This is a genomic window from Paracoccaceae bacterium, from assembly GCA_019454225.1.
GTDB lineage: Bacteria > Pseudomonadota > Alphaproteobacteria > Rhodobacterales > Rhodobacteraceae.
The window spans coordinates 450,550-507,638 of record CP075370.1 but is presented as its reverse complement, the minus strand read 5'-3'; the positions used below and the strand labels follow the sequence as shown (position 1 = coordinate 507,638).

Annotated in this window: 52 protein-coding genes and 1 tRNA gene (2 of these 53 only partly in view); 27 read left to right on the top strand and 26 right to left on the bottom strand. The window is 67.2% G+C overall.

Annotated features, from left to right (window positions below):
* On the bottom strand, positions 1–286 hold the 5' end (the start) of the coding sequence (locus tag KF887_02455; GenBank protein QYK42021.1) for a mandelate racemase/muconate lactonizing enzyme family protein. The gene continues 881 nt to the left of window position 1, outside the view; 286 of the gene's 1,167 nt are visible here — the first part of the coding sequence; its start codon is at positions 284–286; its stop codon lies beyond the left edge, outside the window.
* Positions 287–338: 52 nt separating this feature from the next.
* Positions 339–1,226: a sugar phosphate isomerase/epimerase gene (locus tag KF887_02450; GenBank protein ID QYK42020.1), complete on the bottom strand. Its 888-nt coding sequence runs from the start codon at positions 1,224–1,226 to the stop codon at positions 339–341.
* A 247-nt stretch (positions 1,227–1,473) separates the two neighbouring features.
* Here KF887_02450 and KF887_02445 point away from each other — a divergent pair, with 247 nt between their 5' ends.
* The 3 genes from KF887_02445 (at position 1,474) to KF887_02435 (ending at position 4,609) form a co-directional block, all read left to right on the top strand.
* Positions 1,474–2,331: a sugar phosphate isomerase/epimerase gene (locus KF887_02445; GenBank protein ID QYK42019.1), complete on the top strand. Its 858-nt coding sequence runs from the start codon at positions 1,474–1,476 to the stop codon at positions 2,329–2,331.
* 34 nt (positions 2,332–2,365) lie between these two features.
* A complete protein-coding gene (locus KF887_02440) occupies positions 2,366–3,421 on the top strand; it encodes a sugar phosphate isomerase/epimerase (protein ID QYK42018.1) in 1,056 nt (351 codons plus the stop codon).
* A gap of 63 nt (positions 3,422–3,484) precedes the next feature.
* A complete protein-coding gene (locus KF887_02435; protein QYK43401.1) occupies positions 3,485–4,609 on the top strand; it encodes a Gfo/Idh/MocA family oxidoreductase in 1,125 nt (374 codons plus the stop codon).
* Positions 4,610–4,631: 22 nt separating this feature from the next.
* Here the strand turns inward: KF887_02435 and KF887_02430 are convergent, their stop codons facing one another.
* Genes KF887_02430 through KF887_02420 form a run of 3 tightly spaced genes read right to left on the bottom strand, consistent with a single transcriptional unit; the run spans position 4,632 to position 8,198 of the window.
* Positions 4,632–5,483, bottom strand: a complete 852-nt coding sequence (locus KF887_02430) for an alpha/beta hydrolase (GenBank protein ID QYK42017.1) — start codon at positions 5,481–5,483, stop codon at positions 4,632–4,634.
* 28 nt (positions 5,484–5,511) lie between these two features.
* Positions 5,512–6,930: an NAD-dependent succinate-semialdehyde dehydrogenase gene (locus tag KF887_02425; protein ID QYK43400.1), complete on the bottom strand. Its 1,419-nt coding sequence runs from the start codon at positions 6,928–6,930 to the stop codon at positions 5,512–5,514.
* 59 nt (positions 6,931–6,989) lie between these two features.
* Entirely contained in the window at positions 6,990–8,198 is a 1,209-nt protein-coding gene (locus KF887_02420) for an iron-containing alcohol dehydrogenase (GenBank protein ID QYK42016.1), read from the bottom strand.
* A gap of 231 nt (positions 8,199–8,429) precedes the next feature.
* On the opposite strand from KF887_02420, the gene KF887_02415 reads away from it, so the two are divergent.
* The 7 genes from KF887_02415 to KF887_02385 all read left to right on the top strand — a co-directional run bounded on the left by KF887_02415 (position 8,430) and on the right by KF887_02385 (position 15,334).
* Positions 8,430–9,116: a GntR family transcriptional regulator gene (locus KF887_02415; protein ID QYK43399.1), complete on the top strand. Its 687-nt coding sequence runs from the start codon at positions 8,430–8,432 to the stop codon at positions 9,114–9,116.
* Between the two features lie 96 nt (positions 9,117–9,212).
* Positions 9,213–9,800 (top strand): DJ-1/PfpI family protein, encoded by a 588-nt coding sequence (locus tag KF887_02410; GenBank protein QYK42015.1) that lies wholly within the window; start codon positions 9,213–9,215, stop codon positions 9,798–9,800.
* 207 nt (positions 9,801–10,007) lie between these two features.
* Positions 10,008–10,973 carry an ABC transporter substrate-binding protein gene (locus KF887_02405; GenBank protein ID QYK43398.1) on the top strand — a complete coding sequence of 322 codons (966 nt, stop codon included), beginning with the start codon at positions 10,008–10,010 and terminating at the stop codon, positions 10,971–10,973.
* Between the two features lie 99 nt (positions 10,974–11,072).
* A complete protein-coding gene (locus KF887_02400) occupies positions 11,073–12,599 on the top strand; it encodes a sugar ABC transporter ATP-binding protein (protein ID QYK42014.1) in 1,527 nt (508 codons plus the stop codon).
* Positions 12,596–13,615, top strand: a complete 1,020-nt coding sequence (locus tag KF887_02395) for an ABC transporter permease (protein ID QYK42013.1) — start codon at positions 12,596–12,598, stop codon at positions 13,613–13,615. Before KF887_02400 ends, KF887_02395 begins: the two co-directional genes overlap by 4 nt.
* Positions 13,612–14,589 carry a sugar ABC transporter permease YjfF gene (gene yjfF, locus KF887_02390; protein ID QYK42012.1) on the top strand — a complete coding sequence of 326 codons (978 nt, stop codon included), beginning with the start codon at positions 13,612–13,614 and terminating at the stop codon, positions 14,587–14,589. Before KF887_02395 ends, yjfF begins: the two co-directional genes overlap by 4 nt.
* Before the next feature lies 1 nt (position 14,590).
* Positions 14,591–15,334: a FadR family transcriptional regulator gene (locus KF887_02385; protein QYK42011.1), complete on the top strand. Its 744-nt coding sequence runs from the start codon at positions 14,591–14,593 to the stop codon at positions 15,332–15,334.
* Positions 15,335–15,340: 6 nt separating this feature from the next.
* On the opposite strand, the gene KF887_02380 is transcribed toward KF887_02385, so the two are convergent.
* The gene (locus KF887_02380; protein QYK42010.1) at positions 15,341–16,210 is read right to left on the bottom strand and encodes an SDR family oxidoreductase; all 870 of its coding nucleotides are present in this window, start codon (positions 16,208–16,210) and stop codon (positions 15,341–15,343) included.
* Between the two features lie 118 nt (positions 16,211–16,328).
* Here KF887_02380 and KF887_02375 point away from each other — a divergent pair, with 118 nt between their 5' ends.
* Positions 16,329–16,883: a thioredoxin family protein gene (locus tag KF887_02375; protein QYK42009.1), complete on the top strand. Its 555-nt coding sequence runs from the start codon at positions 16,329–16,331 to the stop codon at positions 16,881–16,883.
* A gap of 4 nt (positions 16,884–16,887) precedes the next feature.
* On the opposite strand, the gene KF887_02370 is transcribed toward KF887_02375, so the two are convergent.
* From KF887_02370 to KF887_02335, 8 genes are all read right to left on the bottom strand, one after another.
* Positions 16,888–17,208 (bottom strand): AzlD domain-containing protein, encoded by a 321-nt coding sequence (locus KF887_02370; protein QYK42008.1) that lies wholly within the window; start codon positions 17,206–17,208, stop codon positions 16,888–16,890.
* Positions 17,208–17,939 (bottom strand): AzlC family ABC transporter permease, encoded by a 732-nt coding sequence (locus tag KF887_02365; protein QYK42007.1) that lies wholly within the window; start codon positions 17,937–17,939, stop codon positions 17,208–17,210. The genes KF887_02370 and KF887_02365 overlap by 1 nt, the downstream gene beginning before the upstream one ends.
* A 79-nt stretch (positions 17,940–18,018) precedes the next feature.
* Positions 18,019–18,519 (bottom strand): DUF2478 domain-containing protein, encoded by a 501-nt coding sequence (locus KF887_02360; GenBank protein ID QYK42006.1) that lies wholly within the window; start codon positions 18,517–18,519, stop codon positions 18,019–18,021.
* A gap of 121 nt (positions 18,520–18,640) precedes the next feature.
* Complete coding sequence (locus tag KF887_02355; protein QYK42005.1) at positions 18,641–20,806, bottom strand: TRAP transporter permease; 2,166 nt, start codon at positions 20,804–20,806, stop codon at positions 18,641–18,643.
* A gap of 78 nt (positions 20,807–20,884) precedes the next feature.
* Positions 20,885–21,853: a TAXI family TRAP transporter solute-binding subunit gene (locus KF887_02350; GenBank protein ID QYK42004.1), complete on the bottom strand. Its 969-nt coding sequence runs from the start codon at positions 21,851–21,853 to the stop codon at positions 20,885–20,887.
* A 186-nt stretch (positions 21,854–22,039) separates the two neighbouring features.
* Positions 22,040–23,383: a sigma-54-dependent Fis family transcriptional regulator gene (locus KF887_02345; GenBank protein ID QYK42003.1), complete on the bottom strand. Its 1,344-nt coding sequence runs from the start codon at positions 23,381–23,383 to the stop codon at positions 22,040–22,042.
* Positions 23,380–25,221 (bottom strand): sensor histidine kinase, encoded by a 1,842-nt coding sequence (locus KF887_02340; GenBank protein QYK42002.1) that lies wholly within the window; start codon positions 25,219–25,221, stop codon positions 23,380–23,382. Before KF887_02340 ends, KF887_02345 begins: the two co-directional genes overlap by 4 nt.
* A gap of 55 nt (positions 25,222–25,276) precedes the next feature.
* Entirely contained in the window at positions 25,277–25,816 is a 540-nt protein-coding gene (locus KF887_02335; GenBank protein ID QYK42001.1) for a MarR family transcriptional regulator, read from the bottom strand.
* Between KF887_02335 and KF887_02330 the strand changes: the two genes are divergently transcribed.
* The 13 genes from KF887_02330 to KF887_02270 all read left to right on the top strand — a co-directional run bounded on the left by KF887_02330 (position 25,815) and on the right by KF887_02270 (position 42,098).
* On the top strand, positions 25,815–26,657 hold the full coding sequence (locus KF887_02330) for a xanthine dehydrogenase family protein subunit M (GenBank protein ID QYK42000.1): 843 nt from the start codon (positions 25,815–25,817) through the stop codon (positions 26,655–26,657). The two genes, KF887_02335 and KF887_02330, sit on opposite strands and share 2 nt — an antisense overlap.
* A complete protein-coding gene (locus KF887_02325; GenBank protein QYK41999.1) occupies positions 26,654–29,443 on the top strand; it encodes a molybdopterin-dependent oxidoreductase in 2,790 nt (929 codons plus the stop codon). Before KF887_02330 ends, KF887_02325 begins: the two co-directional genes overlap by 4 nt.
* Complete coding sequence (locus KF887_02320) at positions 29,436–30,896, top strand: 6-hydroxynicotinate reductase (GenBank protein ID QYK41998.1); 1,461 nt, start codon at positions 29,436–29,438, stop codon at positions 30,894–30,896. Before KF887_02325 ends, KF887_02320 begins: the two co-directional genes overlap by 8 nt.
* Positions 30,893–31,750 carry a UPF0280 family protein gene (locus KF887_02315; GenBank protein QYK41997.1) on the top strand — a complete coding sequence of 286 codons (858 nt, stop codon included), beginning with the start codon at positions 30,893–30,895 and terminating at the stop codon, positions 31,748–31,750. The genes KF887_02320 and KF887_02315 overlap by 4 nt, the downstream gene beginning before the upstream one ends.
* A complete protein-coding gene (locus tag KF887_02310) occupies positions 31,743–32,333 on the top strand; it encodes an amino acid synthesis family protein (GenBank protein ID QYK41996.1) in 591 nt (196 codons plus the stop codon). Before KF887_02315 ends, KF887_02310 begins: the two co-directional genes overlap by 8 nt.
* Positions 32,330–33,676 carry a hypothetical protein gene (locus KF887_02305; protein QYK41995.1) on the top strand — a complete coding sequence of 449 codons (1,347 nt, stop codon included), beginning with the start codon at positions 32,330–32,332 and terminating at the stop codon, positions 33,674–33,676. Before KF887_02310 ends, KF887_02305 begins: the two co-directional genes overlap by 4 nt.
* Before the next feature lie 112 nt (positions 33,677–33,788).
* On the top strand, positions 33,789–35,060 hold the full coding sequence (locus KF887_02300; protein ID QYK41994.1) for an ABC transporter substrate-binding protein: 1,272 nt from the start codon (positions 33,789–33,791) through the stop codon (positions 35,058–35,060).
* 118 nt (positions 35,061–35,178) lie between these two features.
* Positions 35,179–36,057 (top strand): branched-chain amino acid ABC transporter permease, encoded by an 879-nt coding sequence (locus tag KF887_02295; protein ID QYK41993.1) that lies wholly within the window; start codon positions 35,179–35,181, stop codon positions 36,055–36,057.
* Positions 36,054–36,989, top strand: coding sequence for a branched-chain amino acid ABC transporter permease (locus KF887_02290; GenBank protein ID QYK41992.1), 936 nt, complete (start codon positions 36,054–36,056; stop codon positions 36,987–36,989). Before KF887_02295 ends, KF887_02290 begins: the two co-directional genes overlap by 4 nt.
* A complete protein-coding gene (locus tag KF887_02285) occupies positions 36,977–37,696 on the top strand; it encodes an ABC transporter ATP-binding protein (GenBank protein QYK41991.1) in 720 nt (239 codons plus the stop codon). The genes KF887_02290 and KF887_02285 overlap by 13 nt, the downstream gene beginning before the upstream one ends.
* Positions 37,683–38,378, top strand: a complete 696-nt coding sequence (locus KF887_02280) for an ABC transporter ATP-binding protein (GenBank protein ID QYK41990.1) — start codon at positions 37,683–37,685, stop codon at positions 38,376–38,378. Before KF887_02285 ends, KF887_02280 begins: the two co-directional genes overlap by 14 nt.
* Complete coding sequence (locus KF887_02275) at positions 38,365–40,416, top strand: hydantoinase/oxoprolinase family protein (protein QYK41989.1); 2,052 nt, start codon at positions 38,365–38,367, stop codon at positions 40,414–40,416. The genes KF887_02280 and KF887_02275 overlap by 14 nt, the downstream gene beginning before the upstream one ends.
* A complete protein-coding gene (locus tag KF887_02270) occupies positions 40,413–42,098 on the top strand; it encodes a hydantoinase B/oxoprolinase family protein (protein ID QYK41988.1) in 1,686 nt (561 codons plus the stop codon). Before KF887_02275 ends, KF887_02270 begins: the two co-directional genes overlap by 4 nt.
* 116 nt (positions 42,099–42,214) lie before the next feature.
* On the opposite strand, the gene KF887_02265 is transcribed toward KF887_02270, so the two are convergent.
* Both KF887_02265 and KF887_02260 read right to left on the bottom strand, forming a co-directional pair.
* Positions 42,215–43,663 carry an aspartate ammonia-lyase gene (locus KF887_02265; GenBank protein ID QYK41987.1) on the bottom strand — a complete coding sequence of 483 codons (1,449 nt, stop codon included), beginning with the start codon at positions 43,661–43,663 and terminating at the stop codon, positions 42,215–42,217.
* Between the two features lie 115 nt (positions 43,664–43,778).
* Positions 43,779–44,819: a LysR family transcriptional regulator gene (locus tag KF887_02260; GenBank protein ID QYK41986.1), complete on the bottom strand. Its 1,041-nt coding sequence runs from the start codon at positions 44,817–44,819 to the stop codon at positions 43,779–43,781.
* 176 nt (positions 44,820–44,995) lie between these two features.
* Between KF887_02260 and KF887_02255 the strand changes: the two genes are divergently transcribed.
* Positions 44,996–46,378: a M20/M25/M40 family metallo-hydrolase gene (locus KF887_02255; protein QYK41985.1), complete on the top strand. Its 1,383-nt coding sequence runs from the start codon at positions 44,996–44,998 to the stop codon at positions 46,376–46,378.
* Positions 46,379–46,395: 17 nt separating this feature from the next.
* Here the strand turns inward: KF887_02255 and KF887_02250 are convergent, their stop codons facing one another.
* Positions 46,396–47,268 carry a DMT family transporter gene (locus KF887_02250; GenBank protein ID QYK41984.1) on the bottom strand — a complete coding sequence of 291 codons (873 nt, stop codon included), beginning with the start codon at positions 47,266–47,268 and terminating at the stop codon, positions 46,396–46,398.
* Positions 47,269–47,296: 28 nt separating this feature from the next.
* A complete protein-coding gene (locus KF887_02245) occupies positions 47,297–48,475 on the bottom strand; it encodes a PLP-dependent transferase (protein ID QYK41983.1) in 1,179 nt (392 codons plus the stop codon).
* A 95-nt stretch (positions 48,476–48,570) separates the two neighbouring features.
* Between KF887_02245 and KF887_02240 the strand changes: the two genes are divergently transcribed.
* Entirely contained in the window at positions 48,571–49,449 is an 879-nt protein-coding gene (locus KF887_02240; protein ID QYK41982.1) for a LysR family transcriptional regulator, read from the top strand.
* 44 nt (positions 49,450–49,493) lie between these two features.
* Here KF887_02240 and KF887_02235 read toward each other — a convergent pair whose 3' ends face one another.
* The 4 genes from KF887_02235 to KF887_02220 form a co-directional block, all read right to left on the bottom strand.
* Entirely contained in the window at positions 49,494–50,261 is a 768-nt protein-coding gene (locus tag KF887_02235; GenBank protein ID QYK41981.1) for an amino acid ABC transporter ATP-binding protein, read from the bottom strand.
* Position 50,262: 1 nt separating this feature from the next.
* A complete protein-coding gene (locus tag KF887_02230) occupies positions 50,263–51,159 on the bottom strand; it encodes an amino acid ABC transporter permease (protein QYK41980.1) in 897 nt (298 codons plus the stop codon).
* Positions 51,160–51,165: 6 nt separating this feature from the next.
* Positions 51,166–52,056 carry an ABC transporter substrate-binding protein gene (locus KF887_02225; GenBank protein ID QYK41979.1) on the bottom strand — a complete coding sequence of 297 codons (891 nt, stop codon included), beginning with the start codon at positions 52,054–52,056 and terminating at the stop codon, positions 51,166–51,168.
* Between the two features lie 228 nt (positions 52,057–52,284).
* Entirely contained in the window at positions 52,285–53,088 is an 804-nt protein-coding gene (locus KF887_02220) for a phytanoyl-CoA dioxygenase family protein (protein QYK41978.1), read from the bottom strand.
* Positions 53,089–53,173: 85 nt separating this feature from the next.
* Here KF887_02220 and KF887_02215 point away from each other — a divergent pair, with 85 nt between their 5' ends.
* Positions 53,174–54,127: a LysR family transcriptional regulator gene (locus tag KF887_02215; protein QYK41977.1), complete on the top strand. Its 954-nt coding sequence runs from the start codon at positions 53,174–53,176 to the stop codon at positions 54,125–54,127.
* Here the strand turns inward: KF887_02215 and KF887_02210 are convergent.
* The 4 genes from KF887_02210 to KF887_02195 form a co-directional block, all read right to left on the bottom strand.
* A complete protein-coding gene (locus tag KF887_02210; GenBank protein ID QYK41976.1) occupies positions 54,124–54,948 on the bottom strand; it encodes a helix-turn-helix transcriptional regulator in 825 nt (274 codons plus the stop codon). The two genes, KF887_02215 and KF887_02210, sit on opposite strands and share 4 nt — an antisense overlap.
* A gap of 357 nt (positions 54,949–55,305) precedes the next feature.
* Positions 55,306–55,381, bottom strand: a tRNA-Thr gene (locus tag KF887_02205).
* A 111-nt stretch (positions 55,382–55,492) separates the two neighbouring features.
* Complete coding sequence (locus KF887_02200; GenBank protein ID QYK41975.1) at positions 55,493–56,932, bottom strand: heme biosynthesis protein HemY; 1,440 nt, start codon at positions 56,930–56,932, stop codon at positions 55,493–55,495.
* A 3-nt stretch (positions 56,933–56,935) separates the two neighbouring features.
* A protein-coding gene (locus KF887_02195; GenBank protein QYK41974.1) for a hypothetical protein crosses the window boundary here: on the bottom strand, positions 56,936–57,089 show its final stretch. The gene runs 1,172 nt beyond the window's last position; the window shows 154 of its 1,326 coding nt (coding positions 1,173–1,326); its start codon lies beyond the right edge, outside the window; it ends in the stop codon at positions 56,936–56,938.

Genomic DNA, 57,089 nt, shown 5'->3' with positions numbered 1-57,089 from the left:
CGCGTGTTCCGTTGTAGAGGTCTTCCCAGATCGGCGTGATCTGGCTTGCGTCCCGCCCGATCAGTCTTGGTCCGAATTCGTGATTCAGGAGATGCACGAGGGCCGCGTAGTTGCCCGCGCTGCCTGCGGCGTTCTTGCCCTCGCCCCAGCCAACGATGCCGCTTTCCGTCTCGATCCGCAGGATTGCCGCGTCGAATGTTCTCAGCCGACCGAAATCGCTGACATGCTGCCGTGCCTCCTCGATCGGGATCTGAACCCACCAGGCCTGGACCGATTTGATGCGCATGCACGGCGTCTCCCTGTTGGCGGGACGGCCCCCTGAGAGGCCGTCCGCACGCTCACCTGATCAGTGGCAGCAGCGTTTCGGCCGTGATCCGCATCTGATCGGCATAGAACTGCTCGGTCAGCAGGCTGGAGCCGTGATCCTGGATGAACTTGAGCTGCTCAGGAGAGATGTCGACGGGATTCGTCTCGACCATGTCGGGATAGATTGCAGCGGGGGTCCGGTCGACCGGCGCGACGAACTCGTTCGTCAGCGCGCCGTCATAGCCGATCTCCTTCAACGTCCCCACGATCTTTGCCCAGTCAAGCTGGCCAAGACCCGCGGCGAAGCGATTGTTGTCGGCGACGTGGAAGTCGAACAGGCGCTTGCCGGTCAGCCGGATCGCCTCGTACATGTCGGCTTCCTCGATGTTCAGATGGAACGCATCGAGGCAGACGCCGCATTCCGGACTAACTGCGTCCGCAAGCGCCAATGCCTGCGCGGCGCGGTTGAACAGATAGGTCTCGAACCGGTTCAGTGGCTCCACCGCAATCCGCACACCACGCTTCTGCGCATGCGCAAAGCACTCCCGCGTCGCGTCGACCACCCATTTCCACTCTTCTTCGGGCGTGCCATCGGGCACGACCTTGCCGACGGTGGCCGGCACCAGCGTGATGATCTCGCCTTCCAGCTCGGAGACCATCGTGATCACCGACTTGACATAATCGACCGATCGGGCGCGCTGGCCTTCGTCCCTGGCGGCAAGGTTGCGCTCGCCCAGGGTGAGCGTCACCGCACCCCAGCAGCGCATGCCGTTTTCCTTCAGAAGCTTCAGAGTGTCCCTTGTGTTGTACTGGGTCGGCTCGCCCGAAATCTCGATGGATTCGTAGCCATATTGCTTGATCCGCCGAACGGTCGTCTCAAGCGGTTCGGCCCGCATCCAGTTGTGCGTCGAAAGATGCATCTCTCCTCCCTTGAGGTCGTTGCCGGGTGTATGACCGCGCCGCCTCTGCGTTCCTTCTGGTTCGACCAGATTGCGCCGGAACACAAATCCGGTCAAGGGTGTCGCTGGGGTTGCGCTCACCAGGAGCGCGGCATCCGGCCCAATTCCAGAGTTGCGCGGAGAATCGGCGGGTTGGCGCCGCAAGATACTGGCGCGATGGTTTTGACTTTGGTAAGACCAGATTGCGGCACAGCGATGAGGTGCGATCATGAAACTCGGAATGTGCATGTTCCTGTGGACAACCCGCGTGGGTCCGGAACACGGCGCACTTCTGGCGGATATCCAGGCCACCGGATTCGACGGCGTGGAGATACCGGTATTTGAAGGCGCGCCCGCAGACTATGTCAAACTCGGCGCCGTCCTGGACGGGCTGGGCCTGGCACGGACGGCGGTTTCGGCCATCGGCGATCCCGCGATGGACCTGATCTCGCCGGACGCCGCAGTTCGCCGGGCCGGTGTGGACAGGATGCGCTGGATTCTGGATTGCAGCGCGGCGCTTGGCGCCGACCGCGTGTCGGGCCCGCTCCATTCGGTACTCGGCCAGTTCTCGGGCAGGGGTCCGACGGCAGACGAGACTGCCCGCGCCGTCGAAAGCCAGCAGCTTGTGGGCGAACACGCCGCATCGGTTGGCGTGACGGTCGGACTGGAGGCGCTGAACCGCTTCGAGTGCTATCTTCTCAACACGATGGACGATCTTGCCGATTTCGTCCGCCGCGTCGGTCATCCGAACATCCGCGCGATGTACGACACCTTTCACGCCAACATCGAAGAAGCGGACCCGATCGGGGCCCTGACCCGGAACCACGCCGAGGTTGTGCATATCCATATTTCCGAGAACGACCGGGGCGTGCCGGGACGCGGGAACATCCCCTGGGCCGAAACCTTCGCGGCAGTTCGCGACATCGGCTATGATGACTGGCTGACGATCGAGTCATTCGGACGCGGACTGCCGGATCTGGCCGCGGCGACAAAGGTCTGGCGCGATTTCGCGGAGAGCCCCGAGGCCGTCTATCGCGATGGCCATGCCCATATCGTTTCGCATTTGCAGAAGCTCGGCCTGCGGTGAGCGGGCCGGAAACACCGAACCGGAAGGAGTGACGATGAAGACGATTCAAGGTCCGGGGCTGTTCTTGGCGCAGTTTGCGGGTGATGCGGCCCCCTTCAACTCCTGGCGCTCCATTACGCGTTGGGCGGCAGACTGCGGCTATGCGGGTGTGCAGGTTCCAAGCTGGGACGGGCGACTGTTCGACCTTGAGAAGGCGGCGGCATCGAAGGACTACTGTGACGCGTTCAAGGGCGAGGCGGCCGAGAACGGTATCGCGGTGACCGAGCTTTCGACCCACCTGCAGGGTCAGCTGGTGGCGGTTCACCCTGCCTATGACGCTGCCTTCGACGGATTCGCGGCCCCGCAGGTTCGGGGGAATCCGAAGGCGCGGCAGGAATGGGCCGTGGATCAGGTGAAGAAGGCGCTGACAGCCAGCCGCAATCTCGGGATCGGCGCGCATGCGACGTTCTCCGGGGCGCTGGCATGGCCCTTTGTCTACCCCTGGCCACAGCGGCCTGCCGGACTGGTGGAAATGGCGTTCGACGAACTGGCGCGGCGCTGGCGGCCGATCCTAGACCACGCCGAGGAGATGGGCGTCGATGTCTGCTACGAGATCCACCCCGGCGAGGACCTGCATGACGGCGTGACCTACGAGATGTTCCTTGAGCGGACCGGTAACCACGCGCGTGCCTGCATGCTGTACGACCCGAGCCACTACGTCTTGCAATGCCTTGATTACCTGGACAATATCGACATCTATCGGGACCGCATCCGGATGTTCCACGTCAAGGATGCCGAGTTCAACCCTACGGGTCGGCAGGGCGTGTACGGCGGTTTCCAATCCTGGGTGAACCGCGCCGGCCGGTTCCGCAGTTTGGGCGACGGCCAGGTGGACTTTGGCGCCGTGTTCTCGAAAATGGCCGCGAATGATTTCGCCGGCTGGGCGGTGGTGGAATGGGAATGCTGCCTGAAGCACCCCGAGGACGGCGCCCGCGAGGGTGCAGCCTTCGTGAAGAACCACATCATCCGGGTCACCGAGAAGGCATTTGACGACTTTGCCGACGGCGGGACGGATGATGCGGCGAACCGCCGGATGCTGGGTCTGGGCTGAGGAGAGGGACAGATGGCCATAACGGGAGCACATGTGGCGCGGGCACCGCGTATCCGGTTGGGAATGGTCGGCGGCGGTCGCGGTGCGTTCATAGGCGCCGTCCACCGGATCGCGGCCCGCATCGACGACCAGTACGAACTGGTCGCGGGTTGCTTTTCCTCCGATCCCGAGAGATCGGCCGGTTCGGGAGCCGACCTCGGGATTGACCCGCGCCGCTGCTATGGCAGCTTCGACGAGATGGCCTCACGCGAGGGGCGGCGGAAGGACGGGATCGAGGCGGTGGCGATCGTCACGCCGAACCATCTGCATGCCCCCGCGGCCATCGCATTCCTGCGGCGCGGCATCCACGTGATCTGTGACAAGCCGCTGACGGCAACCCTGCCCGAGGCGAAACGGCTGGCAAAGGCGGCGGAATCGTCGGGGGCGATCTTTGCGCTGACCCACAACTATACGGGCTATCCGATGGTGCGGCAGGCCCGCGCCATGGTTGAGGCTGGCGATCTGGGCGAAATCCGGCTTGTGCAGGTGGAGTACGCGCAGGACTGGCTGTCCGAACCGCTGGAGACGACCGGCCAGAAGCAGGCGGCCTGGCGCACCGACCCCGCGCAGTCGGGCAAGGGCGGGGCAACCGGCGACATCGGCACGCACGCGTTCAACCTGGCGAACTTCGTGACCGGGCTTGAGCTTGATGCGCTTGCGGCTGACCTGCAGAGCTTTGTGCCGGGGCGTCGGGTGGATGACAACGGCCATGTCCTGCTGCGGTTCAAGGGTGGTGCCCGCGGCATGCTGTGGTGCAGCCAGGTCGCGCCGGGCAACGAGAACGCCCTGAAGCTTCGGGTCTACGGAACCAAGGCGGGGCTGGAGTGGGAGCAGGAGAACCCCAATTACCTGTGGGTCGGCCCGCTCGGCCAGCCGAAATACCGCCTGACGCGCAGTGGCCCCGGGGCGGGCGAGGCGGCAGCGCGGGTTTCGCGCATCCCTTCGGGGCATCCCGAGGGGTATCTGGAGGGCTTTGCGAACATCTATGCCGAGGCCGCTCGCGCGATCATCGCACGCCGCGATGGAGCCACCCTTGACCCGGCAGTGACCTTTCCGGGGGTGAAGGAGGGGCTTGACGGGGTGGCCTTTGTCGCAGCCTGCGTCCAATCCTCGGCCCGCAATGCGGCCTGGGTGAAGCTCGCGCTCTAGAATCCGGATGGCGGTGCCAGCTTCACGCCACCGCCCTTCGGCTTTCCTCGACCATCGTAGAAAGGCGCTGACCCAGCGGGCGACGGGGATCTGCAAGATCGAGCACGATGTCCATGTGGTTCAGGCCGGGCGTGACCACGAGATCGGACCTGATCCCATCCGATCGGAGCAACTGGCACAGCTGTCGTGCCTGGTCGTGGAACGGTGGCGTCTCCTGTTCGCCGACGGCAACGATACGCTCGGGACCCGGATGATGGCGTGACGAAAGCGGCGTCCATGCCTCGGCCTCCGCCGGTGTCATCCGGGCCTCGTGCCTCAGGAAACTGGAGGGAATGTCCACAAGGTCGTAGATGCCGCTGACAAGCATCAGACCTGCAATCGGGGTGAGCGGCCATCGCCCCTCCTCCGGCCCGGTCGCGGCCAGAAACGAGGCAAGATGCGCACCCGCGGAATGGCCGCTGACCGTCAGTCGCGCGGGATCGGCCCCGAGCCCGCCTGCCCTGGCGGCCAGCCATGCCGCTGCCCTGCGCACCTGATCGACGATGGCACCGAGCCTTGTGCCGGGCATCAGATCGTATTCGACGATTGCCGCGATACCCCCCACAGCAAGCACCGGAGCGGCGACGCATGTATAGGCGGCCTTCTCGCCCGACCGCCAATACCCGCCGTGAACGAACATGTGTATCGGCGCCCCGGCGCGCAGGCGCGTCGGCAGCAGAATGTCGATCCGTTCGCGCGCACCCGCCCCGTAGGCGCTGCCCGACCACATGCTGGCGGTGGCGGCCAGTTGCCGGCTGCGATCCGCGATCTCGGCCGCGATTCCATCGAACTCGGGTACGAAATCGCGGATTCGATAGGGATCCTTGGTGGTCATCCTTGCTGTCCCCTGCCTTGCGGGCGCCTCAGAAATCCAGTGCAAAGTACTTTGCCTCCATGAATTCCAGAATGCCGGTGACACCACCCTCGCGGCCCAGCCCGCTTTGCTTGACACCCCCGAAGGGTGCGGCAGGGTCGGACATGAGGCCACGATTGATGCCCACCATGCCGCTTTCGATCTGCTTGCCAACCCGCAGGGCACGTTTCAGGTCGGCCGTGAAAACATAGGCGGCAAGCCCATACTCGGTGTCATTGGCCATCCTGATCACTTCATCTTCCGTTCGGAAGCGATAGACCGCGGCAACCGGGCCGAAGATCTCCTCGTGCGCGATCATTGCATCGGCGGGGACGTTGTCGAGCACGGTGGGCGGGTAGAAATATCCGCCGTCCATGGGGGCGCCGCCGGTCACAACGCGCGCACCCTGCGCGACGGCATCGCTGACCAGCCGATCGATCTTCTGTACGGCCTGCCTGGTGATCATCGGGCCGCATTGGGTGGCCGGATCGGTGCCCGGCCCCACCTTCAGCGCACCCATGCGTCCCGCAAGCCCGGCGACAAAGGCATCGTGAATGCCATCCTGCACATAGAACCTGTTGGCGGCGGTACATGCCTCGCCTGCGTTGCGCATCTTCGCGACCATCGCACCATCCAGGGCGGCATTCAGTTCAGCGTCATCAAAGACGATGAAGGGTGCATTTCCGCCAAGCTCCATCGAACAGCTGACGACCGACTTTGACGCTTCGGCCAGAAGTGTTCGGCCGACGCCGGTCGATCCGGTAAACGACAGCTTGCGGACCCGCGGGTCGGCAAGCATCGCGGCGACCACGGGACCGGGCCGCGTGGTCGTCAGCACGTTGATGACACCCGGTGGAACCCCGGCCTCGGCGGCGATGCGCGCCATCGCATAGGCGGTCAGCGGTGTTTCCGTCGCGGGCTTGAGGATGACGGTGCAGCCCGCGGCGAGTGCGGGGCCGATCTTGCGGGTCGCCATCGCAGCCGGAAAGTTCCACGGCGTGATCAGCACCGAGATCCCGATCGGTTCATGATCCACCAGAATCCGGTGAGAGCCCGATGGCGTGTGCCGGAACTCACCGGGAATGCGGGTCGCCTCCTCGGCGTACCAGCGGAAGAATTCGGCGGCATAGGCCACTTCGCCCCGCGCATCGGACAGAGCCTTGCCATTCTCGAGCGAGATCAGCCTTGCAAGGGGTTCGGCCTCTTCGGTCATCCGCGTGAAAATCCGGCGCAGTATCTCTGACCGCTGGCGTGGCGGGGTCATGCGCCACCCTGCGGCGGACGCTTCTGCCGCATCAACGGCTGCAATGGCCGCCGGGATGTCTGCGTCGGCAACGGTCGCCAGAACCTGCCCGGTCGACGGATTGGTGACGGGAATCGCGGGCCCGGCGAGCCAGTTTCCGCCAATCCACAGACCTCGGGCGTGCACGGCGGGATCGGCATAGTCCAGTCCGGCGGGGGCGGCATCAAGGATCAATTCGGCTCTCCTCAGGCATGGGTGCGGATCAGATCGTGCTGACCCGAGAATGCGGCGCCGACCAGCAGGCGCATGTCATCGGCACCGATGGGGCGGGGATTGTTCTGGATCAGCCGGGCGACGCCCAGCGATTGCTCCGCGACCCAATCCAGGCGGTCCTCGGCAAGGCCCAGATCGCGCAAGGTCGGCGGGATTCCAATCCTGCCGAACAGCGCTGACAGGTTCGGGATCACATTGTCCGCATGGCCTAGGCCCATCGTCTGGGCAATGGCGGCAAGTTCCGGCGCGATGTCTGGCGCATTCCACGCCATCACATACGGCATCAGGCAAGCGACCCCCGATCCGTGGGCGGTATGGGTCAGCGCCCCTACCGGATACTGTATCGCGTGGGCCGCAGCCGTTCCCGCCACACCGAAGGCGAGCCCGGCCAGCGTCGCACCCATCATCACCTTGCCTCTGGCCACGGCGTCCGCGCCATTGGTGCATGCAGCCTCCAGACCCTCCGAAAGCAGGGCAAGGGCGCGCAGAGCAAAGTGGTCAGAGAGGGCATTCTTGCCGACAAAGACGCGTTCCTGAGACAGGCCGGGTGTCACGGGGCGGCGCCTTGCCGTGAATGCCTCGATCGCGTGGGTCATGGCGTCTGCACCGGCGATGGCGGTCAGGCCGGGGGGGCAGCTTGCCGTCAGATCAGGGTCACAGATTGCGACGGTCGGGATCAGGTGGGGGCTGGAGATGCCGACCTTCAGGCTGCGCTCGGCGTCGGAAAGCACCGCGACCGGGGTGACCTCGGACCCGGTTCCAGCGGTCGTCGGAATGGCAATCAGCGGCATGACCGGCCCGGGAACCTGAAGCTCGCCATAATAGTCCTGGGGCCGCCCGCAGTGGGTCAGCAGAAGTGCAAGACACTTGGCCATGTCGAGGCAGGAACCACCACCTACACCGATCACGAGATCGGCCGCGAAGCCACGTCGTGCCTCCGCGGCTGCGATTGCCGATTGGACGGGCACATCCGGCAGGGTGCCGGACTCCACTTCAACGACCAGTCCGGCGCCACGCATGTCGCGAAGCAGGTCCAGGAACGTGCTGTCCGCGGCAAGTCGTTCATCCGTCACAACCAGGGCACGCTGCCCCAGCCGCTTTGCGATGGCGGCAAGCGCATGACGCTGACCAGAACCAAACAGTATCTCGCGTGGGGCCCTGATCGTACCGAATAGCTGCATTCTTTCCTCGTCGTGCGTTCAGGCGGCCTGCATGGTCCGCATATCGAAATCAGCGACTGCGATGGTGGCCCGCAGCATCGGGCAGGGGCTGGGCCTGCCGACCCCTCGTCGGATCGTTGCGGATCCGGCGTTGCGGCGATACACATATCGGATCGTATACGATAAACGATTTGACATACGATAGCCTATCTGCGAGCGATTGTCGCGTGTCAAGCAAAGTTGGTAATGCGCATGGGAATGTCGGCCGAACGCGAAGGACGCACGGTGTCACTGCGCCCGGTCAGCGTCGTCGATGGAGTCTACGACAACATCTACGAACGGTTGATGTCGCTCGACATCGCGCCAGGGGCACGGATTGCCATAGATGCCTTGGCGCGCGAACTGGACGTGTCGCAGACCCCCGTGCGCGAGGCCCTGAGCCGTCTTGAGCGCGAGGGTCTGGTCCGCAAGGCACACCTGGTCGGCTACTCGGCCGCCCCTCAACTCACACGGAAGCAGTTCGACGACCTCTACCAGTTCCGCTTGCTGCTTGAACCGGAAGGCGCACGTCTTGCCGCGCTCAACATGACGCCAGAGGCGCTGGCGACCATAGAGGCGGCGGCTGCCGACATGCAGAACGGCGGCGCGCCGGTCGATCGCAACAGCCGCTACTCGCGATTCGCGCGGGCTGACGCGCATTTTCATGATGCGATCCTGAGGGTCGCGGGAAATACTGTGATGCGCCAATCGCTTTCCGGTCGGCATGTGCACCTGCACATATTCCGCCTGATGTTCCACGTCCGTGTCACGGCGGAAGCACTGGAAGAGCATGAGCGCATCGTTGCGGCGTTTCACGCCCGTGATGCTGCAGCCGCTGACCTGGCAATGCGAGACCACATAAGGCGGTCCTATGAACGTCTGCTTCCGGCATTCGAGTAAGGCCGGAATGGGCGGTCGGCCAATGGCCGGTCCCCGCAAGATTGCGTCCCGGCACGTTCCGGGCGTGTGTCCAGAAACCTGACGGGAGGAAGAGACATGGGCGGCAAGAAGATCCTGATGCTGACGGGCGAGTTCACCGAGGAATACGAGATATTCGTGTTCCAGCAGGGCATGGAGGCCGTGGGCCACACCGTCCATGTCATCTGCCCGGACAAGAAGGCCGGAGACAAGATCCAGACGTCGCTGCACGACTTTGAAGGACATCAGACCTACATCGAGCGGTTCGGACATCTGGCAGACATCAACAAGACGTTCGCCGAGGTGAAACCTGAAGACTATGACGCGGTCTATTGCGCGGGCGGTCGCGGGCCGGAGTACATTCGCACCGACAAGCGCGTGCAGGCCATGGTGCGACACTTTCACGATGCGAAGAAGCCGATCTTCACGATCTGTCACGGTGTTCAGATCCTTGTTGCGGTCGACGGCGTGATTCGCGGCAAGAAGGTCGCGGCCCTTGGCGCCTGCGAGCCAGAGGTCATTCTGGCCGGCGGCACCTATATCGACGTGAAGCCGACCGAGGCCTATGTCGATGGCACAATGGTTTCCGCAAAGGGCTGGACGGGACTCGCGGCCTTCATGCGCGAATGCCTGAACGTGCTGGGCACGAAGATCGTTCACAGCTGAAACGCGTTCTTTTTCGGCAGGTTGCAGCCCCGTCGCGCGCAGGTGCGGCGGGGCTTTCGCGTTTGGCGCAGACCTTGAAAACGGTATGGGCAGCAATGCTGTCCGCATCGCGCATTGCATTTTACATATAGTAATACTTTTGCTAGCGTTCGTGCAGGTCGACGGGAGGAGACGTCTGCCTCGAAATCCTAGGGAGGGATCATGTCCATCATCAAGAAACTCGCGCTGGCCGCGGGTATTGGCGCGCTGTTGTCCTCTGCTGCCTATGCGGACGGGCTTTCCGGCAAGGTCATCGGCTTCTCGCAGATCGGCTCGGAGTCTGGCTGGCGGGCGGCCGAGACCTCGGTGACGAAGGCCGAGGCCGAGAGGCTGGGGGTCGACCTGAAGTTCGCCGACGCCCAGCAGAAGCAGGAGAACCAGATCAAGGCGATCCGCGGCTTCATCGCTCAGGGGGTCGATGCCATTCTGGTCGCGCCGGTCGTCTCGACCGGCTGGGAAGAAGTGCTGACCGAAGCAAAGGAGGCGGGTATCCCCGTGGTCCTTCTGGACCGCGGCATCGACGCACCGCAGGATCTGTACCTCACCTCGGTCGCCTCTGATCAGGTCAAGGAAGGTCGCGTGGCCGGCGAGTGGCTGGTCGGCGCCGTCGGCGACAAGGAATGCAAGGTGGTCGAGCTTCAGGGTACCGTTGGCTCGTCCCCTGCCATCAACCGCAAGCAAGGCTTCGAGGAAGGCATCTCGGGTCACGCCAACCTGTCGATCATCCGCAGCCAGACCGGCGACTTCACCCGCTCGAAGGGCAAGGAGGTCATGGAGGGGTTCCTCAAGGCAGAGGGTGGCGGCAAGGGCATCTGTGCGGTCTATGCACACAACGACGACATGGCCGTCGGCGCCATCCAGGCGATCAAGGATGCGGGGCTGAAGCCCGGCAGCGACATCCTGGTCGTATCGATCGATGCCGTGCCCGACATCTTTGCCTCGATGGTGGCAGGCGAAGCGAATGCAACCGTGGAACTGACCCCGAACATGGCAGGTCCCGCCTTCGCGGCCCTGGATGCCTATCTGAACAATGGCACCGTGCCCGAGAAGTTCATCATCACGGAATCCAAGCTCTACACCCCCGCCGACGACCCGCAGGGCGAATATGACCGCCGGAAGGGTCTGGGATACTGAACTTCCCCGAGATGCGTCTGTCGGCGGTGCAAACCCGCCGACAGTATTGTCTTGTCCGGGCAAAAGCAGAAGTGTGGCAGGCAGGATCGGGGGGCAGACATGGCCGAAGGCGGAGTGCCGGTGCTCGAGGCGCGGGGTATCGTCAAGATTTTCGGCCAGCACCGGGCGCTTGACGGCGTGGACTTCGCTGTCAGGGCGGGCGAGGTACACGCGCTATTGGGCGAGAACGGCGCGGGCAAGTCCACGCTGATCAAGATACTCACAGGCGCCTATCAGCCTGATGGGGGCGAGGTTCTGCTGGACGGCGCCCCCGTCCGCTTCAGCGACCCGCTGCACGCACAGGGCCGTGGCATCGGGACGGTTTATCAGGAGGTCAATCTCCTGCCGAACAGGTCGGTCGCCGAGAACCTGTTTCTCGGTCGCCAACCCACCCGTTTCGGACTGGTGCAGCGCGGCGCGATCGTGGCGCAGGCCCGTGCCCTGCTTGCAACCTACGGTCTGGACATCGACGTGCGGGCCGAACTGGGGAGCTATTCCATCGCGGTGCAGCAGATCGTGGCCATTGCCCGGGCGGTCGAGCTGTCCGGCAAGGTGCTGGTTCTGGATGAACCCACCGCGAGCCTTGACCGTACCGAGGTCGCACGGCTTTTCGAGGTCGTTGCCGGGCTCAAGGCGCGCGGTCTGGCCATCGTGTTCATCACGCATTTCCTGGACCAGGTCTTCGCGGTGTCCGACAGGGTCACGATCCTGCGGAACGGGCAGCTGATCGGCACCCGCGACCTGTCGCAGCTTACCGCCACCGAGGTTGTGCGGATGATGCTGGGAAAGGATCTGGCCTATGAGCAGCGCGCCCTGCCCGTCTCCGAGGGGCCACAGGGACCCGTCCGGGTCACCTTTTCATCGCTGGGACGTGCGGGTCGCGTCGCCCCGTTCACCCTGTCACTGCACGAGGGCGAGGTCGTGGGGGTTGCAGGCCTGCTGGGCTCCGGCCGGACCGAGATGGCGCGGTTGATGTTCGGGGTGGACACCCCCGATGAGGGAGATGTCAACGTCGGCGGCAAGGCGGTCAGGGTCCGAAACCCCGTTCAGGCGGTGGCTGCGGGGTTCGGCTTCTGCCCCGAGGATCGCAAGCTGGATGGGATATTCGGCGAGCTTTCGGTGCGCGAGAACATCGTCATTGCCTTGCAGGCCAAACTCGGCTGGTTCCGCGCGCTGAATCGCGACGAGCAGGACGAGGTCGCGGGGCGCTTTGCCGAGGATCTGGACATCCGTGCGGCCAACCATGACATGCCGGTGAAGCTTCTGTCGGGGGGCAACCAGCAGAAGGTGATCCTGGCACGCTGGCTGGCCATCGACCCCTCGTTCCTGATCCTTGATGAACCGACCAGGGGAATTGATGTCGGTGCCCATGCCGAAATCGTGCGCACCATCAACCGCCTTCGCGAGGAGGGGTTGGCACTTCTGGTGATTTCCTCGGAACTGGACGAGGTGGTGGCCTACTCCAACCGGGTCGTGGTGATGCGCGACCGACAGATGGTCGCCGAACTGCGCGGCGAGGACATCACGCCATCGGTGATCGTCGCGGCGATCGCCGAACACAGCGTCGCCGCAGGGGAAACGGCATGAGAAGGCTGAACTGGAAGGGGGCCCTTCTGCGCCCGCAATTTGCGGCGCTGGCGGCGGTGCTGTTCATCAACTGGCTGCTTTTTCCGGGGTTCTTCACCGTGACGTGGCAGGATGGTCGCCTGTTCGGCAGCCTGATTGACGTGTTGAACCGGGGCGCGCCGGTCGCGATCCTTGCCATCGGCGTCACCGCCGTGATCGCGACAAAGGGCGTTGATCTGTCGGTCGGTGCCGTCATGGCGATCGCCGGTGCCGTGGCGGCGGTCATGGTGTCATCCGGAACCCCGGCACTGATGGCAATCGCCGTGGCCCTGTTGGCCGGCGCCGTCTGCGGATTGTGGAACGGCGTTCTGGTCACCTTTCTGGACATTCAACCGATCATAGCCACGCTGGTCCTGATGGTGGCCGGCCGGGGCCTCGCGCAACTGATCACCGAAGGCTCCATCGTGACCTTCTCGGACCCGGTGCTGAGCTTTGTCGGGACCGGTGCGTTCCTGGGGCTGCCCATGCCCGTGGTGATCGCGCTTGTGCTGATGGTGGTGACAACGCTCGCGGTGCGCCGCACGGCGCTTGGCCTGCTGATCGAGGCCGTGGGCGTCAACCGCTCGGCCGCACGTTTCGCCGGCATCTCCAGCCGTGTGCTGCTGCTGCTTGTCTACGGCTTTGCGGGGTTCTGCGCCGCCGTTTCGGGCCTGATCGTGGCTGGCGATATCCGGGGGGCCGATGCCAACAACGCCGGTCTCTGGCTGGAACTGGACGCCATTCTTGCGGTGGTCCTGGGCGGGACCTCGCTGATGGGCGGGCGCTTCTCCATTCCAATGTCAGTGGTGGGGGCGCTGATCATCCAGGCCATGAACACCGGCATCCTGATCTCGGGCTTCTCACCGCAGTTCAACCTGGTCGTCAAATCGGGCGTGATCATCCTGATCCTGATGCTGCAATCGCCCCTTGCGAGCCAGTGGATCGGGCGCCGGATCGGTCATCACGCACCCGCCGCCACGCAAAGGAAGACCGGATGAACCGCGCACTTCGCCCCTTGCTGGCCACCACCGTCATCTTCCTGCTCGCCTATGCTGCCGCGGCCATCCAGTTTCCGTCGATGCTGTCCACCCGCGTCATGGGCAATTTCCTGACCGACAACGCCTTCCTCGGGATCGCCGCCGTCGGGATGACCTTTGTAATCCTGTCCGGCGGGATCGATCTGTCGGTGGGTGCGGTGATCGGCTTCTCGACGGTGCTGATTGCAACACTGATCATGTGGGCAGGGCTGCATCCCGGGCTGGCGTTTGCCATCACCGTGACGGTCGCCGCCATCTTCGGTGCGGTGATGGGGGCCGCGATCCACTATCTGAAGGTTCCATCCTTCATCGTGACGCTGGCCGGCATGTTCCTCGCCCGGGGCGGCGCCTCGGTGCTGTCGCCTGACAGCATCGGGATCAAGCACGAGGTCTATTCCTCGATCTCGCGCAGCTACATCCTGCTGCCGGGCGGGGGGCGGCTGACGGTTATCGCGATGATCATGCTCGCCGTGTTCGCCATCGGCATCGTGCTGGCGCACCGGACGCGCTTCGGCTCGTATGTCTATGCACTGGGCGGGTCCGAGACCTCGGCCGCACTGATGGGTGTGCCTGTCGCGCGCACCACCATTCTGGTCTATACCCTGTCCTCCACCCTTGCAGGTATCGCGGGCATCGTGTTTTCGCTTTATACCTCAGCGGGCTATTCGCTGTCTGCCATGGGGGTGGAACTGGATGCGATCGCCGCCGTGGTCATCGGCGGCACGCTGCTGACAGGGGGTTATGGTTTTGTCGCGGGCACATTCATCGGCGTCATGTTGCAAGGGCTCGTGCAAACCTACATCGTGTTCGACGGAACCTTGTCCAGCTGGTGGACAAAGATCGTTATAGGCGGGCTGTTGTTCATGTTCATCCTGTTGCAACGGCTGGTCTTTTCGGCCTCGTCATCGCGCAGGAAGGCGCTTTGGAAATCCTGAAATGAGCGAACCGGGGAGCCTGGTGCGCGCGCTCTCCGGGCGGCAGACGGCGCGAAACTACCATTCCTACGTCATTGCCGAGGTCGGTCTGGGGATCGCGTCCGGGCGCTTTCCCGTGGGCTCGATCCTGCCCAACGATGCCGAGATGATGGATGCCTACGGCGTGTCGCGCACCGTCCTGCGTGAAGCCCTGAAGACGCTGGAGGCCAAGGGACTGGTCGAGGCGCGGGCGAAGGTCGGAACGCGGGTCCTCTTGCGAAGCCGCTGGAACCTGTTCGATCGCCAGGTCCTTGCCTGGATACAGGAGGCCGGACCCGATGCCGCGTTCCTGTCGAGCTTTGTCGAGATGCGCCAGTCCGTCGAGATGGACGCAGCCACCCTGGCCGCGACGCGGCGCAACGCGGAACAGGTCCGGATGCTGCACTACTGGCTAAATCAGCGCCGCGCGATGTCGACCATGGCGGAACCCTTTGCCCTTGCAGAGTTCGAGATCCACCGCACGCTTTGCGAAGCGTCGCAGAACCCGTTCCTGCGCGCGGCGTCAGGCTTGGTCGAGTTCGGCGTGGTGCAAGCCATTCTGCCGCGCCTCAGGGCAGGCATCGAGGACTTCGCCACCGAGAAGGCGTTGCACTACGAGGCCCTGGCAGATGGCATCGCGGAAGGCAGCGCCGCACAGGTCGGCGCCGCGATGACGGCCATACTGGACCAGGATCGCGCATGGATCCTGCACCAAAAGGGTGCCTGAGGGGCGCTATCGACCTTCCGTGGTCAGCAATGCCCCAAGTCCCTCGCGATAGGTCGGGTAGCGCAGGTTGACGCCCAGGATGCGCCGAATCCGATCATTCCGGACGCGCTTTGACTCCGCATAGAAACTGCGCGCCATCGGTGTCATTTCCGCCGTATCCCAGCTTTCCTCGGGCGGCAACGGCAGGCCGAGCAGAGCGGCCGCATGGCCGATGACGTCCTCGGGGGGGGCCGGGTCATCGTCACAGACGTTCCAGAAGCTGCCGGGCATTGGCTTGGCGATCGAGGCGGCAAGAACCTGTGCGATATCTTCAACATGGATACGGCTGAACACCTGTCCCGGCTTCACGATGCGTCGCGCCGTTCCGTCCAGCACCTTGGCGAACGGTCCGCGCCCCGGGCCATAGATGCCAGCCAGCCGGAACACATGCAGCGGCCATCCCAACGCCGCCCATTCCGTCTCGGCCCGCACGCGCCAGCGGCCACGTTCGGTTGCGGGGGTCAGGGGCGTATCCTCGTCCACCCAATCCCCGGCATGGTCGCCATAGACCGCAGTGGTCGAGAGATACCCGGCCCAGACCGGCCGCGCCGACAGCATCGCCGCGCGTTCGGCCCGGATGACCGGGTCACCCTCTGCATCGGGGGCGATGGACGACAGGACATGCGTGGTCTGCGCCAGCAGGGGTGCCAGCGGCGTGCCCGGCCAGACCACGCCGTCAACGCCCTGCGCCACAAGCTCTGCAAGACGCCCGGGCGACCGCGTCGTTCCGATCACCCGCCAACCCTGCGGCAGCAGGACACGCGCCAGTGCCGCCGCCGTATAGCCATGGCCCAGTGACAGCAACGTGCCCGGAGTTCCGTCATTCTGCGTGTTCATGCCTGCTTCCCGATACACCACTTGCCAAGATAATCGCGGCCGCCGCCGCCGGAAACCTGCCCAGCCGGTTGATCGTGCCGCCAAAGCGTCTAATTTTCCTGCAGTACAGGAGGATCACATGGCCACTTCACCCCCGGTCTGCGATTTCGGGTGGCGCCCGCCCGCGTTCCGGCTGCCCGCAACCGACGGGCGCAGCTATGCGCTGTCCGACGTGTCGGGGCCGAAGGGCACGCTGATCATGTTCATCTGCAATCACTGCCCCTATGTGCTTGCCGTGCTGCCCCGCATCCTGCGCGACGCGCGCGATCTTGCGGCAGCGGGTGTCGGGGTTGCCGCGATCTGTGCGAACGATGGCGATGCATACCCCGAGGACAGCCTGCCGAAGATGGTCGAGATGGCGCGCGAACAGCAGTTTCCGTTCCCTTATCTGCATGACGAAACGCAGCAGGTCGCGCAGGCATGGGGTGCGTCCTGCACGCCTGACTTCTTTGGTCTGAATGCTGCAGGCGAACTTCAGTATCGCGGTCGCCTGGACGCGTCGGGCCGCAATCCGGCGCCGCCCGATGCGCGGCGCGAACTCTACGAGGCGATGATGCAGATCGCAGCAACCGGACAGGGCCCGGTATCGCAGGTGCCGTCCATGGGCTGTTCCATCAAGTGGAAGGCCGCCTGATCGGTCAGCCCAGGGCGGTTTGCAGCGACCACAGGCTGCCCATTCCCACCACGATTGCCGCGCCGACACCAAACCGCGCAGCCGCCGCCAATGCCAGGATTGCGGCAACGGCGCGTGTCGGATCGAATGTGCCACCTGTGGCCGAGGGCCACAGGATCATCGGCGCGACCATGGCGGGAAACACCGCGACCCCCACAAATCGCAGATGCTCCAGCAGCCACTCGGGGAGTTGACGGCGGCCAAGGAAGCCGAGGAACGAGAACCTGATCAGGAAGGTTCCGGCCCCCAGCAAGATGGTCAGCACCCAGAATTCAGTCACCGACATCAGGATCGTCCCGGGGCTTCGGCCCGTCGGCGGTCCAGCACGCGCTGTGTCCTTGCGCCGGCCATCATGGCGCAGAGCGCGGCCATGATCAGGCCTAGGTTCCATGGCACGCCGGAGAATGCGATGGCGCCCGTCAGGCTTGTCCCCGCCGCCACGATGTTCGGCAGACCGCGCAGCATCGGCGCCAGAAGTGCCAGGAAGCAGACCGGCACCGCGAAATCCGGCGACAGCGAGGACGGAATTGCCCGCCCCACAAGCGCGCCGACGATGGTGCCCACATACCAGAGCGGGCAGATCGCCAGGATGTTGCCCGTGTAATATGCGACCTTCTCGGGCAGGGGCATTGCCGGTTCCCGTTCGTAGGCGCGCACCGAAACGGCATAGACCTGGTCAACCATCGCATAGGCCATCAGCAGCCGTTGCCACAGGGGCGCCTGGCCGAGGTGGGGAACAAGCGCGGCGGAATACATCGCCATCCGCAGGTTCACGGCAAGACCGGCGATCAGCGCCACGAAGACCGGCGCCCCATCGGTCATCAGGGACAGCGCGGTGAACTGCGCGGCACCAGCGATGACGACGGCGGACATCGCAAACACCTGCAACAGGTCAAGCCCCGCATCCCGGGCCACCACGCCGAACAGCACGGAAAAGGGCAGGACAACCACCACGAAGGGGCTACCGTCGCGCAGGCCGCGCCACAGCGCCCGGGTCGTACTGGATCGGTCGGTCATGTCTGGCCCGCAGCGGCACCACGATCGCGCGCGGCGCGGCACCATAGCCACGGGCCCGGGCGGCCACAAGCCGCTCGGATCAAAGGCAGAAGCGGCGCGCCCAGGCCACAACCGCATCCGCCTGCGGCACAAGCGGCAGCGCGAGATCGCCCGCAAACTCCTCAAAGGCAGCCCGATGTCCGGGCCGTACCGTCGTCAGAACGGCGACGCCTTCGGTCAGCGCGCGTCCGATGACGGGCCGGAACCCGCGCCCGTCGGCCTCCTGCTTGCCGAACTTGTTCACGATCAGCAGCCGCGGATGCCGGGACAGCGCCGCCTCGATCCAACCGACCGCCTCTTCCAGCGCCTGCGGGTCCAGCCGGCAACCGGTGGCGTGCGGCCCGCGATCCTCACTGATGCGGAAGCGGGCGGAACCATCCAGCAGCGTCAGATCCATGTGGCACATGCGCAGCGGATCGTGTTCGATGTTCTCCTGCAGGATGCCGGCGACGGGCAACCCTTCGGCAAGCAGACGGCGGGCGATCTCGGCCATCAGGCGATCGCCCGCGCCACGCCCTTCCGTATGCACCACGCCAAGCATTGCCGCCCCTTGTCAGCCTGGCCCCGGTGATACGGCCGATGCCACCGAAACGAAAGCCCGGGATGGGTGGTGGGGCATGCGCGGCAAGCCGATGAAGGGGGGCATTTGCCCCCCGTCCCGTTCAGTCGGCCCGGCCGCGTGCCATTGTCTTGGCGGTGACCAGCTTCTTCTGCAGCGCCCAGACCAGCACCCCGACCCCCAGCCCGATCGCGTCGGTGAACCAGCCCTGCATGATCATCGACAGGGCTGCTGCAATCAGTACCGCCCGCAGCGGCATCGACAGCGGCCCGAAGAACCACGCCTGCACCGCAGAGGCGAGCAGGAATATGCCAAGCGATGCCGATATGACGACGTGGACGATCTCGCCCCAGGTGCCCTGCATCAGCAGCGCGGGGGACGAGAAGAACATGAACGGAACAACGAACGCGGCCAGGCCGATCTTGAAGCTTTCGACGCTGGTCTTCATCGGATCTGACTGTGCGATTGCCGCCCCGGCATAGGACGCAAGGGCCACCGGCGGGGTGATCGCCGACATCACCGCGAAATAGAAGATGAAGAAGTGCGCGGTCAGCACCGGAATGCCCAACTGGATCAGCCCCGGCGCGATGACACTCGCAGCAACCGCATAGGCAGCCGTTGTTGGCATCCCCATGCCGAGGACGATCGATACCACCATGGCAAAGAACAGTGCGACCATCTGGTTCTGCTCGGCCAGACCCAGCAGCAGCGACGAGAACCGGGTGCCGATGCCGGTCAGCGCGATCACACCCACGATGATACCCGCAGCGGCGCAGACCGCGATCAGTTGCAGGCTCATCTTGGTCGAGATTTCCAGCGCGAACAGGATCTGCCGCACACCCATCCTGTACGGGGTGAGCCACGACACCACGGTTGCCGCGGCCATTGCCAGAGTGCCCGCCCGGATCACCGAATAGCCCATGAACAGGGCGCCGATCAGGATGAAGATCGGGACGAACAAGAAGGCCTGCCGGGCGAGTTTCGCGAATTGCGGCAGTTCCTCGCGGGGCAGACCCTTCATGCCGTATTTCTGGGCGGCGAGATCGACCATGAAGTAGATCGACAGGAAATAGAGAAGTGCGGGGATTATTGCCGCGACCACGATGTCGGCATAGGCGATGCCGGTGATTTCCGACATGATGAAGGCGCCCGCGCCCATGATCGGTGGCAGAATCTGCCCGCCCGACGAGGCCGCCGCCTCGACGCTGGCAGCAGTCTGTGGGGCGTATCCGACGCGCTTCATCAGCGGAATCGTCAGCGAACCGGTCGCCACCACATTGCCCGCCGAGGTGCCGTTGATCGTGCCCATGAGGCCGGAGGCGAACACCGCGACCTTGGCCGGACCGCCACGCTTGTCACCCGCTGCGGCGAAGGCGAAGTTCACGAAATACTCGCCCACGCGCGACGCCTGCAGGAAGGCCGCGAAGGCGACGAACAGGATGATGTACGTCGATGAGATCGCCGTTGTGGGCCCCAGGATGCCCTGGTCGGTGAAGATGTAGGTAAAGAAGCGCGACATCGTGTAGCCGCGGTGCTGCAGGATGCCCGGCAGCCACGGGCCGACGAAGCTGTAGATCACGAAGATGCCGGCGATGATGACCAGCGCAAGACCGGCAAGCCGCCGGGTCATCTCGAGAATGAGGATGACGCCCGCAAGTGCCGCGAACATGTCGGCATCCTTGGCAAGTCCGGTGCCCGCCCGCAGCCGCAGCAGCGGGGCGTGATAGATGATGTAGAGCGTCACGGCCACGGCCGCGAGCGCAAGGAACAGGTCGGCGATGTCCACCCGCCCGCGGTTCCGGTCGGGCATCAGCCAGCCGACGGCAACCAGCCAGACGATGCCCGCCACCAGTGGCCATCCGAATGTCCAGACCATGGCGCCCTTGGCAGCGGCCTGATCGACGCCCGCGCCAGTCGCCCAGACAAGGATGATCTGTCCAAGCGCCAGCAGGATCGCCGCGGCGCCCGGCGCGAGGATTGCAAGGCGTGCGGGATCGGGGCGACCGCCTGCAGGGACCTCGGCACCGAACAGCGTCGAAGAATACAGCAGGAACCCGATCCCCAGGCCGCCGCCCACATGGATCAGCCGGTAGGTCCAGGTTTCCAGGGGATACAGGTTCATGATTCCGATGTGAAAGGCCGTGAACAGGACGCACAGCGTCACGACCACCCATTTCGCGGTACCCAGAGGCACCCGCTGGTTTGACGAGATGATCTCGTCGTCGACGCCCTTGGCCAGAAGCGCCTCTTCGCTGGCTTGCGTGCCCATGTCCGGTTCCCTCCCTGTACCCCTTCACAGAACGCCCGCCCCGAACGGGACGGGCGCCGTTTCGTTGTCAGGCCGCCGTCACTTGAGGTTGTCAGGGATGGCGATCCCCTTTTCCTCGAAGTAGCGGACCGCGCCGGGGTGGTAGGGCATGAAGGTGTTCTTGTCCCAGTTCGCGATCAGCGTTTCACCTGCGGCCGCATGGATCTGCTTCATGCGATCCGGGTTCTCCATCGCCAGTTTCGTGATCTCGTAGGCAAGCGACTCGGGCATGTCGGCATGCGCGATGGCGAAGTTCCACAGCGCGACCGTCGGCTGGTCATAGTCATGTCCGGCATAGGTTCCCGACGCGATGGTCAGCGGTGCCATCGCGGGGAAAGCCTCGAGGATCTTCGGCAGTTCGTCATCGTTGAAGCCGAACATCACCACGTCCTGGCTGGCCGCAAGTTCCGCGAAGGCCGAAATCGGCACCCCGGCGGCGAAGGCGAAGGCATCGATCAGCCCGTCGGTCAGCTGCCCGGCAGCATCCGCCGCACCAGCGTTCGAGATGTTCGCGCTGACCCCGAGCGCCGAGATGAACTGCGGCCAGTAGGTGCCGGGCGTGCCCCCCGCCGGTCCGACCGAAACCCGCTTGCCGTTCAGGCCGGACACCGAGGTGATGCCCGAGCTTTTCAGCGTCACGACCTGGAACGGTGTCTGGTACATCGGGAACAGCGCGCGGATCGACTTGTGCTCCAGACCCGGGGCCAGTTCCGACTTGCCGATCCATGCATCATAGGCCGGGCCCATGGTGACCAGGCCCATCAGGTGATCGCCGGTTTCCACCAGGGTCACGTTCTGCACCGGGCCGCCGGTCACCTCGCCTGTCGCGTTCAGCCCAAGCGCCTCGGTGATGTAGCTGGCAAAGCCATTGCCATAGACGAAATAGGTGCCGCCCTGGCTGGCGGTGCCGATCGTGATCTCGTTCGGCCAGCCGGTCTTGTCCTGCGCGGTCGCGGCGCCGGCAAAAAGCGCAAGGGCCGCCGCAGCGGCGGCGATTGTGTGTTTCATTATGTGATCCTCCCGGTCAAACGCAGGCAGGGGTCTCCCCGCCCCTGGCCCATCTGACCGCCCGCAACGGTTTCAAGCAACCACCAAGGCGCGGTCGGTGTCGGAAATTCGCCCCTGCGGCCCCGGGATGGGTGGAAACCGTAACATCGGCCGCACAAGATGGGGGGATAGCGTGGCAAGCCGAGCTCAGCCGCCGTCGTCCTCGCCGAACTGGCTGCGGTCCAGCCCGTGTTTCTGCATCTTCTCCCACAGCGTCTTGCGGCTGAGACCGAGCGATTCATAGACCGGACGCAACCGCCCGCCGTGGGCAACCAGTGCGGCCTCGATCTCGCGACGCTCGAACTCGGCGACCCGATCGGCCAGCCGCGCGGGCGCGGTTCCGGTCTCGCCGGGATCGGCGAGACCCAGGGCGAAGCGGTCGGCCGCATTCCGCAACTCACGCACGTTGCCGGGCCAGTCGCGGCTCGTCATTTGCGCCAGGACGGCGGGGGCGACCTTGGGGGTCTCCTGCCGATGCCGCGTCGCAGCCTCGGACAGCAAACGCATGAACAGCAGCGCAATATCCTCGCGCCGCGCTGCCAGCGGCGGAATGCGCAAGGTCACGACATTCAGCCGGTACAGGAGGTCCGCGCGGAACCGACCCGCCGCCACCTGGTCCTCGAGCGGGACGCGGGATGTCGCCATGAACCGCAGGTCCAGCGAGACCGCCTCGTTCGACCCCAGCCGGGTGACCGCGCGATCCTCGATCGCGCGCAGCAGCTTGCCCTGCAGGTCCATCGGCATCGAAGCGACATCGTCCAGCAGCACCGTGCCGCCCCGAGCGTGTTCGAACTTTCCGGCGCGGGCGCGCATCGCCCCCGGGAATGCGCCCTGCTCGTGCCCGAACAGTTCGGATTCGATCAGGTGCCCGGGCAGGGCCGCGCAATCTATTGCGACGAAGGGACGGCGGGCACGGGTCGACAGGTCATGCAGCGCACGCGCCGCAACCTCCTTGCCCGATCCCGTCTCACCCACGATCAGCACGTCTGCCTCGGTCGGTCCCAGCGTGCGGATGCGGCGGCGCAGGTCGATCATCGCGTTCGACCTCCCGACCAGCCGCTGTTCCAGATCGTCGGCCTGTCCGGCCGCGGCGCGCAGCACGCGATTTTCCAGAACCAGTCGCCGAAAATCCACCGCGCGGGCAGCGATCTCGGCCAACTGTCCCGCAGCAAAGGGTTTCTCGATGAAGTCATAGGCGCCTTCGCGCATCGCCCGCACCGCAAGCTGCACGTCGCCGTGCCCGGTGATCAGGATGACCGGAATATCCCTGTCAATCTCATGGATTCGGTTCATCAGCGTCAGCCCGTCGATCCCGGGCATCCGGATGTCGGTCAGCACGATCCCGGGGAAACCGAAGCTCACGTAGTCCGGCACCCGGTCACCGGTGGCGAATTCGGCGACCTCGAACCCCGCCAGATCAAGCGCCTGCGCCGTCGAGGCGCGCAGATCGGGTTCGTCATCCACCACGAGGATGCGGAAACCGGTCGTCATGCAGCGACGTCCAGTCCGGTATCGGCGGCCCGCAGGTCGATGCGGAACTCCGCCCCGCCGCTCTCGGCGTTGGCCAGCGTCAGGTCGCCGCCGAAATCCTTGACGATGTTGTAGGAGATGGACAGCCCCAGCCCCAGGCCCTTGCCGACCCCCTTGGTCGAGAAGAACGGGTCGAAGATACGGGGCGCCACCGCCGGGGAAACGCCAGGCCCGTGGTCCTGGATGGCGATGCGCACTCCCTGCGGCCCCGGTCCGGCGGTCAGCAGGATACGGCGATCCTCTGCCCCCTCCACGGCATCCGCCGCGTTTGTGAGAATGTTCACCAGCACCTGCTGAAGCCGGACCGGACCGGCCACGACGGCGGGCAGGTCCGGCGCCAGTTCCACGGTCAGCTCTGCCCCCGCCGCACGCAGGCGGAGGTCGGCGATCTCACGCGCGGCCTCGATGACCTCGGGCAGCGATACGGCGGTCAGCTTCTGCCCGGGCTTGCGCGCGAAGCTGCGCAGGTGGCGGCTGATCGCGGTCATGCGGTCAATCAGATCAAGAATGCGCGCGATATTGCCCCGCGCGTCCGCAACCCGTCCACGATCCAGCAATACTCCGGCATTGTCGGCATAGGTGCGCGCGGCGGCCAGCGGCTGATTGAATTCATGGCTCAGCGCAGCCGACATCTGGCCAAGCGCGGCAAGCTTGCCTGCCTGCACCAGATCGGCCTGTGCCTGCCGCAAGTTCTGTTCCGCGGCCGTGCGCTCGGCGACCTCGGCTTCAAGCCGGGTGTTCACGGCGGCAAGCTCGCGCGTTCGCTCCTCGACCCTGCGCTCCAGACCCTCGCGCGCGGATTGCTGCAGCATCAGCCGCTCACGCAACTGGGCGCGACGCTGCAGTACCACGGCCGCTGCCAGGACCAGCGAGCCAAGGGCCAACGCCACCACACCGCCGACAGCCAGGGCCTGCCGCCGCGCGGGCGCGGTATCGATCAGCACGCGCAGCACCCAGTCTGCTTCGGGCATCGGCGCCTCGCGCGTCAGGTAGCGCCGCACGGTGCCGCCGCCGCCGACCGACACAACGGCATGGCCGCGCTCGTTCGACCGCGCCGCCACGGGAAAGGCACGGAGCAGCGTGTCCGCATAGCGTCGCGTCTCGGTCAGCGTCGTGCGGGCCGCGTCGGTCAACGGCAGAAACGTGGTGAAGCGCCATTCGGGACGTCCGGACAGAAAGACCACGCCTTCCGGATCGGTGACGATGATGGCCTCCTCGCTGCCGGCCCAGGCCCCTTCGATCGCGTCAAGGTCGATCTTGAAGACCAGAACCCCGGCAATGTCTCCGGCCGGCCCCTGCACCGGCGCGCCGAAATAGTAGCCGCGCTTTCGGCTGGTGGTGCCCAGAGCATAGAACCGCCCCTCGCCACCCGCCGCCGCGCCCAGGAAATATGGCCGGAAGGCAAAGTTGCCACCGACAAACGATGTTTCCAGATCGTGATTGGAGGCCGCCCGGGTCAGCCCGTTGCGATCCATCAGATAGACATCCGAAGCCCCCAGCCGGGTCTGGATGTCCTTCAGCCAATGGTTTGTCGCGACCGCCAGCGCCAGGTTGTCGGGATCCGCGGCAAGCGCCCGCACCTGCGGTTGATCGGCGATCAGCGCGGGCAGTCTTTCGAACCGTTCGAGCTGCCCGCGCAGCGACGCGACCGCCAGGTCCAGCGTGCCGTCACCGCGCCGCGCGGTGGCGTCAAGCGCCCGGCGCAGGGCCTCGTGATGCGCGGCCCATCCGGCGCCGAGCACGACGAACAGCAACACTGCCAGCCAGGCCAGCCCCCGAACGCTTGTCCCTGCGCGCATTCTTCCTCCTCCACGGCATCAGCTTAGCGCAGCCGCGCCAGACCGCTCAACCGGCTCAGCCCAGCCGGGCCAGCATCGACAGGAATACCCGACGCTCATCCTCGGTCAGGGGTTCCAGGGTGCGCGCACTGACCGCCAGCGCATCCGCCATGCGCGAGGCAAACAGCGCCTGACCCTCGGCGGTGGCGGCCACCGTCAGGCGGCGGCGGTCGCCGGGGTCGGCCTGCCGCGCGGCAAGCGCCTGCCTCCGCAACCGGTCCACCACACCCTTCACCGTCGCCGCATCCAGCGCCACGGCACGGCCAAGCTGGTTCTGTGACATCGGACCCTCGGTGCACAGCCGCGCTAGCACGGCGAACTGAGTTGTCGTCACCTCCGGGATCGCCTGGGCAAAGATTGCCAGATGGCGCTGCGTCACACGACGCAACACATAGCCGACCTGATCGTCGAGCACATAGGCGGGGGAAGGATCGGATGCTGCATCGGTCACCAGACCCCGATAGCGTTGCGCGCCACAGCACGCAACGCCGTTGACAGGCCGGGGCAGGGCACCCCACTCTGAAACGGGTGTTTGCGCGCAAACGAGTCGCCCCATGTCAAACCTGATCCGCCCCCGCGACCTGTCCCACGCCCTTGCGCTTATGGCGGAAGGCGACGCGCGCGCGCTGGCGGGCGGGACAGATCTGTATCCCGCGACCGACCGGCCCGAACTTTCCGGACCTTTGGTCGATCTTACGGTTCTAGATTGCCTGAAGGGCATCGCGCCCGAGGGGGACAGTCTGCGCATCGGCGCCTGCACGACCTGGGCCGAGATCGCGCGCGCGCCCCTGCCCCCCGCGCTGAGCGCCCTGCGCGAAGCCGCAGCGGAAATCGGCGGGCGACAAATCCAGAATGCGGGCACGATCGGCGGCAATCTGTGCAATGCGTCGCCCGCCGCCGATGGCGTGCCACCGCTTCTGGCCTGCGATGCCGAGGTCGAGGTCGGCGGTCGCTCCGGGGTTCGCCGCGTTCCGCTGGCCGATTTCCTGACCGGCCCGCGCCGCACCGCGCTGTTGCCGGGCGAGATTCTCAAGGCGGTGATCCTTCCCGCATCGGGACTGACCGGAGTGTCACGCTTCCTGAAACTTGGTGCGCGTGCGTATCTGGTGATCTCGATCGCGATGGTGGCGGTGCGCTTCCGCGTTGCCGACGGCCGGATCGCCGCGGCGGCGCTGTCGGTGGGGTCCTGTGGCCCAACGGCACGTCGGCTGCCCGAGGTCGAGGCAGAATTGACCGGCGCCAAGATCACCGGTGCACCCGACCGGGTCGACGCCGCCGCCGTCGCCGCTGCGCTTTCGCCGATCAGCGATCCGCGCGCGTCCGCCGGATATCGCGTTTCGGCGGCAACGGAACTGATCCGCCGTGCGGTGGCTGGCCTGACGGAGATGCCGGCATGACCGGCGATCTTCCGTATCCTGCTTCGGCTGGTGCGTCGGAGAGCCCGGCATCGCTGGCGGTGGAAGGCCGGCCGGGCACGATTGGCCTCACCCTGAACGGCGAGGCGCGATGTCTGTCCGGCCCGCCCGCCCGTCGTCTGTCCGAGGTGCTGCGCGAGAATGTCGGGCTGACCGGCACGAAGGTCGGCTGCGATGCGGGCGATTGCGGCGCCTGCACCGTCCTGCTGGACGGCGCGGCCGTCTGTGCCTGCCTTACCCCGGTTGCCCGCGTCGAGGGCCGGACGGTCGAGACGGTCGAGATGACCGACCCGGTGCTGGACCGCCTGCGCGCCGCCTTCCTGTCGCATGGCGCCGCGCAATGCGGCATCTGCACACCCGGCATGCTGATGGCGGCGCTTGCCCTGCTGCGCGAGGTGAAGGCCCCGGATGCCCGTCAGGTGCAGGATGCGCTTGGCGGTGTTCTGTGCCGCTGCACCGGATACCGAAAGATCATCGCGGCGGTGGTGGCGGCAGGCGCAGGCGGTGTCGAGCCCATCGAGGAACCGGCGGCCGAGCGTGGCGGTCCGGTCGGCCGCCGGATTCAGCGGCTTGATGGGGCGGCCAAGGTTGCGGGCGACCTGTTCGGGGCCGATGTCTGGCAGCCCGGCGGGCTGGTGGTGAAGGCCGTTCGCTCACCTCACCCGCATGCCGCGTTCACGTTCGGCGATCTTGCCGCCTGGGTCACAGCGACGGACGGTGCGGTGGCGGTCTGGACGGCCGCCGACATCCCGGGCGTCAACCGCTTCGGCGTGATCCCGCCCTTCGCCGATCAGCCTGCCCTGGCCGCCAGCCCGGCGCGGTTTCGGGGCGAGGCGGTGGCGCTGATCGCCTTCGAGGATGACGGCACCGTGGCAGACCTGTCGCGTTTTCCCGTGCTCTGGGAACCATTGCCCGCTCTGACCGATCCTGCGGATGCCGAGACCGACGGCGCGCCCCTGCTGCACCCGGGACGCCCCGGAAACCGGCTGGTCGAGGGGCGTGTGCGGCGGGGCGACCCGACGTCGGCCCTGGCAGGCGCGGCGCATCTGGTCGATCACACGATGGAAACCGGGTTTGTCGAACATGCCTATATCGAACCCGAGGCAGGCGCCGCCTGGATGGAGGGTGACACACTTGTCATCCGCGCCTGCACGCAGGCCCCGGTCATGGACCGCGACGATACCGCCGCAATCCTCGCCTTGCCGACGGACCGTGTGCGGATCATCCCGTCAGCCGTGGGCGGAGGCTTCGGCTCAAAGCTGGATGTCAGCCTGCAGCCCCTTGTTGGCCTTGCCGCGCTCAAGACCGGGCGACCGGTACGGATGACCTACAGCCGCGCCGAAAGCATGTCCTCGACCACCAAGCGCCACCCTGCGCGGATGGCCGGCCGGATCGGCTGCGATGCCCTGGGTCGGCTGGTCGGCATGGAGTTCGACGGGCTTTTCGATACCGGCGCCTACGCAAGCTGGGGCCCGACCGTGGCCAACCGGGTCCCCGTGCATGCCTCGGGGCCCTATCTGACCCCCAGCTACCTCGCCACCGCGCGGGCCGTGCATACGAACAATCCCGTGGCCGGGGCGTTCCGCGGTTTCGGTGTGCCGCAGGCCGCGATATGGCAGGAGACGGCATTCGACCTGCTGGCCGACCGTGCCGGGATCGACCGGCTGGAGTTCCGCATCCTGAACGCGCTGCGCGACGGCGACGCGACGGTGACCGGCCAGGTTCTCGCCTCGACCGGCATCGCCCAGTGTCTGACGGCGCTGCGCCCGCATTGGCAACGGGCATTGTCCGAGGCCAGGCCCGGGCGCGGGGTGGGCGTCGCGTCGTGCTGGTATGGCTGCGGCAATACCGCACTGCCGAATCCCTCGACCATCCGCATCGGCCTGTCGCCTGCCGGGCGTGTGGTGCTGCATCAGGGCGCGACCGACATCGGCCAGGGGTCCAACACGGTGATCCCGCAGATCGCGGCACAGGCGCTTGGCCTGTCTCTGCGGGATTTCGATCTGGTCGGTCCGGACACCGGTCTGACCCCCGATGCCGGCAAGACATCGGCCAGCCGACAGACCTTTGTGACCGGCCGCGCCGCACAGGCGGCCGCCGCGCAACTGCGGGCCGAGATCCTGCGGCGGCTCAATCTGGGCGAGGGCGCGCGTCTGTCCTTGTCGGATGGCGCGATCACGGGCACCGAGGGCAGCGTTGCCATCCGGCTCGATCTGGCTTCGGTGACGCCGGACGCGCATGGCCTGTCCCTGACGGCCGAGGCGACCTATGACCCCCCGACCAGCCCGCTTGATGCCGATGGGCAGGGATCGCCCTATGCCCTGTACGGTTTTGGGGCGCAGATGGTGGAACTGGTCGTGGACCCCGCGCTCGGCACCGTACGACTGCTCAAGATCACGGCGGCGCATGACGTCGGGCGGGCCATCAACCCGACCTTGGCAGAAGGCCAGATCGAAGGCGGCATCGCGCAGGGCATCGGGCTGGCGCTGATGGAGGAATATCTGCCAGGCCGAACCGAGAATCTGCACGACTACCTGATCCCGACCTTTGGCGACGTGCCTCCCATCGAGTCGATTCTCGTCGAAGTGCCAGACCCCGAGGGACCGTTCGGCGCGCGCGGCCTTGGCGAGCATGTCCTGATCCCCACAGCCCCCGCCATCCTGAACGCGATCCGGCACGCCACCGGCGCCCTGCCCCGCCGACTGCCGGCCCTGCCCCACCGCGTCCGCGAGGCCATCGCGGCGACCGGGGATACCCCGCATGGATGACGCCCCCCCGCCATCGCGCCTGGGCGACAAGATCCGCTGCGACGCCTGCCCGGTGATGTGCTACATCGCCCCCGGTCAGACCGGAGCCTGCGACCGCTATGCCAATGACGCGGGCCGGATCGTGCGCACCGATCCTGTGCTGCTGCTGTCCCGCACGGTCGAGACCGGGGGGCGCCTGGTGCCCTTCGCGACGCGCGACTGGGACGGAGAGCCGTTTCCCCCCGACACGCAGGTGACGGGCATAGGTTCCGGCACAACCTATCCCGACTACAAGCCTGCCCCCTTCATCGTGGCCTCGCAGGCCGAAGGGGTGGATACGGTCACTGTGGTGACCGAAGCGATATTTTCCTACTGCGGCGTGAAGGTGAAGATCGACACCGACCGGTTCCTCGGCCCGGAAACCGCTGCGGTGCGGGCGCAGGGCGAGGTGATCGGCCATGTCACCACGGCGGAATACGGGTCGCAGATGCTGTCGCTCGGCGGGGTTCATCACCTGACCGGGGGGTCCAAGGCCGAGGGACGCGCGACATGTGCGGCCCTGCTGGCGCTTTGCAACGGCGCGGCGGTGGACCTGACCATTGATGGCGGCTCTGCGGTGACGGTGCAGGCGGGTGCCGCACCCATCGTCGATGGCCGCCCCGAGAACCGGATGCGCGTGGGCTGCGGATCGGCGACCATCGGCATGTTCGCCAGCCAGTGGCGCGGACTGGTGGACGAGGTGGTGGTGGTGGACGACCACATCACCGGGGTGGTCAGCGAGCATCAGGCAGGCAAGGTTCTGGGCTGGGAATCCACCGGCATCCGGATCAAGGGCCATCGGTCCACCCCCGGGCGGTATTTCCGGGTATCGGAACCCGGGCTTGGCTGGGGCGGTACGCGCCTGACCGATCCGCTGGAAATCCTCGGGCCATGGGAGACGCGCAAGGGCGCGCGGCCGGGCCTGCGGCTGCTGATGGTGTCCACCACGGGCGAGGAGTTCGCCTGGTACGAACTCGACGACAGCCTTGTGCCACAGCCAAAGCCGCTGCCGGATCACCTGATCCCCACGGTGCGGCTGATTGACGAGAACTGCGAACCCTCGCGCTGCACGGTCCTGTTCATGGGCGGGGCGGGGGGCAGCCTGCGGGCAGGCGTCACCCGCAACCCGGTACGCCTGACGCAGTCGGTGCAGGCTGGCGAGACCCGGCTGACGTCCGGCGGGGCCGCCTGCTATGTCTGGCCCGGTGGCGGGATCACGTTCATGGTCGATGTCACGCGGCTGCCGCCAGGTGCCTTCGGCTATGTGCCAACCCCTGCACTGGTCGCGCCGCTGGAATTCACCATGCCGCGCGACGCCTATCTTGCCATGGGCGGACACGCCGAGGCGGTCCGCACCCTGTCGGCAATGATGGCCGAAGGGGGCGAATACCCCACCGCCGTCCGCTTGTCCCCCCATCCGGAGAAGGAACCGTGACCGCCGCACGACCACGCGCAGCCAAAGGCGCCGTTGGTGCCTGGCTTCCTGGCGGGCGACTGCATCTGCAGGAAGGGCCGATCGATCTGGTCATCGGCGCCGACGGTCCCGGCGGGGCGGCTGCCCTCGCCGCCGCCGCCGCCCGGTTCGATGGCCTGCTGGCAGAGCTATGCGCCGAACTTCCCGCATTGCGCAGCGCGGATCGCCTGCCCCTTCGCGGCGCCGTCGCGCAGGCCATGGCGGCGGCCGTCGCACCGCACCGGCCCGCCTACATCACCCCGATGGCTGCCGTCGCGGGGGCGGTGGCCGATGCGGTGCTGGCGGCGATGGTGGCGGGTGGCGGCGTGACCCGCGCCTGGGTCAACAACGGTGGCGACATTGCAGTGCATCTGGCGCAGGGGCAGACCTTTTCGGTTGCGATTGCAGCCCGGCCGGGCATGCCCGACCGTGTGACGCTGCGCGGCGGCGAGGGCGTGGGCGGCATCGCCACATCCGGCTGGCGGGGCCGCAGCCAGAGCCTTGGCATCGCCGATGCGGTGACGGTGCTGGCGCGCGGCGCGGCCGTCGCGGATGCCGCGGCCACGATGATCGCCAATGCGGTCGACTTGCCCGGCCATCCCGACATCCGCCGCCGTCCCGCCTGCGTGGTCAAGGTCGACAGCGATCTCGGTGACCTGCCGGTCACGGTCGATGTCGGCCGCCTTTCCGCGAGCGAGGTTGCACAGGCGCTCGACCGCGGCGCCGCGCATGCCGCGTCTCTTGCAGCGCGCGGACTGATTGCCGGGGCGGCACTTTTCCTGCACGCTGAAATGCGCCTCGTCGGCGCCATGATACCGGAGCCCGCCCTTGCCTGATGTGCCCGCATTCCCCGTCCGCAAGATCGTCCTTCTGGTCGAGGAGATCCTTCACGAAGGCGGGGCGCCGCCCGCCGTTCCGCGGTGGCGCGGTGCGATCGCCGCGATCTGCGCCAACCCTTTCGCCGGCGATTACCATTTCGACCTGCAACCGGGCATGGAGGCGCTCAAGCCGCTGGGCCTGATGCTGACCGACCGCCTGATTGCCGCGCTTGGCGGCCGCGACGGCATTGACAGCTATGGCAAGGGCGCCATCGTGGGCGAGGCGGGCGAGGCCGAGCATGGTGCGCTGTGGCATGTGCCCGGCGGCTATGCGATGCGCGAAAGGCTGGGTGAAAGCCGGGCCATCGTGCCCAGTGCGATGAAGGTGGCCGGGATGGGCGCGGCGATCGACGTGCCGCTTGGCCATATCAACGCGGCCTATGTGCGCAGCCATTTCGACGCGATCACCATCGCCGTGCCCGACGCCCCCCGCGCGCGCGAGATCGTGTTTGCCCTCGCCATGGCAAAGGGTCCGCGGGTGCATTCACGCATGGGCGGGCTCGAGACCTGGCAGGTGAAGGGGGAGGACGGCCTTCGGTGAGACTGGCGACCGCTCTCTGCGTTCTGCCCGGGGCGGCCCTCGCCTGTGCGCTGCCGCCCTCGGTGGTTCTCACGCTGCCGACCGGGCATTACATGGCGGGCGCCGCGGCAACGGTTGCGGTCACGGGTCTTGTCCTTGCGGCGGCGCATCGCCTGCCTGCGCTGCGCGCGATTGCCCTGTGGGACCGCCGGGTCCTGCTGCCCGTTGCGCTGACCTCGACCCTGTCGTTCCTTGCGCTTGCCGCGTTGATCGCCATCGGTTTCGTCGGCTCGACCGATCCGATGCACAACCTGCTGACGCTGACCGTCTGGACCGTGGTCTGGGTGGCGCTGCCGCTGGCCTCGCTGGTGTTCGGCAACCTCTGGCGGGCGATCAACCCCTGGACCGGCCCGGCGCGCCTGGTGCGCCGCGCCTTCGGCATCCGCGGCGGCATCGGCCTGTCGCGCCTTGGCCACTGGCCCGCCGTCGCGGGGATGTTCGCCTTCACCTGGTTCACGCTCGTCTCGCTGTCACCGGAAGATCCGCGCGTGCTGGCGACGGTCGCGCTTGGCTATTCGGCGCTGATCCTGGCCTGCGCCGTGGCGGAAGGCGAGGATTGGCTGGAACAGGGTGAATTCCTGACGGTCTACCTGACGATGCTGGCCCGCATCGCTCCCTTGTGGCTGGTGATCGAGGACGGGCGCGGCCGCGTCTGCGCGGGCTGGCCGGGAACCCAGGTGCTGAGCCTGTCCCCCCTTCCTGCCTCGGGCGTTGCCTTTGTCACGCTGGTGCTCGCCGGTCTTACCTTCGATGGCCTGCACGAGACTTTCTGGTGGCTGGCCCTGATCGGCGAGAACCCGCTGGAGTTCACCGGAAGGTCGGCGGTGCAGGCAGTCAACACGGTCGGCCTCGTGTCGGTATGGGCCGCGACGGCGGCCACGATCCTGTCGGCGCTGTGGCTGGGCGGCCGGCTGGCACGGCGACCGCTTCCGACGGGACCGGTCATGCTGTCGTTCCTGGCGATCGCCGCAGGGTATCACGGCGCGCATTACCTGGTCACGCTGATGACGACCGGGCAGTACACGCTGGCGGCCATCAACGATCCGCTGTTTCGCGGTGATGCCTTCCTTGGCCTGCCGCCGTTCTATGTGGGGTTCGGCTTTCTGGCCGATCCGGCCGCGATGACGGCGGTGTGGAATGCGCAGTTCCTGGCCATCCTGCTGGCGCATGTGCTGGCCGTGATCCTTGCCCTGCATCTTGCGGGTCGCGAGACGCGGGCAGTGGCGCATCTGCCGCTGACCGCCCTGATGACAGGTTACACGGTTCTCGGGCTCTGGCTGCTCTCCTCGCCGACGGGGGCGTGAGAATCGTGGACAACTCGTTTGCATACGCACATTCTTTTTCGAAACGGCGCAGCGAAAACAGGCCCGGGCGCGCCCCTGAACCCCCGGCCACCCCATCAGCGGAGTGACAGCCATGACGACCCTTGCCCTTCCCCGCCGCACCCTTCTGAAAGGATTGGCCGCCGGTGCCTCGGCCCTGGCCTTTCCCGGGTTCATCCAAGCGCAATCATCTGCCCCGATCAAGCTGGGGTTCCAGTTGCACCGAACCGGCATCGGCGCCGCCTATGGCCGCTGGTACGAACGCACGGCGCAGGCCGCGCTCAAGGTGCTGAACGAAGGCGGCGGCATCAACGGCCGCCCGGTCGAGATCGTGTTCGAGGATGACGGCACCGATCCCAAGCGCGGCGCCGAGGTGGTCGAGAAGCTGACCTCGCAGGCCGGCTGCGACCTGATCTTCGGGCCGCTCTTCAGCCATGTCGTGATCGGCTCCGCGCCCCGGGCTGGCGAGCTGAAGGTGCCCTATCTGGTCTGTTCGGAAGGCTTCCATGTGGCCAGCGGGATGCTGAACCGCTGGACGCTGCAACCGGGCATCACCGATGTGCGCGCGCAGGTGTCGTCCATGGCGCCCTGGGTGATGGCGAACCTCGGCAAGAAGGTGACGATGGTGTTCCCCGACTATGCCTTCGGACACGATCACCGCGACAACTTCACCGCCGCGGTGACCGCCGCGGGCGGCGAGGTGATCAAGCACATCGCCATTCCGCCCACCGAAACCAGCTTCACCCGCTACCTGCCCCAGATCCCGCGCGAGACCGAGGTGCTGTATCATGTGATGGTCGGTCCGGCCGTGCTGACCTTCGTCAAGGAACTGGGCGAATTCTACGGGTCCGGCGCGCGTCCGCAGATCTTCGGCTTCATCGACAGCCTCGAGGCCGTGGATACCGCCACGCCCGGCCTGGAATTCCTGGAGGGCACGCATTTCTGGGAAGGTCACTGCCGCGTCAAGCAGGCGGACGCCAGCGAACACGAAACCTTCTACCGCGCGGCCGTGGGGGTTGACGACAACGGCGCCTCGGTCAGCGACAGCAAGGACGTATCGACCTACGCCCACATGTTCAGCTGCTGGGAAACGCTGTTCATCATCAAGGCGGGGATGGAGGCTGCGGGCTATCAGGGCACGGCCGACCGGCAGAAGTTCGTCGAGGCCGTCGAGGCGATGACGGCGATGCCCGCCAGCCGTGAACACCCGCAGGGCGACAAGCTGTTCAACGGCAAGACGCATCAGGTGTTCGGGCACCAGTTCATCTCGAAGGTCGAGGGCGGAAAGCTGATGCGCGTCCATGCCACGTCGATCGACGAGTCGGTCTATCCCGACGCCGTGGACTACACCACGATGTCGTTCTGAGGGCGGCATGAAGCGCCGACCCTTCGCCGACGGGCGCGACGCCGCCGGGCCGGAAAGCCGGAACCGGTGCGGCTGCCTGGCCTCGCCCTCCCCCACTGCGGGGGAGGGTGCCTGAGCCGTGGATTTCGGCCCCTTCCTGCTGCTTGCCCTCATGGAGGGCACCGTGATGGCCGCGGTGCTGGCGCTGACGGCCGTCGGGCTTTCGCTGGTGTTCGGCGTCATGCGGGTCGTCAACGTCGCGCATGGCGAATTCTTCATGCTGGGCGCGGTGTCGGCGTGGTTCGTGACAACATGGATGCCGGGGCCGCCCTGGCTGGCGTTCATGGCCGCGCTGATCCTCTGCCCGCTGCTGGTGGGTGCGGTCGCGGCCACCGCCGACCGGCTGGTGCTGAAACGCCTGCACTATGACCCCGAGGCGATCATCGTCGCCACGATCGGATTGTCCTACATCCTGCAGCAGGCGGCGCTTTCGTTCTACGGGCCCGATGCCCGCCCGGTTGCCGCGCCCTTCACCTGGCGGCTGCAACTGCCCTGGTTCGGCTATTCGGGCTACAAGGTCGCGGTGGTGGTGGCGGCCGCCGTTCTGCTGGTCGGCGTGTGGCTGTTCATGACACGATCTCGCGCCGGGCTGATCATGCGCGCCACGCAGATGGATGGCGAAACCGCCCGTGCCTTCGGCATCGACACCGGCCGCGTCTATGCGCTTGTCTTTGCCCTTGGCGCCGGGCTGGCGGCGGTGGCCGCCGTCCTGATCGTGCCGATCCAGCAGGCCCATTACCTGATGGGTCACGACCCGCTGCTTCTGTCCTTCATCGTGGTCATCATCGGCGGGCTGGGCAGCTTGCGCGGCACGCTGGTGGCGGCCGTGCTGATCGGCCTTTCGGACGGCGTGATCTCGGTGTTCTTCTCGCCCACGCTTGCCAAGATACTCGCCACGCTTCTGGTGGCGCTTGTCCTGGTGTTCCGCCCGCAGGGCCTGTTCGGGGCGCGGGCATGAACCGCGCGCTTGTCCTGCACCTGGGCGTGATCGTGGCGCTGTTCGCCATGCAGTTCGTCCTGCCACCCTATCACCACACCAACCTCGCGCGGATCATGGTGCTGGCGACATTCGCGATGGGCTACAACATCGCCTTCGGCACCACCGGCCTGCTCAGCCTGGGACATGCGCTGTTCTTCGGGGCGGGGATGTATGCGACGGGCCTGCTGATCGGACAGGTAGGGTTGCCCACCGGACCCGCGCTGATCGCGGGGATCATGGCGGGCGGGGCGGTGGCGGTGGCGGTCGGGGTCCTGGCGCTGCGCACGGGGGGCGTGTCGTTCATGATCGTCACGCTGATGTTCGCGCAGGCGGGATACCTGACGGTCCTGTACTTCGGTGCCTGGACGCGCGGCGACGAGGGTTTCGTGATCGACCGTGCCGCCCGCGCCATCGGTCCGTTCGACCTGTCGTCCGATACCACGCGGTATCTTGCGGCCCTTGTGCTGTTCTCGGCGGGGCTGATGATCCACCTTGCGCTGACGCGCTCGGCGCTTGGCCGCAGCATGGTGGCGATGCGCGAGAACGAGGAACGGTCGCGGATGCTGGGCTATGACCCGTTCAGGGTAAAGCTGACGGCGCTTGCCCTGTCGGGTCTCTATGCCGGGGCGGCAGGGGCCGCCTATGCGGTGCTTTTCGGCTATGTCGGCGCCACCTTTGCCTCGATCCAGTATTCGATCCTGCCGCTGCTCTATGTCCTGCTCGGCGGCGCGGGCACCGTGCTGGGTCCGTTCCTCGGTGCGCTTCTGATGTTCTACCTGATCGACCTGTCGTCCTCGGTCACCACGGCGCATCTGGTGGTGGTGGGGGCGGCGCTGCTGATCCTGGTGCTTTTCGCGCCCAGGGGCATCCTGGGCACGATCCGCGAAAGGTGGCTGCCATGGCTGCCCTGATCGAGGCGCGCGGACTGACGCGGCATTTCGGTGGCCTCAGGGCCGTGGACGGTGTGGATTTCGACCTGCAGGCGGGTGAGATTCACGCGCTCATCGGGCCGAACGGCGCGGGCAAGACCACCTTTGTCTCGCTGCTGTGCGGGCGGGTGCCGGTGCAGGCGGGCACCATCCGGCTGGCTGGCGAGGATATCACCCGCCTGCCCGCCCACGCCCGCGTGGCCCGAGGCATCGCGTATACGTTCCAGATCACCTCGATCTACCCGCGCCTGTCGGTGTTCGACAACGTGGCGCTTGCCGTGCAGCGCCGCGCCCCCCGCACGATCCGCCCCGAAACGCTGGCCGCCCTGTCCCGCGTGAGCCTTGCCGAGCGAGAGGCGCAGGTGGCGGGAACGCTCAGCTATGGACACCAGAGGTTGCTTGAGATCGCCATGGGGCTGGCCCTCGCGCCCCGCGTCCTGATCCTTGACGAGCCGACGCAGGGCCTGGCGGCGGGCGAGATCGACGGGTTCAAGGCGCTTGTCCGCAGCCTCGTGCCCGACACCACCGTTCTCCTGATCGAGCACAACATGGATGTGGTGATGGACCTCGCCCACCGCATCACGGTGCTGAACTTCGGCCAGCGGCTTGCAACCGGCACGCCTGCCGCGATCCGCGCCGATGCAGCGGTGCAGGCGGCCTATCTGGGGGATGCCCATGCTGAGGCTTGAGGGGGTGGCATCGGGCTACGGCCCGGTGCGCGTGCTGCACGACGTGGGCCTGACGGCGCTGCCGGGCCAGGTGACCTGCCTGATGGGTCGCAACGGCGCGGGCAAGACCACGCTTCTGCGCACGATCATGGGCCTGACGCCCGCCACCGCGGGCACGATCATGCTGGGCGACGCCGCGATCCACGCCCTGCCCGCCCATGAGGTGCCGCGCCATGGCATCGGCTATGTCCCGCAGGGCCGCCGCCTGTTTCCTGCCCTGACCGTGGCCGAGAACATCGAGGTCGGCCTGCTGACCCGAAATCGCGGCGCCGCGACGCGGGAACATGTGCTGACACTGTTTCCCCGGCTGCGCGAAAGGCTGCACCAGCAGGCGCGCACGCTGTCGGGCGGCGAACAGCAGATGCTGGCGATCGCCCGCGCGCTGTGTCTTGAACCTGCCGTGCTATTGCTGGACGAGCCGACCGAGGGCCTGCAACCCTCGATGATCGCCCTGATCCGCGACACCGTGCAGGCCCTGCGATCGACCGGCGTCGCCACCCTGCTGGTCGAGCAGCGGGTCGATGCCGCGCTTTCGCTCTCGGACAAGGTGGCCTTCATGTCGCACGGCACCATCGCGGAAACCCACGCCGCCGCCGACCTTGCCCCCGCCCACCCGGCCTTTGCCGCGCATGTGGGCGTCTGACATGGCTGGGCTTGTCGCTGGCGCCGATGTGGGCGGCACCTTCACCGATCTGGTGATCCTCGATCCGGCCAGCGGCGCGGTGCGCCTGGCCAAGGTGCCCACCACGCTCGACCCCGCGCAGGGCGGGCAGGCGGCCGGCGTGATATCCGCCTTCGAGACCGCCGGGACCGACCTGGCCGACCTGGCGCTGATCGTCCATGGCACCACGACCACCACCAACGCCGTGCTGGAGCGCAAGCTGTCGCGCACCGGCCTGGTCACCACCGAGGGGTTCCGCGATGTGCTGGAACTCGGGCGGCGGACCCGGCCGCACGCCTATGGCATGACGGGGCGCTTCATCCCCGTCATCCCGCGCGACCTGCGGCTGGAAGTGCCCGAGCGGATGGACGCCCGGGGCCAGGTGGTGACCCCGCTGGACGAGGACGCCTTGCGCCATGCGATCGGGCAGCTGATCGCCGCCGGTTGCGAAAGCCTGGTGATCCACTTCCTGCACAGCTACGCCAACCCCACCCACGAACGCCGCGCCGAAGAGATCGCGCGCGACCTCTGGCCCACCCCCTATGTCACCGCAGGCCATCGCCTGCTGTCGGAAAGCCGGGAATACGAACGGGGGGTGACGGCGGCGGTCAACGCTGCCGTCCAGCCGCTTCTGGAACGCTATGTCACCCGGCTGGCCGACACGCTGGCCGCCGGGGGCTATGCGCGCGACCTTCTGGTGATGAACGGCAACGGCGGGATGGTGGCCGCGCGGAGCGTCGCCGCCGAAGCCGTCAAGACGGTCATGTCGGGCCCTGCCTCGGGCGTCATGGCGGCCATCGCCACCGGTCGGCGCGCGGGAATGCCCGACCTGATCACCTACGACATGGGCGGCACCAGCACCGACGTCGCCCTGATCCGCAATGCCACCGCCCCGGTCAGCCACGAGATCGAGGTGGAATATGCCATGCCGGTGCATGTGCCCATGGTCGACGTGCGCACCGTGGGGGCGGGGGGCGGGTCGATCGCGCGGATCGACGGCGGCGGCCTCTTGCGTGTGGGGCCCGAAAGCGCGGGGTCCACGCCCGGCCCGATCTGCTATGGCCGGGGCGGCATCGAGCCCACGATCTCGGATGCGAACCTGTTCCTCGGGCGGCTGCCCGCCGCGCGTTTCGGCATCGGCGCCGAAGGCTTGCGCGGGGTCTTTGCCGATCGTCTGGGCAACCGGCTCGGCCTGTCGCCGGAACAGGCGGCGGCGGCCGTCATCCGGCTTGGCAACATCCACATGGCGGGGGCGATCCGCATGGTTTCGGTGTCGATGGGCGCTGACCCGCGCGATTTCGCGCTGTTCGCCTTTGGCGGCGCAGGGCCGCTGCATGCCTGTGCCCTCGCCCGCGAACTGGCGATCCCCCGCGTGCTGATCCCGGCCCGTCCCGGCCTGACAAATGCGCTCGGCTGCGTCTGTGCGGACCTTCGGCAGGATTTCGTGCGCACGCTGAACCGCCCGCTGGACGATGCCGACATGGCCGAAGTCGCCGCGATTCTGGCCGCGCAGGAGGCCGAGGGCCGCGCGCGGATCGCCGCTGCGGGCATCGGCCTGACCGGCGTGACGGTGCAGCGCCACGCCGAGATGCAGTTCATCGGGCAGACCCACCTGCTGCGCGTGGCACTGCCCGATGGCCCGCCCGACCGCGCCGCGATGCAGGCCCGGTTCGAGGCGGCCTATCACGCGCGTTTCCGCGTCACCCTACCCGAGATCCGCGCGGCGCTTGTCAACCTCGTGACCGCCGTGGTGGGCCATCGCCCCGCCGTGGACCTGTCGCGGCTGATCGACCCGTCCGGCCGGGCCACCACCCTGTCCGGGGCCCGCACCGGCACCCGCCCCGTCTGGTGGGAGGGCTGGCGCGATACGGCGATCTACTGGCGCGATCACCTGCCCCTGTCGGCGGTCATCGAAGGCCCCGCAATCATTGAGCAAATGGACACGACGATCCTGATCCCGCCCGGCGATTCCGCGCGGCAGGACGGCGACGGAAACCTGATCGTCGAGGTGGGCACATGATCGACCCCGTGACCCTTGCGGTTATCCAGGCGGGCCTGCAGCAGGTCTGCGACGAGATGGACCTGACCTTCTCGCGTGCGGCCTTCAGCCCCGTCATCGCCGAGGCGGATGACCGGTCGGACGGCATCTACGACGCGGCGGATGGCAGCCTGATCGCGCAGGGATCGAAGGGTCTGCCGGTCTTCGTGGGCACGATGCAGTTCTCCACCCGGCACATCATCCAGCGCATCGCCACCGGCGAGACGCTGCCCCCCGACCCCGGCGACATCTACATCGTCAACGATCCCTACCTGGGCGGCACGCATCTGATGGATGTGCGCTTTGCCATGCCGGTGTGGCGGGACGGGCGGGTCTTCTGCTGGCTGTCGAACACCGGGCACTGGCCCGATACCGGCGGCATGGTGCCCGGCGGGTTCTCGGCATCCGCCATCAGCGCCGAGCAGGAAGGGCTGCGCCTGCCGCCGGTGAAGCTGTTCAAGCGGGGGGTCCTGGACCCGGAACTCTGGGCGGTGATCCGGTCGAACATCCGGGTGTCCGACCAGCGCATCGGCGATGTCGAGGCGCAGCGGGCGGCGTTGCTGGTGGGGGCGGAACGGCTGGGCGCGCTGCTGGACCGCTATGGCGACGCGACGGTGCAGGGCGCCATCGCGGCGATGCGCGGGCTGGCCGAGGCGCAGATGCGGGCCGAGCTTTCCGCAATTCCGCCCGGCACTTACCGGGCAACGGCGATGATCGACAGCGACGGGGTGGTGAACGCGCCCCTGACCATCGCGCTGGCGGTCACGGCGACGGGCGACGGGTCGATCACCTGTGATTTCGCGGGTTCGTCGGACCCCTGCGCGGGACCGATGAACTCGGTCCGGGCAACCACATTGTCCTCGGTCTACCTGGCAGTGCGCCATGTGTTTCCCGATGTGCCGCTGTCGGCCGGGGCGTTCGCGCCGATCCATGTGACGGGAATCGCTGGAACATTCCTTGATGCCCATTACCCGCGCCCGGTGTCCGGCTGCGCCGCCGAGGTCAGCCAGAGGATTGCCGAGGCGGTGTTCGCGGCCCTGGTGCAGGCGCTGCCCGACCGGGTGACGGCGGCGCCGGCGGGCACCAGCGGGAACTTCGGGCTGGGGGGGCACGATCCGGCGACGGGGCGGGAGTATGTGATGTACCAGATTTCGGGGGGGGGATACGGGGGGAATGCGGACCATGACGGGCTGTCGAACGGCTGTTCGACGATCGGCATTTCCAAGGCCCCCCCGGTCGAGATCATGGAGCAGAAATATCCCGTGATCTACAGGCGTTACGCGTTGCATGAGGGGTCGGGCGGGGCCGGGCGGATGCGCGGGGGGTTCGGGCTGGACTATGAGATCGAGCTGTTGCGCGGCCGGGCGCGCGCGTCCTTCGTGATGGACCACGGCAGGGTCGGGCCGCAGGGCGTGCTGGGCGGCCAAGACGGCGCGGTCAACCGGGTCGAGGTGATCCGCGGGACACAAGTGATGGTGCCCGAACATCTGTCGAAAGCACAGGATATTGCGCTGGAACCCGGTGACCGGGTGCGGGTGCGCACGCCGGGCGGTGGCGGCTATGGCCCCCCGCAGGACCGCGACCCTGCCGCGGTGGCCGAGGATCTGCGGCTGGGACGCTACACCGCCGATGCGGCGGCGCGGCTGTTCGGACACAGGGGTTAACGACAGACGTTGCGCGGCGGGCCGCGTTGCGCGCCGCGCGGCATCCGGGCCACAGGTGGCGCGCGGCGGATCAACCCGATGGATTCGCGGGGTTTTCACCGTATGGCGGGCGTCGGTTATCCGTCGGTTCCGCGTATGGCATCCGTCCCGACACAGGTGCGTGACGGGGTGTTAACGATCGGGGGCGCGGGTGGTTCGGTGCAGCGGCGGAGCAGGGGCAGAACGGCGTCCGGCTGGATCAGGCCCAGATCGGCGGCCAGATCGATCAGTCGCCGCCCGTCGGCGGCGGCGGACCGGACCAGGCGGGCGGTCTCGGCATGGCCGATCATCGGGACAAGCACGGTCGCCAGCGCGGGGGAATCCAGCAGATTGGCCAGCGACCTGTCGCGGTCGGCGTCCAGCCCGGCAAGGCATCGGCCCGTGAACAGCCGGATACCACGCGAAAGGATGACGATGGAGTCGATCAGGCGCGTGGCGATGATCGGCTCGAAATGGTTGATCTCAAGCTGTCCGTGCGCCGCCGCCATCGACACCGCAAGGTCGTTCCCCGCCACCGCAAATGCGATCTGCTGCATCATCATGGGAAGCACCGGGTTCACCTTGCCCGGCATGATCGACGATCCCGGTTGAACGGGTGGAAGCCGGACCTCGCCCAGCCCGCCCCCCGGCCCCGATGACAGGATGATCAGATCGCCGGCAAGCCGGGCGAGGGTCTCGGCGGTGATCCGCACTTCTGCCGAACAGCGGGCAAGGCCATCGGCGTGCTGCATCGCATCGAAGGGATTCCCGGCGGGTCTGACCGGGTGTCCGGCAATCGCGGACAGATGGTGATGGACCCGGCTGCGAAAGTCCGGTGCGGCCCCGAGCCCGGTGCCGATGGCCGTGCCACCCAGGGGCAGGACCGCCAGTTCCGCGCAGCGGTCCGACAGGTGTGCGGTCAGGCGCGTGACGGCCGCCGCATGACCCCCGAGCATCTGCCCCAGACGCATGGGCTGGGCGTCCTGCAGGCAGGTTCGACCGAGGCGCAGCACGTCGTCCAGTTCGGATGCGCGCTGTGCCAGCACCTGCCCGAGACGATCAAGCCCCGACAGCAGGGCCTGCATCGTCTCGATGGCAGCCAGCTTGATGGCCGCCGGCAGGACATCATTCGTCGACTGACCCAGGTTGACATGATCGTTCGGGTGAATGAGCCGGTAGCTGCCGGGATCGTGGCCAAGGATCTGGAGCGCGCGATTGGCAAGCACCTCGTTCATGTTCATGTTGATCGACGTGCCGCCCGATCCCTCGAACATGTCGATGACGAACTGCGCGCGGTGGCGCCCGTCCACCACCTCGCGGCAGGCGGCGATCAGCGCATCGGCGATGTCGGCAGAGAGTAGCCCGAGATCGCGATTGGTTGCGGCGGCGGCCTGCTTGATCCGGGCAAGGGCGCGCAGCAACGCCTGTTCATCGCCAAGCTTTCGACCCGAGACGTCAAAGTTCCAGACCCCGCGGAGTGTGCCCAGACCGTAGAGCGCGCTTCGCGGCAACCGCGCCGCGCCAAGACTGTCCCGTTCCGTCCGCATGTTTTCCATCGTGCCCGCCATCCTGATGTGACGGCGGGCACGGTGGCCGGTCGGCGGGCAAAGTGAAGCGACAACGCCCTGTCCAAGGGGAAATGATCGCGAGGATAAGAACGGCTTAAGCCGCCGGATCGGTTTCGCAGGGCGCGGCATCGGTGTCGGGCCAGTCGGGCAGCATCCGGGCCAGATCGGGTGCAAGCCAGGGAACCTCGGCCACCAGCTGGGGCATGGTGCAGCGCGCGATGATGCCGCGCGCCGCCTCGGCAATGCGCCGGCTGATCCCCTGACCGTCGCACCGCCGGGTCATCAGGGTCAGCGTGCGGGAAAAGCCCGGGCCCGGCATCGGCAGGATGGCTATGTGCGGCAGATGCACGGCCGCCTGCCGCAGGCAGAGCGGCGTCGTGATCGCAACGCCCACGCCGCCCGCCACCATCGCCACCAGCGCGTCCGAGGTGTCGAACGCCAGATGCCGGGGATGGGCGATGCCGAGCCGGCGCAGGTGTTCCTCGATCTGGCGGCCCATGTGCGATGGTGAACCGTATCGGATCAGGGGGTTGACCCGCAGGATGTCACGCAGGGCAAGGCCGCGCAGACGGTCTGCCTGCGCCCTGGGCGCCACCATGAGGAAGGGTTCGCGATACAGCGCGATGCCCGACAGGTCGTCGTTGCGATCCGGGGCATCCGACGTGACGGCCGCGTCGATGCGGTGCTGGCGCAAGGCGTCAAGCTGGGCCTGCGACAGGCCGGAATGCGCCGTCACGCGCCCGGCCAGCGCGGCCGCCATGAGGGCACGGATCAGCGTTGGCCCGACAGTGGAGGCGAAACTGTCGACCATGCCGAGGCGCAGGTCGTGCCGTTCCGGCCGGCCGGCAACGGTGCGCATGTCCTCGATCGCGCGCGCGACCTTCTGGCGGATCTCGGCCATGTGTGCGGCCAGGCGGCGACCGGCCTCGGTCGGGGTGATCGGGCGCTGGTCGCGATGCAGGAGGGCGGCCCCGATCTGCGCCTCGGCGCGCTTGACCGCCTGCGAGACGGCGGACTGGGTCACGCCGAGCCGGGCGGCGGCCGCGCTCATCCCGCCCATCTCCATGACCACCGCCGCCACATGCAGCGCGTGCAGATCCGGCAGGCCGGCGGCGTCCCGGGCGGCAGGTTTCATCGCGGCACTCCGGCAGGGAAGGGGTGGCAGGGGCGGGGCGGTCCCTGACCGCCCGGTGGTTCAGTCGCGCTAATGGTCGGGCGCAACGCTGCTAATGCTGTGCCTGCGGCCTTGCCCCGGTGCCACGGCCCGCCGATCATCGCGGCTGCATCCACCGGCCGCCGAAAGGACCCCCCATGGCAGAGCTTGATGCCGTCCTTGACCTGATCGACAGCCGCCTCGACGCCTCGGTCGCCGATCTGCTGGAGCTGATTGCCATTCCCTCGGTATCGAGCGAGCCGAAGGGCGCGGCGGGCATCGCGGCGGCGGCAGAATGGCTGTGCGCCCGGCTTGCGGGGAACGGGTTCTCGGCGCGGGTCGTGCAGACCGAAGGCCATCCCGTGGTTCTTGGCACGTCGGCGCCCTGCGATGGCCCGGTGCTGCTGTTCTATGGCCATTATGACGTTCAGCCGGTCGGCGATCCGGCCGACTGGACGCATGCGCCCTTTGCGCCCCGGCTGATCCGCGAGGACGGTGTCACGCGGTTCTACGGACGCGGCGCCTCGGACAGCAAGAGCCAGCACTGGGCCTTTGTCGAGGCGTTGCGGGCCTGGCATCAGGTTCACGGCGGCTTTCCGGGCCGGATCGTGATTCTGCTGGAGGGCGAGGAGGAATCGGGCTCGCTGAGCCTGCCGGCCTTTCTGGAGACGCACCGCGCCGAGCTTGCCTGCGATGTCGCCTTCATCTGCGATGCCGAGATGTGGTCGCGCGAGCAACCCGCGCTGACGACGCAGATCAAGGGCCTGATCCATGAGCGCGTCACCATTCGCGGGCCGAACCCCGACCTGCATTCGGGCCACTGGGGTGCCGTGGCCGTGAACCCGATCCGGGTGCTGGCCGGGCTGCTGGCCGGTCTGCATGACGCGCAGGGGCGCGTCACGATCCCCGGATTCTACGACGGCGTTCCGGACATTCCGCCCCGCCTGCGCGCCGAATGGGCGGGGCTGGCACAGGACCCGTCGATGTTCGAGGCGATCGACCTGACCGGCGGCATCATCGAGGAGGGATATACCCCGATCGAGGCCATGTGGGGCCGCCCCGCGATCGACTTCAACGGCATCACCGGCGGCAACCAGGGGCCGGAGCGATCCGTCCTGCCGGCATCGGCGACGGTGCGGATGTCGTTCCGGCTGGTGCAGGGGCAGCACCCCGACCGTATCCGCGCGATGTTTCGCGATCACGTCCGCGCGGCCCTGCCCGAAGGATGCACGGTCGAGTTCCACGGGGTCGGGGGCAGTTCGGCCAGTGTCACCAGCCTTGCCGGACCCCATGTTGCCGCCGTGCTTGACGGGCTTGAGGCGGAATGGGGCCGCCCGGCAGTGCTGAAGGCATCGGGGGGCGCCATTCCCCTGGTGGATGCGATGACCCGGCTGCTTGGCGTGGATTGCGTGCAGGTCGGGTTCATCCTCGGCCGCGACGCGATCCACGCGCCGGACGAAAGCTATGATGTCGAGCGGCTGCACAAGAGCATCCGTGCCTGGGCGCGAATCCTTGCCCGGTTGCAGGAGGGGCGGCCGTAGGGGTGGGGGACGCCGCATCAGGGCGGCGGCGCAGGCGGCGTCGCGATCATCGCGCCGGCCAGGATCAGGGGCGTTGCGGCTGCCAGGCTCCAGCCCGGAACTTCGGCGAAGATCAGCAGACCGGCGGCCGTTGTCCAGAAGATGCCGAGGTATTCGAACGGGGCCAGGGCCGCGGCCTCGGCGTGGCGAAACGACAGCGTCATGAGGATCTGCGCGACCCCGCCCGTCAGGCCCGCGCCCAGCAGCAGGGCAAGCTGTGCCGGATCGGGCCAGTGCCAGCCCAGGGGCAGGGTTGCCAGCCCGCCCAGAGACGAGACCACGGCAAACCAGAAGGCAATCGCGCCCGGCGGTTCGCCCCCCAGCAGCAGCCGCCTGACCTGCAACAGCGCCCCGGCCGCCAGCAGGGCCGTCACAAGGCCCAGGACCACGCCCAGCAGGGCGCCGCCATCGTGCTGCCGCGCAAAGGCGGGCAGACAGTAGGCCCCGACGCCGCCAAACCCGAGCGCGACCCCGGCAAGACGCCGGGCGCCCAGACGTTCGCCCAGAAAGGCCCAACCCATCAGGGCCAGCATCACCGGCGACACGTAGGACAGCATCGTCGCCTCGGCCAGGGGCAGAAGGCGGATCGTCGCGAAGGAGGTGAACATCGACGCCGCGCCCATCAGGCAGCGCGCGACGTGGCCGAGCGGATTGCGCGTGGCCAGACCGACGGGAAAGGCGCCGTTCCACCAGAGCATGGCCACAAGCGGCAGAAGCGCGAAGAAGGACCGCAAAAAGACGATCTGGCCGAGGGGGACGGTCATCTCCAGCCCCTTGATGCAGGCGACCATCGCCGTGAACATCAGCGTCGCGCCGATCCGCAGCGCAATGCCCAACCGTTCGTCGGTCATGACCGCGCGGCGGCCGGCGGGCGCGGGATCATGCCGCCAGATCCTCGCGCCCCAGGGCAGCAAGGAAGCTTTCGAGATCCTGCCAGAGCTCGGCCTCGTCCTCGAGCCCGATCGACAGGCGCAGGACGAGATCGGGGCCCGCCCATGGCACGGCCGTGCGATGGGCCCGAACCGGCATGGGCGCGGCAAGGCTGCGTGTGCCGCCCCAGGAGGCGCCGATGGCGAACAGGTCCAGGGCATCGAGCGCCGCGGCGACGCGCAGCGTGGCCGCCGCCGTGAAGACCAGCGAGAACACACCGCTACCGCCCGTGAAGTCGCGGGAGAACAGCGCATGCCCGGGGTCGTCCGGAAGTGCCGGGTGCAAGACGGCGGCCACATGCGGATGGCCGACAAGCCGGCGGGCAAAGCGCAGCGCCACCGCCTCCTGGTGGCGCAGGCGCAGGGCCATGGTCTCGATGCCGCGCAGAACCAGCGTCGCATCGTCGGACGACACGCCGATTCCCATGCGGCCGATCGACGCCTTGATCGCCGTGGCGTGCGCCGCGCTGCGCACCGAGATCGAGCCCATGATCACGTCGGAATGGCCTGACGCGTATTTCGTCAGCGCCTCGGTCACGATGTCGGCCCCCAGGGCCAGCGGCTTCAGGTTCAGGGGGGTCGCCCAGGTGTTGTCCACCCCCAGCAGCGCGCCGCGGGCGTGGGCAATCTCGGCCACGCGCGCGATGTCCATGATCTCCATCGTGGTCGAACCGGGGGATTCGCACCAGACGATCCGGGTGCGGGCGGTCATGCGCCGCTCGACCGCGGCGGCATCCGTGGGATCGAAGAATTCGACGGCCACGCCCAGCCGGCAAAGATCGGTCTGCGCGAAGTCGCGCATCGGCGGATAGACGGTGTCGGCCAGCAGCACATGGTCGCCCGCCGAGAGGAAGGGAAGGATCGCCAGCGCATTGGCCGCCTGTCCCGAGGGCGCAAGGAAGGTGCGCGTCGCCAGTTCCAGCCGCGAGAGCTTTTCTTCAAGCGTGCGGGTCGTCGGGGTGCCGTACAGGCCGTAGGAATAGCCCTTGTCACCGCGGTCGCCGCGCGCGGCATAGGCCGCCGCATCCGCGAAGGTGATGGTCGAGGCGCGATAGGTGGCGACGCCGAGGCTGTCGAACCCGTCGGAGGGGACGCGCGGCGTGACCACGCAATCGGTGGTGTCAGACATTGGGCTCTCCCTCCCTGCCCGCATGCGGGCCATTCTCAATTCCAGTCGCGCCACATTTGTGCCAATGCAATATCCAGGGGTTATGAGGATTGGGCATGAACCTGCGGCAGGTCGAAGTCTTCCGGGCCGTCATGACGACGGGCACCACGGCACGGGCGGCAGATGTTCTACGCATCTCGCAACCCGCCGTGTCCAAGGCGATTGCCGAGCTTGAGCGCAACATCGGCTTTGCCCTGTTCCATCGGACGAAGGGCCGTCTGCATGCCACGGCCGAGGGTCAGCTTCTGTTCCGCGAGGTGGAACAGACGTTTACCGGGCTGACCCATCTGCGCAGCGCCGCCGCGCGGATCCGCGACTACGGGTCGGGCGAGTTGCGCGTGGGCAGCCTGTCGGCCCTGTCGACCAACGTGATCCCGCGGGCGCTGAAGTCCTTCATGGATCGCTTTCCCCAGGTCGCAGTCACGTTTCAGGCCCGGATGTCCTCGGTCGTGCGGGATCTGGTGGCCTCGGGGCAGTTCGATCTTGGCATCGTCGCGGACGAGATCGACCGGACCGGCGTGGTGGTGCGGAACTTTGCCCGCTACGCCGCCGCGATTGCCCTGCCCGAGGGGCACCGGCTGTGCGCGCAGACCGAGGTTTCGCCGGCCGATCTGGATGGCGAACGGTTCATCGCCCTGTCGCCCGAGGATACGACGCGCCGTGCCGCCGACGGGTTGTTCGCCGCTGCCGGATCGCGGCCCCGGACGGTTCTGGAAACCCCCTATTCCACGACGGTCTGTGCCATGGTGGCCGCGGGGATCGGTGTCGGTCTGGTCGATGTGGTGACGGCCGGGCCGTTTCTGGGCCGGGGGCTGGTGCTGAGGCCGTTCCGGCCGGAGCTTTACTTCCAGACCCTGCTGATCCTGCCGCCGCACCGCCCGCCTTCGCAACTGGTCGAAACCTTCATCGACGCGCTGTGGGCCGCCGCAGACTGAGGTGCGGCCCGCATCCCGCGGCAGGTCGGCACGGTCCGGACCCATCACAGCACCTTTGACAGGAAGGCGCGGGTTCGCGGGTTCTGCGGCCGCTCCAGCAGATCGCGCGGCGCCCCTTCCTCGACGATGGCGCCCTGATCCATGAAGACCAGGTGGTCCGCCACCTCGCGCGCAAAGCCGATCTCATGCGTCACCAGCATCATCGTCATGCCGGCGCGGGCCAGATCCTTGATGACATCCAGCACCTCACCCACCAGTTCGGGGTCAAGGGCGCTGGTCGGTTCGTCGAACAGCATCACCTCGGGTTCCATCGCCAGGGCGCGGGCGATGGCCACCCGTTGCTGCTGGCCGCCCGACAGCTGGTTGGGATAGCGGGCGTCCATGCCCCTCATCCCGACGCGGTCCAGCAGGGCCAGGCCCCGGTCGCGCGCGGCAGCCTTCGGCTCGCGCTTGACCTGAACCGGCCCCTCCATGATGTTTTCCAGCGCGGTCATGTGCGGAAACAGGTTGAACCGCTGGAACACCATGCCCGTCCGCCGCCGCTGCGCCGCGATCTCGCGGGGATGCAGTTCGTGGAACGCGCCGTTCTTCTCGCGGTAGCCCTGCAGTTCGCCGTTGATGAACACCCGGCCGGCCGAGATGGTCTCAAGCTGGTTGATGCAGCGCAGCAAGGTCGTCTTGCCGGAGCCCGACGGCCCGATGGCGACCAGAACCCCGCCGCGGGGGATCGTCACCGACACGCCGCGCAGGGCATGGACGGTGCCATAGAGCTTGTGGATGCCGCGCAGTTCGACGGCGCAGGACGCTTGCATCTCAGGCCCCCTTTCCGAAGTGTCGTTCCAGGTAATGCTGGCCCACCATCAGCACCGAGGTGATCGACAGGTACCAGAACCCGGCCACCATCAGGAGCGGCACCGGAAAATAGGTGCGGTTGGCGATGGCATTGGTCGCGAACATCAGATCCAGCGTGAAGGGAATGGCCAGCACCAGCGAGGTGGCCTTGAGCATGCCGATGGTTTCGTTGCCCGTGGGCGGAATGATCGTTCGCATGGCTTGCGGTGCAAGGATGCGGCGCCAGATCCGTGACTGCGGCATGCCGATTGCCAGGGCGGCCTCGGTCTGGCCCCTGTCGATGGCCTTGAACCCGGCCCGGAAGATTTCGGCCAGATAGGCGCTTTCGTTGAAGCCCAGGCCCAGGATCGCCGCCATTCCGGCGGTCAGCACCAGATTGGTGCTGACGCCCACAATCTCGGGCCCGAAGGGCACCGAAAGCGACAGGCGGGGGAACAGGACCGCGAACAGGCCCCAGAACAGAAGCTGCGTGTAAAGCGGGGTGCCGCGGAAGAACCAGACCCAGATCTTGGCGATCCAGCGAAGGATCGGGTTTTCGCTGTCGCGCATCACCACGATGGCCACCGCCACGACCACGGCCACGGTCATCGCCGCGACCGTCAGGATCAGCGTCCACATGACCCCCCGCAGCACCTGTGCATCGAACAGGTATTCGGCAAAGACCGGCCAGTGGAAGTTGGGATTGGCCGCCAGTCCGCGGGCCGCCTCGATACCCAGCATCGCCAGAAGCAATACCGCGATCCAGCGCCCGGGGTGCGGGCGCGGCACCACCCGGTTCAGTTCGACACGGGGTGATCCTTCCGCAGGAGGAGCATCGGCCCGATGCTCCTCCTTCGCGCTGGTGGCTATCCCTTCCATCGGCAACTATTGCACCACTGTCGGGTTGACTTCAGCCGGACCGAAGTCGGTGGGCTGACCCCAGGCCTCCATGATCTTGCCATAGGTGCCATCGGCGATCAGTTCGTTCACCGTGTCCGCCACAAGCTGCGTCAGCTCCATGTCGGATTTCGCGACGGCGATGCCATTCTGGCCCGGCGGATAGTCCGGGTGTTCGAAGCCGATGGATTCGAGCGCGCCATTCGCCTGCTTGGCGGCCCAGTTGACCTGTGCCCCGCCGGCAATCGTGGCATCGGCGCCGCCCGCCGCGACGCGGGTCTGGGCTTCGGGCTGGGACTTGAACGGCAGCATCTGGATGGCGGCCTTGCCGGCAGCGACGCATTCGTCGCTCAGCTTGATGACGACCTTCTCCTGCGAGGTGCCGGAATGGATGGCGACGACCGCGCCGCAGGCATTGAACGGATCGAAGCCGGTCGGATTGCCGGCCCGCACCAGCCAGCGCCGCTGGCCGCGGTAGTAGCTGACGAAGTTGACCGCCTTCATCCGCTCGTTCGTGATGGTGAAGGCGTTGAGCCCGATGTCATACTTTGCCCCAAGGGCAGGCAGGATCGTCTCGAAGACGGCGGTGCGGCTTTCGTATTTCAGGCCCCATTTCGCGGCAATGGCATTGCCCAGGTCGATGTCGATGCCTTCGGGGGTCTGGCCGTCGGCGCCCGCCAGATATTCCCAGGGGGCATAGGCGTTGTCGGCTGCGCCGACCAGGACACCCGCCTGCCTGATCCGGTCGGGCACGCGCGCCGCCAGATCGGGATCGGCGGGGATGCCCGTGGTATCATGGCCCGCCGCCAGCGCGGGCCCTGCCAGCAGTGCCAGCGATACGCAGAAGGCGAAATGTCGCCACGTCTTGTGGGTGGTCATGCAAAGCTCCCTGTCAGGAATGGATGCGCCGGCGTTCCGGTCGTGGTCAAAGGTTATGAGGGGCATGCATTGCCGTCCAATATCAAGAAACGCCCGCTCTATTCCACAGGGTTATACACTTGATGCCTGATTCCGGGGGCCTGAACGGATGCGGCAGCCGGTGGATGCCCCCGGCTGCCGCATGTCATCAGGATCGGAACGGCTCCGCCGCCGGGACGTGACATCCGCTCAGGCACTGGCCTCCCACAGCACGGGAAACCAGTCCTCGCGCAGGCGGTCACCGGTCTGCATGCCATGGCCGGGAAAGGGTGGCGAGGTGCGGCCGGGTCGTTCGACATAGCGCGCATCGTCGCCCACCAGCCGCAGCGAGAAGGCCCGGCGCCGGGTGCCGCTTTCGTTGCCGCGCGCGCCGTGCAGCACATAGTAGTTGAACGCCACCGCGTCGCCCGGTTCCATCTGCCATTCGCGGATCGTCATGCCCTCGGCATCCGGGTCGGGAACCGGCATGTACCGGCTGTCGTCGGGATAGAAGTTTTCCTCGGACAGCCAGCGTGTCGGAAGAACCGGCTTTTCCCACAGATGCGAACCGGCGACGCAGCGCAGGCTTGCCTCGCGCACCGGATCAAGGGGCGACCAGAAGCTGACGGTCTGCCGACCCTCGACAAAGTAGTAAGGCCCGTCCTGGTGCCACGGGGTCGGCTTCGATGTGCCCGGCTCCTTGACCAGGACGTGTTCGTGGAACAGCTGAACCCTGTCTGACCCCATGAGGTCCCCCGCCACCCGGGCCGCAGGCGACGTGTGGATGACGTCGCGGAAGGGGTCGATCCGCTGCCAGTTGCAGTAGTCGTCGAAGAAGCGGCCCGCGGCGCCGGGCTTCAGGTTCTCGGCCGCATAGGGGCCGGGCTCCGCCATGTTGATCTCGACGCCGCGGCGCAGGTCTTCGACGTGGTCACGGAACAGACCGCGGATCAGCACGACGCCCTCGTTCTGAAAGGTTTCGACATCGGCCGGGGTGATGAGAGGGTGCAGCATGCGGTCTCCTTTTCGCGCAGGCTTGCAGGGTGCGGGGAACAAGATATGCTTTCAAATAATGAATAGTTGGGGTGGTCATAACCTGATGCTGCATGTCACGCTGCGCCAGCTGGAATACATTGTCGCGGTCGCCCGCGCGGGCAGCGTCTCGGCGGCTGCCGCGCAGTTGAATGTGTCGCAGCCCGCGCTGTCGGTCGCCATCGGCCAGGTCGAACGGCGTGTGGGCGAGCGCCTGTTCCTTCGCCGCAAGGGTGCGGCGACCGTGCTCACCGGATCGGGGCGGCTGTTCGTTCAGGATGCGGAACTCCTGCTGGCCGATGCCGCGCGCCTGGACCGGCCGCTGCACCTTTCGCAGCGTCCCCCGCAGCGCATCACGCTGGGAATACTGGAAGAACTGGCGCCGCGCTGGATGGCCCCCTTCCTTGTCTGCCTGCGGACGGCATTCCCGGGCACCGTCGCCCGGATCGTTCCGGTATCGTTTGACCGGCAGGCGGAAGACCTTCTGTCAGGGGCTATCGACCTGGGTCTGACCTATGAGCTGGGCCTGGATGCCACCTTCCGGCGCGATCTGTTCGCGCGCGTCTCCCCGGCGATCTGGGTGGCGCCCGACGATCCGATCGCCGGGCAGGCCAGCGCGGGTCTGGCCGAGATCGCCGGGCGTGCATTGATCCTGTCCGATCAGGACCTGTCGATTCAGCACATGCTTGGCATGTTCCGTGGCATCGGCGTCACCCCGAAGGTCCGGCACCGCGTGCCTTCGGTCGAGGTGATGCGCAGCCTTGCGGCGAATGGCGAGGGAACGGGGATCAGCTACACCGATCCGCCGGGAACACTGACCTATGACGGCAAGTCCGTGGCCAGGGTCCGGGTGCGTGATCCGGCGGCGGAGGAGTCTGTCGTCCTTGCCTATCTCGACGGTCTTCCCGCGCCGGTGGCCGACATCCGCCGCGCGCTGATCGCGTCGCTGGCGGGCGTGCCCGGCGCCGAACGCTCCGGCGGTGCCGGGGCCGGGGGCATCGTGGGCGGGCGAAACGCCTAGCCCAGTCCGGTGACGGATTGCAGCACGACGCGTTGCAGGGCCAGCCGCCCGGCGATGCCGAGGCGCCGGTAGATCTCGATCGTGTGCTGCCGGACGGTCTGCATCCCGACATCGAGGATCGCCGCGATATCGGTGTTGCTCTTGCCCTTGAGCATCCAGAAGGCAACCTCGGTCTGGCGCGGGCTCAGCCCCATCCGCATCATGGCACGGGCCAGTTCGGGCGACAGGGCGGCGGCATCCATCAGGGCCTGCCGATGCTGCGACCGCCGAAGCCGCAGCACCGGCATGGCAAGCTGCTGCAACAGCGAAAGGGACTGCACTTCGCGCGCCGAAAAGTCGCGGCCACTGCGGTTCAGGGGAACGCCCAGCGTGGTGGGCAGCGCACCGTCGGGCAGGCGGGTGCGGGGATCGACGCCCAGGTGCATCGTCACCTGGTGTTCAGTGCTGACCTCGCGGAACAGTTCCCGGTACAGTCCGGTATGGCGGAAATCGGAGGTCGGGATCAGGTCGGACAGACGCACCACGCGGATGTCCGGGTTTTCCAGCCGGAACCTGTGCACCGGATGCGTCGGAAAGAAATGGTTCCATGTCTCGGCACGCCGGACGGCCCATTCCGACACCTGCGATTCGCTCGACATGAAGTCGAACCGGCCGAAATGCACGTCGATCTCGGTATAGCCGCCGTGGTCGCAGGGGGCGACCGCCATGGCCGTCCGCACCAGCGCCCGCTTCATCTCGGCAAGGGTTTCGGCACGCTGCATGTCGACAAGACCGTGACAGATGACCCGGTGGTCGGCGGCCGTGACTTCCCTGAAATGCATGTCGAATCCGGAATGGCAGATACGCGGCCCTACACCGGCCCCATGCGTCGAAGTCTAGGGTGAGCGGTGCCATTGGTCCACAGCGGCGTGCCCTTCACCCCACCGATCGGTGTATGGATTCCCGCGCGCAGGGCAACAACACTGTGGCAAGGCAGAGGTTCGGTGATTTCGACGACCGCGACAGCGTTCGCTCGGCAAGGCTGGATTTGACGGTAGCCCCGCAGGTGCCCGATGCGTTCCGGCACGGCGCCTGCGTTCGTAACGATTGCCCTTGCGTCGCCAGCCTCTGCCGCCTGCACCGTCGCCGCGTCGCCGGTGACGGGGTCTCGCGGATGACCGTCTCCGGATCGAGAAGGATGGTGCCGGTGAAGGGACTCGAACCCCCGACCCCATCATTACGAATGACGTGCTCTACCAGCTGAGCTACACCGGCATCCTTCTCGTCGCAGGCCCGGGCGGGCCGCGCGTCACACAGGCCGGCGGCCGTTGCGACGGCTTGCGTCAACGCGGGGTCATTAGCACCGGGGCCATGCGGTGTGTAGCCCTAATTTTTGGCCTCGGCCGCGGTCTCGGGGCCGATGTCGGCCACCGTGTCGGGGGGCGGGGCGGGGCGGCCCACGATCAGCGGCAGCAGTTCGGTGCCGGTGGCGCTGGGGCCGGTGCCCTCGGGCGGCTCCCGCCAACTGAGCGTATCGAAGCCGCCGCAGTTCTCGCAGATCGGGGCCCATTGCGCGTGGATCGCCTGGCACTTGTCGCAGCACCACTGCGGGCCGCGCGGCGCGGTCAGCGCCCGTGCCAGCCAGCCGCGCACCACCGCGTCGTCCGCGCCCTCGCCGCGTTCCACCGCCGCCATGATGGCCAGCGCGCGCTGTGTCGGATGGCGCCCGGCGATATCGCCCAGCGCGCGCCGCGCGGCCGGAAAATCCTCGGCGGCGATGTTCAGCTCGGCCAGCAGCAGGCGCGTCTCGTCGTCATCGGGCTTGATCGCGGTCAGCACGCGGAAACGCTTCAGCCGCGCCTGCGGGGTTTCCCCGGGTTCGATCTCGGCAAAGGCGGCGGCCAGGTCGGGGTGCGGCTGCGCCTCCCAGGCCTTCTTCAGGATGCGCGTCGCGCCCTTGCGGTCGCCCTTTGCGATCAGTCCGCGGGCCGCCATGGCAGCCGCGGGGATCAGGTCCGGCGACAGCCGGTTCGCCTCGATCGCCGCCTCGCGGGCCTCGATGCTGGAGGCGTCGTCGATCACCACCCTGGCCTCCTGCAGGGCCAGCACCGCGTCGCGGCGCCGGAACACCTCGCGCGGCAGGGCGCCCGACTTCAGCTTGGCCCCCAGCGTCATCCGCGCGCCCTTCCAGTCGGACTGCTCGGCCTGCAGCTTCAGCAGGATGTCCTGCATCTCGGCATTGCGCGGCTTCAGCGCAAAGGCCTTTTCGGCCAGCTTCAGCGCCGTCGGCAGATCGCCCTCGGCCAGCGTCTGCTTCAGCAGGCCGCGGATGCCCACGAACCGCGTCCGGTCATCGGCCAGCAGTGCCTTGTAGGCCTCGGTCGCGCGGGCGGTATCGCCCGCCAGGTCGGCGGCCTGCGCCGTCAGCAGGGTGGTCAGTTCGGGCCGCGCCAGATAGCGCTCGGCCCGCGAGGCGCGCGACAGGGCCAGCCGCGGCTCGCCCGCGGCCAGCGCCAGCATGCCCTCGGACAGCGCCTGATAGCCCTTGCGCTCGCGATTCCGGTCGAAATAGCGCGACAGCGCCGTCTCGTCCCCGGTCAGGAACCGCAGCGTCGCCACCATCAGCCCGGTCAGCCGCAGCACCAGCCACAGCACGACCAGCAGCAGCACCGCCAGAACCACCGCCTGCAACGGCCCCAGCGTGAATTCCCAGCCCGCCGCCGCGATGCGGATCGCGCCACCGGTATCCAGCAGGTGCCCCGCCCCCAGCGTCAGCCCGGCGACCGCGACGACGAACAGCAGAACCTTCAGAAGCGACCAGAGCATCGGCTATTCCCCCACCCGCGCGGCCAGTTCGGCGGCAGCGGTCTGAACATTCAGCCGCGTCTGCGCCCGCGCCACCCAACCGGCCAGGGCGGGCTGCGCCACCTCGGGCAGGGTGGCGAGTTCCGCCAGCGTCTCGGACAGGCGGCCCTCACGCAGG

Coding starts and splice junctions, on each gene's coding strand:
- KF887_02370 (QYK42008.1), bottom strand. CDS start 17,208: ATGTCGGTGACTGAATTCTGGGTGCTGACCATCTTGCTGGGGGCCGGA.
- KF887_02340 (QYK42002.1), bottom strand. CDS start 25,221: ATGCGCGCAGGGACAAGCGTTCGGGGGCTGGCCTGGCTGGCAGTGTTG.
- KF887_02240 (QYK41982.1), top strand. CDS start 48,571: ATGAACCTGCGGCAGGTCGAAGTCTTCCGGGCCGTCATGACGACGGGC.
- KF887_02300 (QYK41994.1), top strand. CDS start 33,789: ATGACGACCCTTGCCCTTCCCCGCCGCACCCTTCTGAAAGGATTGGCC.
- KF887_02450 (QYK42020.1), bottom strand. CDS start 1,226: ATGCATCTTTCGACGCACAACTGGATGCGGGCCGAACCGCTTGAGACG.
- KF887_02255 (QYK41985.1), top strand. CDS start 44,996: ATGGCAGAGCTTGATGCCGTCCTTGACCTGATCGACAGCCGCCTCGAC.
- KF887_02265 (QYK41987.1), bottom strand. CDS start 43,663: ATGCGGACGGAACGGGACAGTCTTGGCGCGGCGCGGTTGCCGCGAAGC.
- KF887_02285 (QYK41991.1), top strand. CDS start 36,977: ATGGCTGCCCTGATCGAGGCGCGCGGACTGACGCGGCATTTCGGTGGC.
- KF887_02445 (QYK42019.1), top strand. CDS start 1,474: ATGAAACTCGGAATGTGCATGTTCCTGTGGACAACCCGCGTGGGTCCG.
- KF887_02435 (QYK43401.1), top strand. CDS start 3,485: ATGGTCGGCGGCGGTCGCGGTGCGTTCATAGGCGCCGTCCACCGGATC.
- KF887_02250 (QYK41984.1), bottom strand. CDS start 47,268: ATGACCGACGAACGGTTGGGCATTGCGCTGCGGATCGGCGCGACGCTG.
- KF887_02345 (QYK42003.1), bottom strand. CDS start 23,383: ATGACGACCGGTTTCCGCATCCTCGTGGTGGATGACGAACCCGATCTG.
- KF887_02235 (QYK41981.1), bottom strand. CDS start 50,261: ATGCAAGCGTCCTGCGCCGTCGAACTGCGCGGCATCCACAAGCTCTAT.
- KF887_02350 (QYK42004.1), bottom strand. CDS start 21,853: ATGAAACACACAATCGCCGCCGCTGCGGCGGCCCTTGCGCTTTTTGCC.
- KF887_02210 (QYK41976.1), bottom strand. CDS start 54,948: ATGCATTTCAGGGAAGTCACGGCCGCCGACCACCGGGTCATCTGTCAC.
- KF887_02260 (QYK41986.1), bottom strand. CDS start 44,819: ATGAAACCTGCCGCCCGGGACGCCGCCGGCCTGCCGGATCTGCACGCG.
- KF887_02400 (QYK42014.1), top strand. CDS start 11,073: ATGGCCGAAGGCGGAGTGCCGGTGCTCGAGGCGCGGGGTATCGTCAAG.
- KF887_02385 (QYK42011.1), top strand. CDS start 14,591: ATGAGCGAACCGGGGAGCCTGGTGCGCGCGCTCTCCGGGCGGCAGACG.
- KF887_02365 (QYK42007.1), bottom strand. CDS start 17,939: ATGACCGACCGATCCAGTACGACCCGGGCGCTGTGGCGCGGCCTGCGC.
- KF887_02280 (QYK41990.1), top strand. CDS start 37,683: ATGCTGAGGCTTGAGGGGGTGGCATCGGGCTACGGCCCGGTGCGCGTG.
- KF887_02215 (QYK41977.1), top strand. CDS start 53,174: ATGCTGCATGTCACGCTGCGCCAGCTGGAATACATTGTCGCGGTCGCC.
- KF887_02355 (QYK42005.1), bottom strand. CDS start 20,806: ATGGGCACGCAAGCCAGCGAAGAGGCGCTTCTGGCCAAGGGCGTCGAC.
- KF887_02430 (QYK42017.1), bottom strand. CDS start 5,483: ATGACCACCAAGGATCCCTATCGAATCCGCGATTTCGTACCCGAGTTC.
- KF887_02330 (QYK42000.1), top strand. CDS start 25,815: ATGTCAAACCTGATCCGCCCCCGCGACCTGTCCCACGCCCTTGCGCTT.
- KF887_02420 (QYK42016.1), bottom strand. CDS start 8,198: ATGCAGCTATTCGGTACGATCAGGGCCCCACGCGAGATACTGTTTGGT.
- yjfF (QYK42012.1), top strand. CDS start 13,612: ATGAACCGCGCACTTCGCCCCTTGCTGGCCACCACCGTCATCTTCCTG.
- KF887_02380 (QYK42010.1), bottom strand. CDS start 16,210: ATGAACACGCAGAATGACGGAACTCCGGGCACGTTGCTGTCACTGGGC.
- KF887_02335 (QYK42001.1), bottom strand. CDS start 25,816: ATGGGGCGACTCGTTTGCGCGCAAACACCCGTTTCAGAGTGGGGTGCC.
- KF887_02270 (QYK41988.1), top strand. CDS start 40,413: ATGATCGACCCCGTGACCCTTGCGGTTATCCAGGCGGGCCTGCAGCAG.
- KF887_02225 (QYK41979.1), bottom strand. CDS start 52,056: ATGACCACCCACAAGACGTGGCGACATTTCGCCTTCTGCGTATCGCTG.
- KF887_02290 (QYK41992.1), top strand. CDS start 36,054: ATGAACCGCGCGCTTGTCCTGCACCTGGGCGTGATCGTGGCGCTGTTC.
- KF887_02360 (QYK42006.1), bottom strand. CDS start 18,519: ATGCTTGGCGTGGTGCATACGGAAGGGCGTGGCGCGGGCGATCGCCTG.
- KF887_02200 (QYK41975.1), bottom strand. CDS start 56,932: ATGCTCTGGTCGCTTCTGAAGGTTCTGCTGTTCGTCGTCGCGGTCGCC.
- KF887_02410 (QYK42015.1), top strand. CDS start 9,213: ATGGGCGGCAAGAAGATCCTGATGCTGACGGGCGAGTTCACCGAGGAA.
- KF887_02415 (QYK43399.1), top strand. CDS start 8,430: ATGGGAATGTCGGCCGAACGCGAAGGACGCACGGTGTCACTGCGCCCG.
- KF887_02395 (QYK42013.1), top strand. CDS start 12,596: ATGAGAAGGCTGAACTGGAAGGGGGCCCTTCTGCGCCCGCAATTTGCG.
- KF887_02440 (QYK42018.1), top strand. CDS start 2,366: ATGAAGACGATTCAAGGTCCGGGGCTGTTCTTGGCGCAGTTTGCGGGT.
- KF887_02275 (QYK41989.1), top strand. CDS start 38,365: ATGTGGGCGTCTGACATGGCTGGGCTTGTCGCTGGCGCCGATGTGGGC.
- KF887_02375 (QYK42009.1), top strand. CDS start 16,329: ATGGCCACTTCACCCCCGGTCTGCGATTTCGGGTGGCGCCCGCCCGCG.
- KF887_02230 (QYK41980.1), bottom strand. CDS start 51,159: ATGGAAGGGATAGCCACCAGCGCGAAGGAGGAGCATCGGGCCGATGCT.
- KF887_02320 (QYK41998.1), top strand. CDS start 29,436: ATGGATGACGCCCCCCCGCCATCGCGCCTGGGCGACAAGATCCGCTGC.
- KF887_02220 (QYK41978.1), bottom strand. CDS start 53,088: ATGCTGCACCCTCTCATCACCCCGGCCGATGTCGAAACCTTTCAGAAC.
- KF887_02325 (QYK41999.1), top strand. CDS start 26,654: ATGACCGGCGATCTTCCGTATCCTGCTTCGGCTGGTGCGTCGGAGAGC.
- KF887_02245 (QYK41983.1), bottom strand. CDS start 48,475: ATGTCTGACACCACCGATTGCGTGGTCACGCCGCGCGTCCCCTCCGAC.